Raw genomic sequence first — 55170 nt, 5'->3', positions numbered from 1 at the left:
TCCATCATTTCCTCGGCCATCTTGGCGATCTCCGAGAAATAACGGTCCTTGCTCTGCTCTTCCTTGGACAGTTCGAGTTTCATGGTTTCCTCCCGTTTTCTTTTGCGTGTCAGTTACTTGAACATGACCTTGGGAAAGGTCAGGATGGCCGCGCGACCATCGGCAAAGCCCAACGCCAGATGCTGGCCATCGGGCGACCAATCCATTGCCGTGACCGGGGCGCCCTTGCCCTCGACCAGCATCAACTCGTCCGGCTGGCCAAGCGGGCAAAGCGTCACCAACCCGTTGGCATAGCCCACCGCACAGCTGTCGCGCGCCGGATTGGGGGCCACGCGGTCCACCAGGGTCAGACCCGGCTTGCCGGTGTGGATGGGGTCGCCCTCGTACTTGCCGAACGGCAGGTCCGGACAGCGCCAACCGACCACCCGAAAGGCGCCGGAGGCCACCAGCACGTTGGCCTTGTCGCTGAAGGCGGCAGAGCCGACAGGCGCCGGGAACCCCTCGATCACGTCCGCTTCGCCGCGCAGGACATTGACGACCACCAGGGATGTCTCGCGGCATCCGGCGACGATCCACTTGCGGTCCGGCGACCAGGCGAGGCAGTCCAGCGTACCCTTGGCGGCGATCTCGGCGCGGGTCTCCAGCGTCTCGGTCTTGAGCACGATGATCCGCTCGCCGCAGCGCGCGGCGCTCAGCTCTCCGTCCAGGGAAACGGCCAGCTGCGTGACGGGTTCGCCCAGGTCGCATTCTGCCAGGGGCGTCATGTCCTCGGCCCTTAGCAGCGCCAATGCCCCGCCTTGGGCAACGCAGACCGCCTCTTGCCCCGGCGCGGCGCACAGCGCCGTAACCGGCGCGGCGCCGATCTGGGCCAGCTTGACCACCTGTCCCCGCGCCGTCACCCGTGTCAGGGCGCCGGACTGGTCGACAACGGCAAACCCCTGCTCACCCAACGCGCAGAATCCCGGTGCCTCTGACAGTGACACATCGGCTGCCACGGCGGGCGCCACAGGGTTCTCACGCGGGCGGATGGTCGTCCGCCCGGTGTCGAATTCCATTCGGATACGCTTTTCGGGATGCTCGGCATCCGCCATCGGCAAGAGCGCCAGCCCGCCCCCCTCCATCCGGCAGGCCACGGCAGAGCCGCTGGCATTGAACCCAACCTGCCGCACCGGTGCGGACAGCGTCCATTCCCGTCCGATCAGGTCGAACAGGCTGAGCGCCTGGGGTGGTTTCGTCTCGATCATGTCTCTCCTCCTTCGACCTTGGCCTCGAGTTCCTCGTCCAGCTCGACCAGACGTTGCTCGAGCGCGTCGATCTTTTCTTCACAGGTTTCCAGCGCGCCCTCGGTGCGCCCCATCTCGCGGGCAACACCCCGGTCCTCGTCGTCCTCGGCCATGTCCAGAACCTGCATTCCGCTCTGTTTCTGGGTCAGCCGAAGATGCTCTGCGGTGATCTCGGAGATCCCCTGGATCGTCTCGAGACGCTCCATCAGGATGTCCTGTACGCTTCGCCGTTGATCGCTCATGCCTGCCCCCTATAGTGCCCGCCCAGCCGGAACAGAGAGGTCCCGTCAGAATGATCAGCCCCTTCGACACCCGTTTCTTCGCCACCCTGGCAGAGGTCGCGGCCCAGACGCTGGACCCGCAGGACAGCTACATCGCCACCGCCCGCAAGGCCGCCCGGACAGGCGCCCCGGAGGACCTGCGCGCGGCACGACGGGGTCTGGACGACCTGCCCGCCGAGCAGCGCGACCGGCTGATGGCGGAAACCCACAGGCGTCTGGCCACGGACCTGTCGGCGATCTGGGACCAGTTGCCCGGCGCCCCTTCGGGTGGGCGCATGAATTGATCTGAGATACACCCCTCGACGGGGCTGCCCCGGACGGATCCGGCCGGTTCCGGTGACGGAAGATTGCGGCTTGGCGATCAGGTTCGGGCGGTGTCGGGCTTGGTGTGTCATGGTCGCGCCATGCTACCTTTCGCGACTTGCGGCGCAAGAAAAACATGTGAAAATTCAAGTTATTAGGACACAAGTAGACGAGTGGGCGAAAAGTTGTAAAGCTTCGTTACACTGTCCGGAAGGCTTCGTAAAAATCTGTTTCGATGCTGTCCGCGATGGCCCTCCGGGAAGCGCGAATCTGCCGCGGTGCGGCGAATCGTTGCACCTGAGATGGCTGGATTTGCGCCCCTATGTCTCAGCCGTGCCGCCCCATGTCCCGGGCTTTGGGCAAATCCACGCCACTGCCCCGGCGCGCAGGACCGACACGGGCTGTCCTTCCCCGGTCTCTCTGGTCGGTCCGGCAAAAAATCGCTCCCCGCACATGATGGGGCTGCCCTTTAGGATGAACCACTTGCAAGGGATCGGCGCCGGCCGCCCCTGCTGAGATAGAGACGATACCGACCAACCGGGGACTTGACGCAACGACGGCATTTCGGTGTCAATTGGTCCCCACGACCCCGGCGTCACCCCGGGGCATCCGGGCGGCGCTATGCAAAATGTTTATGACATGGTAATCTTTTGTGCGGGGAGACGTGGAAATGGACATCTATACAACGGGCGCCGAACGACGCCCCGATCAGCATGACGCCAGAGGAGCCATGTTCGACGATGCCATCGCCAGCCCGGTTCGAGTCCGGCCAAAATGGGTGCCGCTTGCCTGACCGCCAAACCTTCACCGCCGGCGCAGACCCGCGCCCGGCCCTGACAGAGTGACCGATGGGGCGACCTAGATATTTCAAGGCCACACATGGTGGCACCGATGACGCCGGACTGTTCCCCGAGTACTCGGAGGGCGAAACCCGTCGAGCCTGGGAAAACTATGTCACCGGCCAGTCCGAGACCGGCGAGGTGCGCAGCGAGATCGTCCAGTCCTGGCAACGCAGCATGAACCAGGGCGTCGATGCGACGCGGTTGCAGTCACGCAAGATCGAACACGACGAGGAACTGCGCAAGCTGCGCCGTCGCAATGCCAGCCTGCGACAGGCCGCCCGCGCAGCATTTGCCCGCCTGGAGCCACATCTTGCCGGCGCGCAGGTGATCCTGATCCTGACCGACAACAACGGCGTGATCATCGACGCCATCGGCGATCACGACGTGCTGGATGCCGGGCAGAACATCCACCTGGAAATCGGCGGCGTCTGGAACGAGGACGTGATCGGCACCAACGGCATCGGCACCGCGCTGAAGACCGGCAAGCCGACCTATGTCCACGCGGCCGAACATTTCTGCCAGGGCGTACAGGCCTGGACCTGCGCCGGGGTTCCGATCTTCGATCCGTTCGACCGTTCGGTGATCGGGGTGGTGGACCTGTCCGGCCCGCCCGACATCTTTCGCCGCCACAACATCGCGCTGGTGGTCGCCGCCGCGCGCGAGATCGAGATCGCCCTGGCCGAACAGCAGCGCGAGGAACGCACGCGCCTGCTGGAAACCTTCCTGAACTCCGACGCCAGCCGCCCGGATACCAGCGTCCTGTTGCTGGACAAGGTAGGCCGCATCATGTTCCGCCGCGGTCTGGACGACCGGCTGCACCTGCCGCGCCCCGATTTCGCGGTCGGCCACCAGTTGCTGCCGCTCAGTGCCAACATGACCGAGGGCGACATCCGCGCCGCCCTGCCCCACGACATTGAAACCGACGGCATCACCCGACTGGAATACGACGGCAGCCTGCGCGGTGCGGCCCTGTCGCTGAAACGCTCTACCGCCATCCGGCCGCAGGATACGGTCGCCGTGCGCATCAAGCCCCGTGCCAATGTCGACGAGGACGAGATCGTGATCGTAGGCAACGCGCCCAAGATGCTGGAAGCGATCGAACTGGCCGAACGTGCCGCCTCTGCCGGGGTGACGGTCCTGATCCAGGGCGAAACCGGTGTCGGCAAGGAGCTTTTTGCGCGCCTCGTGCACAACCGGATCGACCGCAGGAATGCCCCCTATGTCACCGTCAACTGCGCCGCGATCTCCAAGGAACTGATCGGGGCCGAGCTTTTCGGCCATGTCGAGGGCGCCTTTACCGGGGCACTGCGCGGCGGCAAGCCGGGCAAGTTCGAACAGGCCGACGGCGGGGTGCTTTGCCTTGACGAGATCGGCGACATGCCGGTCGAACTGCAACCCTACCTGCTGCGGGCCCTGGAGCAGCGCGCCGTCTACCGGATCGGCGACGACCAGCGCCGCCCGGTCAACGTGCAGCTTGTGGCGATGACCAACCGCAACCTGCGCAGCGACGTGGAACAGGGCCGGTTCCGCCGCGACCTGTTCTACCGCATTGGCATCGTCGCGATCGACGTGCCCCCCCTGCGCCAGCGCAGCGGCGACGTTCCCTTGCTGATCGACCATTTCAACGACGTCTTTTCCGAAAGGTTCTCGCGCCCGCGCCTGGCCTTGGCCCCGGCTGTGCTGGACCGGCTGAAGGAGTACCGCTGGCCCGGCAACGTGCGTGAACTGCGCAATCTCGTGGAACGGCTCTATCTGCTGAAATCCGGCCCAGAGGTCGGGCTGAACGATCTGCCACCCGAAATCGTCGAACCGGCGGACGGCCTTGGGTTCAGTCACTACGTTGACGTTGAAGAGGCGCCCATCAACCTCGAGAACATGGAGGCGATGACCATCCGGCGCGCCATCCAGGCGGAAAAGGGCAACCTGACCCGCGTGGCCGAGCAACTGGGCATCTCGCGCCCCACGCTATATCGCAAGATCAAGCAATATGGCATTCCGCGCGACTGACCGGGCAAACGGCCGCCAGGGGTGACAGACCGTGACGGTGCATGACTTCCCGGCGCGCCTCGTGGCAGAGGATTTCTGCCTGAGACCGATGTCCGAGGGCGACCTGCCAGAGGTCACCCGACAGCTGTCGGATGAACGCGTCGCCCCTTGGCTCGCCGCCGTCGCCCAGCCCTTCGGCCTGACCGAGGCACAGGCGCTGCTGGAACACGGCCAGCACCCTGGCGAACACATCCGCATCATCGAGGTCGAGGGCAGCGCAGCGGGCTGTATCTGCCTGGGCGCAGGTCTGTGGTACTGGCTGGACCCGGCCTTTCAGGGCCGCGGACTGATGGGCGCGGCCTTGCGTCTTGCCCTTGCAGAGTGGTTCTCCCGCCCGGCGCCTCCGCTGCTGGCGACCTGTCGGACGGACAACACGGCCTCTCTGGCGCTGCTGGCGCGGCTGGGCTTTGCGCGCTGCCCCGGATCGCGGCGCATGTTCTTTCAGGCCAACGGCAGGTCCCATCCCTGCCACGACTTCCTGATGGCTCCGGAACAGTGGCACCTGCTCAACCCGCCCCTGTACGCACTGGGCGGTCTGCGCCTGCGCCCGGCCCGCCAGAAGGATGTTCCCGCCCTTGCGCTGATGCTGCCCCGCGCCACGCCACCCTGGCCAGCGGCGGAGGCCCTGCCAAGCTTTGTCGAAAGGCACCGCTTTCGCGGCGCTGCAACCGGGCTGTTCGTGATCGAAGACAAGCTGGATCGCAGCATCGGCATGGCCCATGTGGCGGAAGGTGCTGCGCCCGCGTTGGCCTTTCTATCCTGCGACGAGGCGAGCGCCCACGGCGAAACCGTCGCGCGGGCGCTTGCCGAAGGGTTTCCGAGCCCCGCCCGCTAGCGGTTCCACGGGGCTTCGGTTTCGGGGTCGATGTCCCATGCCTTGATCGCCTTGCGCAGGATCTCTGGAGGCAGGTCGCCTTCCCGCACCAGCGCCTCGATCGCCGCGAGCGCGATGTTCTGCCGGTCGACCTCGAAGAACCGGCGCAGCGCCTGGCGATTGGCCGAGCGACCGAACCCGTCCGTTCCCAAGAGGGTCATCGGCGCGCGCAGATAGGGCGCGATCTGTCCCGGAAAGGCCTGGACGTAATCGCTTGCCGCGACCACGGGCACCGTGCCGCCTAGCAGGGCTTCGACGTGACTGGTCTCGCGCTCATCCGGCGCCCGGAAGCGGTTGCGCCGCTCGACCTCCATCGCGTCGCGGGCAAGTTCGGTGTAGGAGGTGGCCGAGTACACATCAGCCTTGACGCCAAAGCCCTGCAACAACTCCGCCGCGGCGAGAACCTCCATCAGGATCGTCCCCGATCCCAGCAAACGCACGCGGGGTCCGGTTTCCCCGACACTGCGCAGCTTGTAGAGTCCCTTCAGGATGCTGCTCTCGGCGCCGTCGGGCATCGACGGCTGGTCGTAGATCTCGTTCATCACCGTGATGTAGAAAAACTCGTCGCGCTGCTCGTCCAGCATCCGCGCCATGCCGTGATCCATGATGACCGCCAGTTCATAGGCGAAACAAGGATCCCAGGCGCGGCAATTCGGGATCGCCGCCGCCGCCATGTGGCTGGAGCCGTCCTGGTGCTGCAGCCCCTCGCCCGAAAGCGTCGTCCGCCCCGCAGTCGCCCCCAGCAGGAAGCCGCGCGTACGCTGATCGGCCGCCGCCCAGATCAGGTCACCCACGCGCTGAAAGCCGAACATGGAATAGTAGATGTAGACCGGTAAAAGCTCGGTATCGTGGACAGAATAGGCCGTCCCGGCGGCCGTCCAGGAACTGATCGCACCCGCCTCGGTGATGCCCTCTTCCAGCAACTGGCCGTTCGCCGCCTCCTTGTAGAACATCATCGCGCCCTTGTCCTCGGGATCGTACAACTGGCCGTCGGGGGCATAGATGCCGATCTGGCGGAACAGGGTGTCCATGCCAAAGGTGCGCGCCTCATCGGCCACGATCGGCACGATGCGTGGGCCGAACGCCTTGTCCTTGAGCAGGTAGCCCAGCATCCGAACCGCGGCCACGGTGGTGGACATCGGCTTGCCATCGGCCTGCAGGGCAAAGCGCGCCCAGGTCTCCGGCGCGGGACGGGCGGGCGCCGGGGTCGTCGGCTGCGCCACCCGGCGTGGCAAGGCCCCGCCCAGCGCCGCGCGACGCGCGGTCAGGTAGCGGATCTCGTCGCTGTCCTGCGGCGGGCGGTAGAACTCCAGCGCCTCGACCGCTGCATCCGTCAGGGGCAGGTCGAAACGGTCGCGGAAGGCCAGCAGCGCATCCATGTCCAGCTTCTTGGCCTGATGCGCCGTCATGCGGGACTCGCCAGCCCCGCCCATCCCGTAGCCTTTCTTCGTCTTGGCCAGGATCACCGTGGGCTGCCCCTTGTGCGCCTTTGCCGCCGCAAAGGCCGCATAGAGTTTCTTGAGGTCATGCCCGCCGCGTTTCAGCGCGTGGATCTCGTCATCCGTCAGATGCCGCACCAGCGCAGCGCTGTCGGGATCGGCGTCGAAGAACCGGGCCCGGTTGTAATCCCCGGCCTTGGAGCCGAGGTCCTGGTAGGCCCCATCCACCGTTTCCGCGAAGCGCCGCAGCAGGACATGATCCGTGTCACGGGCAAAGAGGTTGTCCCATTCCGACCCCCAGAGCACCTTGATCACGTTCCATCCCGCGCCGACAAAAAGCGACTCCAGCTCTTGGATGATCTGCCCGTTGCCGCGCACCGGGCCGTCCAGCCGCTGCAGGTTGCAGTTGACGATGAAGGTCAGGTTGTCCAGCCGTTCCCGCGCGGCCAGGGTCAGCCCGGCGATGGATTCCGGCTCGTCCATCTCGCCATCCCCGAAGACGCCCCAGACGTGGCGATCCTCGGTCCGGGCCAGACCACGGGCTTGCAGGTAGCGCATGAACCTTGCCTGGTAGACGGCGCTGAGCGGGCCGATCCCCATCGACCCCGTCGGCACCTGCCAGAAATCCGGCATCAGCCAGGGATGCGGGTAGGAACACAGGCCCTTGCCCGGTACCTCTTGCCGGTAGTTGGCAATATCCTGCACGGATAGACGTCCCTCCAGGAAGGCGCGGGCGTAGACGCCCGGCGCCGAATGCGGCTGGAAGTAGACGAGGTCACCGCCGAAATCGCCGTCCCGCGCCCGGAAGAAATGGTTGAAACCGACCTCGAAGATCTCGGCCGCCGAGGCGTAGGAGGCAATGTGCCCGCCCAGTTCGCCATAGGCCCGGTTTGCCCGCACCACCATGGCCAGAGCGTTCCAGCGAATGATCGAGGTGATGCGTTCCTCCAGCGCAAGGTCGCCGGGATAGGCGGGCTGACGGGCCAGCGGGATCGTGTTGCGATAGGCCGAATAGGGCACGCCACGGGTCGTCACCCCCAGCCGGCGCGCCCGGTCCAGCACCGCGTTCATCACGAAATGCGCCCGTTCCGGGCCATCATGGTGGGTGAGGCTTTCCAGTGCCTCGATCCATTCGGCGGTTTCTGCGGGGTCCGGATCCCGGGGGATACGGTCAAAACGGGTCTGGTGCCGGGTCATCTGTCACTCCTGCCTTTGACCCAGCCTAGTCACCGGATCGGGGCGAAAGGCGCCAAACCCGCCACCACACTGGTTGACGATTGGCGGAATCCACCAATACTTGGGCAAAAACGCGAGAAACCCGCCATGAGCGCCCATGTCCTCGATTCCATCGACCGCGCCATCCTGCGCGAGGTCCAGCGAGATGCCCGCCTGACCATGCAAGAGCTGAGCGGGCGGGTGAACCTGTCGCCCTCCCCCTGCGCGCGGCGCGTCCGCATCCTTGAAGAGCGTGGATACATCAGCGGCTATCACGCGCATCTGGACGAAGCGAAACTGGGCTATCCCTTTAGCGTCTTCGTCTCGGTCAAGCTGGATCACCAGGTCGACGACCGGCTGCAGGCCTTCGAACAGGCGGTCAACGCCTACCCCGAGGTGATCGACTGCTGGCTGATGACGGGCACGCGGGATTACCTGCTGCGTGTCGCCGTGGCCGATCTTGTCGAGTTCGAGGGCTTCCTGACCCGCCGGTTGACCAAGGTGCCCGGCGTGGCCTCGATCGAATCCTCGATCCCCATCCGGCGCGTCAAGAAGGGGGTATCACGATTGGACTGACCCGACCCGTCAGTCCCCGTCCAACGGATGGAAACAGGCCGCCTGCACGTGGTCGCCTTCCAGCCGGGGCACCTCGTTGCGGCAGCGGTCGCTGGCGCGCGGGCAGCGCGCGGCAAAGGCACAGCCGGGCGGCGGGTTCAACGGGTCGGGCAGCTCGGTTTCCTTGGCCTCCGGCGCCGTCAGCGGCCGCCCCACCACCGGCGCACTGTCGGCCAGCAACTTGGTATAGGGGTGACGCGGGGCGCGGAAAATCTCCTCGGCCGGCCCCAATTCCACGACCGAACCGAAATAGAGCACCGCGATCCGGTCGCTGACCGCCTCGACCACCGCAAGATCGTGACTGATGAAAAGGTAGGTCAGGCTGAATTCCTTTTTCAGGTCCGCCAGCAGGTTCAACACCTGCGCCTGCACCGAAACGTCCAGCGCCGAGACCGGCTCATCAAGGATCAGGATACGCGCGTTTGCCGCCAGCGCCCGCGCAATCCCGATGCGCTGCGCCTGCCCGCCCGAGAATTCATGCGGGTAGCGGTCCAGAAACTCCTCGCGCAGGTTCACGCTGGCAAAGATCTCGGCAATTCGCCTGTCGCGCTGCGATCGGTCCATGCCATAAAGACGTTTCAGCGGCGCCTCCATGATCTGGCGGATCGTCTTGCGCGGGTTGAGCGAGGATATCGGATCCTGAAAGACGTACTGGATGCGCTTGCCAAAGACCGCCGGGTCGGCGTTGTCCAGCGCCGCGCCGTCGATCTCGATGGTGCCGGTCGTGGGTTCCAGCAGGCCGACCAACATGCGCGCCAGCGTGGACTTGCCGCAGCCGGACTCTCCAACGATGCCCAGCGTCTCGCCCTGTTGCACTGACAGGGTGATGGGATGCACCGCCTTGACCGTCCCCTTGGAGGCCGCAAGAAAGCCGCCGCCCACAGGGAAACTCTTGGACAATTCCGTCAGTTTCAGCGCCTCTGTCATTCGGCGGCCTCCTTCAGCGGGGTCACGGGATGGATGCAGCGAACGGCGCGCGCACCTTCGCGTTCCAGGTCGATCTCGCCCTGTCGGCAATCCGCCTGCACCCGGTCACAGCGGTCTGCAAAGGCACAGCCCTCGGGCAGCTTGTCGACCACGGGCGGCAGGCCCGGGATCGCCTCCAGCCGCCGCTTGCCCTCGCCCAGTTCGGGCACGCAGGCCATCAGCCGTGCGGTATAGGGGTGGGTCGGTGTCTCAAGCACCGGTTGCGTCGGCCCTTCTTCGACGATCCGGCCCGCGTACATCACGGCCACCCGGTCACAGAGTTGCCCAACCACCCCGAAGTCATGGGTGATGAACACGATGGCCAACCCGCGAGAGCGGCGCAGGTCATCCAGCAGCGACAGGATCTGCGCCTGCACGGTCACGTCCAGCGCCGTGGTCGGTTCATCCGCGATGATGATGTCGGGATCATTGGCCAGCGCCATGGCAATGCCGACACGCTGGCGCATCCCGCCCGACATCTCGTGCGGGTAGTCGGTGATCCTCTTTTCGGCGTTGGGGATACGCACGGCCTTCAGCAGCTCGATGGCCCGCGCCTGCCCCTCGCTCTTGCTGATGGCGCGATGCGCGCGGATCGCCTCGATCAGCTGGTCCCCCACCTTGTAAAGCGGGTGCAGCGTCGCCAGAGGGTCCTGAAAGATATAGGCCACGTTGCGCCCCCGCATCTCGCGCAGCTTGCGATAGGGCGCGCCGATCAGGTCGTCACCGGCATAGCGCACCGCCCCGCCGGTGATGATCCCGGGCGGCGAGGCCACCAGCCCCATGACCGACAGCGCGGTGACCGATTTGCCCGACCCGCTTTCGCCGATCACGCCCAGGCATTCGCCCGGCTTGACGTGCAGGGACACGCCGCCCACCGCGCGATAGACGCGGTCCTTGACGTGGAACTGGGTTTGCAGGTCCTGCACCTCCAGCAGGCCCTTGCCCTCGGCCGCCGGCACCGGGTCCTTGCGATTGACCAGCGTGGCGGCCATCGGACGCGACAGGGCGCCGGACTTCAGCCTCGGGTCCAGCGCGTCGCGCACGCCGTCGCCCAGCAGGTTGATCGACATGACGATGATCAGGATCATGATCCCGGGCACGACCGAGGTATGCGGATTGGTGATCAGCGCCGAGCGCGCTTCGCCCAGCATCGAACCCAGGTCCGCCTGCGGCGGCTGAGAGCCCAGCCCCAGGAACGAAAGACCGGCCGTTTCCAGGATCATCCAGCCGATGGTCGTCGACATGGCGATCACGATCACGGGGATCACGTTGGGCAGGATCTCGGTCAGGATGATGCGTGTGTTCGACAGGCCCGCCAGTCGCGCCGCATCGACGAATTCCTTGTGTGCGATGCCCACGGTGATGCCGCGGATGTTGCGGGCAAAGAAAGGCACGTTCACGGCGGCCACCGCGATCAGCGCATTGAACAATCCCGGCCCCAGGGCCGCGACGATCGCCAGCGCCAGCAGGATGTAGGGAAAGGCCATCAGCATGTCGACGCCGCGCATGATCAGGTTGTCCGCCCGCCCGCCATAGAACCCGGCGACGATGCCGATGGCCGCGCCCAGCGTGGCGGCGACCACGGCAGCGGCAAAGCCGACCGCCAGCGACAACCGCGTGCCCCACATCAGCCGCGACAGCAGGTCCCGGCCAAGGTGGTCGGTGCCCAGAAGCGCGCCCTCGGTAAAGGGCTTCTGGAACCGCGCGGCGGTGTTGGTCACATTCGGCTCCGCCAGGGGCAAGAGCGGCGTGATCAGCGCGAGCAGAACGACAAGGCTCAGGACGATGCCCCCTGCCAGCGCCAGCCGGTTGCGGGCGAGGAGTTTGAGAAAGGCGATCATGTCTTGATCCTCGGGTCCAGCAGGCTTTGCGCCACATCCACCACGATGTTGAAGAGGACGTAACAGGCGGCGACAAAGACCACGCCCCCCTGCACCAGCAGGATGTCCCGCTTCAGGATCGCATCGACCAGCATCCGGCCCACGCCCGGCCACTGAAAGACGATCTCGATATAGACCGCGCCCGACAGGACAAAGCCCGCCTGGATGCCGAGAACGGGGATGATCGAGACCATCGCCGCCTTGAGCGCATGGCGCCAGATCACGCCGCGTTCATTCACGCCCTTGGCGCGCGCGGTGCGGATGAAATCCTGCCGCAGCACCTCCAGCATGGCGGACCGCGACAGTCGCGCGATCACGCCTGTGGCCACCACCGCCAAGGCGGTCGCCGGCAGGACAAGGTGATTGAGCAGCGCCCAGATGTCCCGTGTGCCGTAGATCGGCCACATGCCGGACACCGGGAAAATCCGCAGGTTCACCGCAAAGAACAGGATCATCATCATGCCCAGAAAGAAGCTTGGGATCGAGATCCCCAGCAGCACGACAAAGGTGATGCCCTTGTCCGCCCAGCCGTACTGGTTGGCGGCCGAGATCACGCCCGCCATGATCCCCAGCACCGAACAGATGACAAAGGACGTTCCGGCCAGGATCAGCGTCCCGTTGAACCGCTCCAGAACCTCGTCGATCACGGGCCGGTTGAGCGAGAAACTGGTGCCGAAGTCGCCTTGCAGCATGTTGCCGAGCCAGATGAAGTACTGCGCCACCAGGGGCTTGTCCAAGCCAAGGTCGCGGTTCAGCTTCTCCACGTTCTCCGGCGTTGCGTAACTGCCCAGGATCGCGGTGGCCGGATCGCCCGGGATCAGCGCCATGATCAGGAAGACGATCACGGTGATGCCCAGCAGGACCGGAATGGCGGAAAACAATCGTCCGAGGATATAGCGCCCCATGCGCACCCCCTTTGTCTGGCGGGAAAACGCCCCCTGGCTTCCTTGGGCAAGAAATACCTACGGGGGGTGCGCCAAAGGCGCACGTCGGGGGCAGAGCCCCCGGCGGGCGGGGCCGGGCTCGATGCCCGGCCCCGCTCGACTCGCGATCAGTTCTTCACCACGTCATCCAGCAGCAGAAAGAAGGACGGCTGCAGGGAAAAGCCCTCGACCCGCTCGCTCGTCACCGCGTTCTGCTTCCAGTTGGCGACAAAGACCCAGGGCGCATCCTCCTGCACGATGGTCTGCATCTCCTTGTATAGACGCGCGCGCTCGTCCTGGTCGGTGGCGACGCGGGCCGCTTCCAGCAGTTCGTCCACCTTCGGGTTCGAGTAATAGCCCGAGTTGAACCCGCCCGCCTCGGGCCAGGCATCGGTGCGCAACGCGAGGAAGGGCAGCGTGTCCGGGTCGTTGGTCATCCAGGCCATCTCGGCCATGTCCGCCTTGCCCGCCAGCCCCGGGTTCACCTCTCCCAGAAAGGTATTCCACTCGTAGGTCTCGATCGTGACGTCAAAGCCGACCGCTTCCAGGTCCGCCTGGATCGCCGTGCCCATCGCGATCGGATCCAGCATGCCGGAACCGCCCTCGGTCACGAAAAATGTCAGTTCCGCCCCCTCGGCACCGGCCTCGGCCAGCAGCGCGCGGGCCTTGTCGGGGTCGTAGGGATAGGGCTCGAGGTCCTCGTTGTAGGCCCAGGCAAAGGCCGGCGGCGTCGGTCCGGCGGCCACGGCAGCAGTACCTTCCAGAACGTCGTCCACGATGGCCGACTTGTTGACCGCGTAGTTCGCCGCCTGGCGCACCTTCTTGTCCGCAAAGGGGCCTTCCTTGGCGTTCAGGATCAGGAACCAGACGTGCGGGCCGGCCTGTTCATGCACGGTATACTCCGCGCCCTGGAACTCGGACAGGGCCACGGGCGGCACTTCCACCATCAGGTCGATGCCTCCGGCCAGCATCTCTGCCGTGCGGGTGTTGGCATCGGTGATCGGGCGGAACACCACCGCCTGCAGGTCGGGCGGGCCGTCCCAGTAGTCGGGGTTGCCCTCGATCACCACGGCCTCGTTCGACCGCCATTCGGCAAAGGTGAACGGGCCGGTGCCCGAAGGGTTGCGCCCGAAATCCGAGCCGTGCTGTTCGACCGCGGCGGGAGAGACGATCAGGCCGGTGGGATAGGCGAGGTTCGACAGGAACGGCGCGTAAGGCGCGTTCAGGGTGAATTTCACCGTCAGGTCATCCACCACCTCGATGGCTTCCACCGCCGAGAAGAAAAAGGCCAGCGGGAAGGGACCCGTGTCGTGATAGGGGTGATCCTCGTTCAGCATCCGCTCGAAGTTGAACTTCACCGCTTCGGCGTTGAACGGGCTGCCGTCGTGAAAGCTCACGCCCTCGCGCAGCGTAAAGGTGTATTCGGTCCCGTCCTCGGAAATGGTCCAGTCGGTCGCAAGCGCCGGTTCGACCTCCAGCGTACCATCCTTGTAGCGCACCAGCCCGTCATAGACGTTCATCAGGATGCGGAAGTCGTTGACCGCCGTGACCGCCGCCGGGTCCAGCGCCTTGGGCTCGGCGATCTGGCCGACGATCAGGACGCCCGGCGGCGTCTGGGCCTCGGCCCCGGTCAATGTGCCGACTGTCAGCGCAAGCGCCGTCCCGGCGGCAAGCAGCCCTCGGCGGGTGAATGAGAAGAGCGACATTGCGTTACCTCCGCTGTTGTCCTTGGGTCTTGTTCTTCATTTTTTATTTTTCATGATAAATTGCATGAGGCCAAATTTTCATGATAAATTCAAGTCTCATGATGAGGAGGCTCCCGCATGACGATCTCGATCCTTGCAATGGATGAAAAAACAGGCCGCTACGGAGGCGCCGCCACGACCGGCAGTCTCTGCGTCGGCGGCTGGGTTCTTCGCGGGAATGCCGAATCGGGAATGTCGGCCTCGCAAGGGTCCCTGCCCTCGACCATGTGGGGAACAGAGACCTTGGCCCTGATGAAATCCGGGGTGTCCGCACAGAATGCCGTGGACCGTGTGACCGGCGCCGACAGCGGGCGCGGCCAGCGGCAACTGGCGACGCTGGACCCGACAGGCGGCACCGCCAGCTTTACCGGCGCCGACAGCATCCAGGCCGCGGGCGCGCGCAGCGCCGACAAGGTGATCGTCACCGGCAACCTGCTGTCTTCGGAGGATGTACTGCAAGCAATGCTCGACGGGTTCCTGGCCGCCGAAGGGGCATTCGATCTGCGCCTGCTGGCGGCCCTCGACGCGGCCTCGGCTGCCGGGGGGGACAGCCGGGGGCTGCTCTCTGCCGCGCTGCTGGTCGTCGGGCGGGACATGGCGCCGCTGACCCTGCGCGTGGATCATTCCGAAACCCCGCTGGCGGATCTGCGGGCGTTGCACCGGCGCGCCACCAGCGGCGACTATGCCGACTGGGCCGTCATGGTGCCGACGCTCGATGACCCCGAGCGGGCGAAACCCTATGGCGCGAAGACCGACCAGCCGGTGTAACCGGCGATCCGCTCGGCCAGCCAGGTGCCCACCTGCGAGTTGCCGTAGCCATCCAGCCCCGGCGACCAGACCGCGATCGAGGCCACGCCCGGGGCCACCAGCAAGATCCCCCCGCCAACCCCGCTCTTGCCCGGCAGACCGACGCGAAAGGCGAAATTGCCCGACCCGTCGTATTGCCCGCAGGTCATCATCAGCGCATTGATCCGCCGCGCCCTGAGCGGCGAGATCATCGCCGGCACGCCGGGCAACATCGCCAGCATCCGCCCCGCCCGCGCCAGTTGGCGGCACGTCATCTCGATGGCGCATTGATGGGCATAGGTGCCCATGACCATCTCGGGCGGATTCAGCAGGTTGTCATGGGATTGCAGGTAGTAAAGCAGCGCCATGTTGCGACTGGCCGTGGCCTTTTCGGAGTCCGCCACCGCGCGGTCGATGTGGATGTCGTCGTCCTCGGCCGCCGCTCGGACCAGGTGCATGATTTCAGACAGCGCCTGCCGCGGTTCGCGCCCGCCAAGCAGTGCATCCGTGGTCACCAGCGCACCCGCGTTGATGAAGGGATTGCGCGGGCGGCCGTTCTCATGCTCCAGCAGGAAAACGCTGTCAAATGCGGTGCCCGAGGGTTCGCGCCCCACCCTGCGCCAGAGGTCATCGCCCAGCCGTCCCAGAACGGCGGCCAGGGAAAAGACTTTCGAAATGCTCTGGATCGAAAAGCGGGTGTCGGCCTCGCCCGCCCCCAGTTCCGTCCCATCGGCCAGGCAAATGGCGACCCCCACCTGCGCCGGATCGACCTTGGCCAACTCAGGGATGTAATCCGCCGGACGCCCCCAGTTGCCCGCGCCGCGCGCCTCGGCCACGAGCCGATCCAGCTCTTCCGCCAGCCCCGCCACGCTCATTCCGCCATGAACCGTTTCATCACCACCGCCTCCTGATCCTCCATCAGGCGGCGCGCCATTTCCATGTGTTCGCGCATGATGGCGCGGGCGGCTTCGGCATCGCCGTCGCGCAAGGCCTCGACCAGCCCGGCCTGATGGTCGCGCCCCTGCCGCCAGAGTTCGTGGTTCGGCTTGGAGTAGAGGCGTTTGTAAACGGTCAGGTCGGCCAGGATCTGCGCCATGAAACCGATGAAGAACCCCAGCAAAGCGTTGTCCGCAAACTCTGCCAGCCGCGCATGGAACACCAGGGAGGCGACGTGCTGGGCGCGTTCGCCCTCGGCATCCTCGGCGGGTTCGGCGTAGGTGGTCATGATCTGTTCCAGTTCCGCCAGTTGCTCGGGCGTCAGCCGCCCGGCCAGAGAGGCCGCCAGTTCCGGCTCAAGGGCGATGCGGACCTGGTAGATGTCGTCGATCGAGATATTGCGGAAGTAGAAATAGTTGCCCAGCAGCGCATGGGCCCGGTCCTTGCCGACCTCGCCCACGAAACTGCCGCCGCCCGGGCCGGTCTTGGTCACCACAAGGCCCTGCGCCTGCAACAGGCGCATCGCCTCGCGGATCGTGCCCTTGGACATGCCGAATTCTGCGATCAGTTCGGATTCGCTGGGCAGCCGGTCCCCCGGCTGCAGCCCGCGTTCAACCACGAGGTCCTTGATCGCCTCGGCCACACGCACCGGGCGCGACCGGCGCGTGCCGTCGCGCGTCAGGGGGCCTGGGCTCTTGACCCCGGTCATGGGAAACGGAACCGTGACGACATTGCCAGAGACAAGCAATTCATCATGATAAATTCAAGGGGTATAAGCGCGCGCCGGTCAGGATCGGGTCACAGATTTTCGGATGTATGGATGTCGAAATCCAGCGTGACGTTCTGCGCCCCCGTGATCCCTCCGCCCGAAATGAACATGCCGCACATCTCGGGGTGCCGGGCAAACAGCTCCCTGTCATCTCGCGCGCCACATCCGCCGGTTCAAATCTCGCGCGCGGTTCCAACAGGGTGAATCCGGCCCTCTTCTCTCGGAAATAAGAGCGAAAACCGCTCTCGTTCATGTGCTGGTTGCGGTAAAGCGTATTGCCCACGAGGATGCCGATTTCGCCCCTCTGCTGGCAGATCTTGTCAAGAGACCAGGTGGCGGTTCGGCCCACGTTGAAACTGTCCAGCCCCACATAGCCGACGTTCCCCCGCGCTGTCAGGGGAGAGAGCACCCCGATGACCGGGGTGCCCCGCACCAGAAGGGAGTCTATCGCCTTGGAAAAGTACACCGGGGCGATGCAACTCACGCCCCGCCTGAACGGAAAACTCAATGATATCACCCCCGTAGAATCCGATCTCCCGGGCCGCGCGCAGCACTCGTTCGCGGGTTGGCCGGCGAACATGCTCTGGAGAGTTGATCACGCGGTTGACCGTCGAAACGGAGACGCCCGCCGCCCTTGCCAGGTCAGGTATTGTCGGTCGCTTCACCATGCCGGGGCCCTTTCATTTCGTTTCATCGCAAAGGGCGCATGAGTTGAAATGATTTGAAATCACTCCGATTACGCCAGCGAACTTGGTTTGATGCGCCTCCCCTCGTCAAGACCACATGCATCGGTCAGCCAAGACCTCTGCGCGTGCCGGCAAGACGCTGGGGAGGGCGCGATCGAGCTGTTCTATTACGTCCAGCGCAAGCAGGGCACCCGGTTCAAATACAACGCCAGGTTTCCTTCAGAGTCACCTTCCGACTCGTTTTGGTTCAAGAGCCAGAACCTGGACAACTTCCTGCGCAGCTTCCTGATCGGCATCCCGATCTGAGCCCTGGTCGAGGTGCTGGTTCTGTGGTGCTTCGGTAATGGCGGCCACGCCTTCGGCTGGGTCGACTGGCAGGACAACTGGCTGTGGCTGGTGGTGCTGACGCAGCTGGTGCCCGCCATCCACGAGATTCACTTTTTCTGCATCCACCGTCTGATCCACACGCCCTTTCTCTACAAGCATATCCATTCGGTGCACCACAATTCGATCAACCCGTCGCCCTGGTCGTCGCTGTCGATGCACTGGATCGAGCACACGCTGTATTTCGGAGAGATCCTCTGGCACCTGCTGATCCCGTCCAACCCGATCGTGATGATGTTCAACAGCCATGCGGTCGGCCACGGTGCGATCAACGGGCACATCGGCTTTGACAAGCTGGAAATCACCGACGAAACCGCGCTCGATAGCCATGCCTACGCCCATTACCTGCACCACAAGTATTTCGAAGTGAACTCTGGCGCAGACGGGCTGATCCCGCTGGATAAGTGGCTGGGCTATTGGCACGACGGCACCAAGGAAGCCGACGAAAGGATGAAGGCGCGTTTCCGGGAAAAGAAGGCGCGCGCGAACGCCCGGAAAGGCGGCATGCCCGCCGAATGAGGAACACCTGCAAGGCGACGTGAAGGCACCCCGCACCGCCGCACGACAGCCATGCCCCCAGTCCACCACGGCCTTTCCATCCGCCATTCCACATCTGGGCCTTTGACGGCAACGCGTTCACGGGCATCCTTCGCGGATCCAATATCATGACGGAGCACAGGATGAGCATTCGCATCGCCGTGATCGGCGCGGGACTGATGGGGGCCGATCACGCCGCAATCGTGGTTGAGGACATGCCCGGCGCCACCCTTCAACTGGTCTGCGACATGAACGCCGAGCGCGCGCGAGCGGTGGCTGACAATCTGGGCGCCACCGATGTCTCGACCGATCCCGAGGCCGCAATCACCCGCGACGATGTCGACGCGGTCATCATTGCCAGCCCCGATTTCACCCATGCGCCGCTCAGCATGGCCTCTATCCGCGCGGGCAAGCGCGTGCTCTGCGAAAAGCCCCTGTCGCAGTCGCCACGAGAATGCATCGAGGTCATGCAGGCCGAAGAGGCCGCAGGGACGAAACACGTCATGCTGGGCTTCATGCGCCGCTATGACCAGTCCTACGTCGAAATGAAGGAGGCGCTGACAAGTGGCCAACTGGGCCGCGCGCTGATGATGCACAACTTTCACCGCAACGTGGAAACCCCGGCCGCCGATTTCACCGGCGCGATGGCGATCACCAATTCCGCGCCGCATGAATTCGATGTCGCCCGTCATGTCCTGGGCTGCGAATGCACCGCGATCTCTGCCTACCAGCCCCGGCGATCGGATTCCGTCGTGGCCCCGGTCGTCATGGTCCTGGAAACCGATGACGGCCAGCTTGTGACCATCGAGGTCAACAACAACGCCGCCTATGGCTACGACGTGCGCGCGGAACTGGTGGGCGAACAGGGCAGCATGGCCATGAACAACCTCGCCTACACCCGCACCGACATGAAACTGGCCGCCACCACCCGCTACGAGACCGACTGGCGCGGGCGCTATCACGAAGCCTACGTCCGCCAGAACCGCGATTTCCTGCGCTTCGTGGACACCGGCGCCTTTCCGGCGACGGCTGCGGACTGCTGGGACGGCTACTGCGCCGCACAGGTTGCACAGACCGGGGTCAGAGCGCTGGAAACAGGTCAAAAATGTGTGGTCGAGAGGATCGCCAGACCGGGGTTCTACGCATGAAAGCCGGCGTTATCTCCGACAGGCTCGGCGCCACGTTGCGGCACGACGTGCTGCCCGTGCCCTGGCGCCAGCGGCACCCGACACACCAAGGAGACCCAAATGTCCGAATGGATTGATGCCTGCGCCACCGGCGACATCGACAAAGAGGACCTGATCCGTTTCGATCACGGCAGCCGAACTTTCGTGATCGTACGCGACCACCAGGACAACCACCATTGCACCGACGGTCTGTGCACGCACGAGGACGTGCATCTTGAAAACGGGCTGGTGGTCAATGCGATGATCGAATGCCCCAAGCATTCGTCGATCTTCGACTGCACCACGGGCGAGGTGGAAACGCCCCCCGCCTGCGAGAACCTGCACACCTACCCCACCAAGGTCGAGAACGGCCGCATCTTCGTGGAGCTTTGAGATGACATTCCAACTTGCCGCCTGCGCGGAAATGCTCTGGCTGGACAAGCCCATCGCCTGGCGCGCCGCGCGCCTGGACGAGATGGGCTTTGGCGTCGGCCTCTGGAACTGGCCGGACTGGGACCTGGACGCGCTGGAAAAGACCGGCGCCAGTTTCACCATCATGAACGGCTATTTGCGCGGGCGCCTGTCGGATGCGGAAGGCGCCGACCTGCTGGTGAAATCGGCCCGGGAAACCGCGCAAGTGGGCAAGCGGCTGGGCGTTGCGCGGCTGAACCTGCATGGCACCGGCCTGGGCGACGGCGGATTGCCGATCCCCCAGCACGGGGCCTTTGCCCCCGGCATGTGGCTGCGGGCGCGCGATACGCTGCACCGGATCTGCGACATGGCCGAGGAAGAAGGCGTGACCTTCACCCTGGAAAACCTCAACCTGCGCGAACATCCCGGCTGTCCGTTCAATACGACCGCCGATGTCCTGTCGCTGGTCTCTGCGGTGGATCGACCGCAACTGCGGATTAACCTCGATCTCTACCACACGCAGATCGGCGAAGGTGACGTCATCCGCTGGGCCGAGGCCTGCCTGCCCTGGATCGGCGAATACCAGGTCGCCGACAACCCGGGCCGGTTCGAGCCGGGCACAGGAGAGATGAACTATCCCGTCATCGCCCGCGCGCTGGCCGACATGGGCTATGACGGACCGGTCGCCTTCGAGGGCTACGCCAAGAGCGATCCCGAAACCGCGCTGGACGCTTTCCGCAGGGCCTTCACGGTCTGAGGTCCAAGATCGGTCACAGGAGGATCGAACACGAACGTCCGCCTGTCCCGGAGATCCGCGGCACAAGGAAACGCGGCAAAAAGATCCCGATGCTCTTGCCCCTTGAGGAGTCGGCGGGCATGAGCATCCAGAACCGCCTGCAAGGTCTACAAGGTCGGCGTCGAGGTATCCGGCGTCACACCCCTTGCACGCCTTTCAGCGTGAGGTTAGTGACAAGCTGGGCGTATTCCTCGCGGGCCTCGCTGCCCGCGCCCGTGTTCCACATGTAGTACCAGTTCAGCATGCCAAAGACCGACATGGTGACAGAGCGCAGCTTGCGCGGGTCCCCCCCCAGCTTGTCGGGCGCGATCTCTGCCAGGATGGCCGAGAGATGGTTGACCATGTCGCGCTGGTAGGCGCGCAGCACCTTCTGCTTGTCCTCGGGCAGCGCGTCCAGCGCGGATATCTGTACCTTGTGATGGTCGTCGGCCCCCTGGTAGGCTCGCAGCACCGCACGCACCGTGTCCAGCAGCCGATCCTCGGGGGTGGCCTCGGGCGCAGGTTCGACGCAGACGCGGGCGTGCAAAGCGGACAGGTAGCTGTCCAGAAGGTCGAACAGCAGCGCGTCCTTGCCCGCGTAGTAGTGGTAGATATTGGCCTTCGAGATACCGCATCCCGCCGCGATCCGGTTCATCGAGGCACGGTCGAACCCTTCGGCGGCAAAGACCTGTGCCGCGCAATTCAGGATTTGCGCGCGTTTCTCGTCGTGATCCTTGGCGATGGGGCGTGCCACGGTCTCTCCTCGCTCCCTTGTCCGGTCTTCATACCGGGGTTTTGCGGGGAAATTAACTGACCGAATGGTCGGTGACAACATCGGACAGGATGGGCGCCGCGTCAGGCCGCCGCCGACAGCCTGTCCAGTCCCGGCGCGGGCAGGCGCCGCAACAGCCGCGCCGTGCCGGCCCGACAGGCCGGGCCGGCCCAGGCCGCGGGCAGGACAAAATCCGGAAGTTCCGGCACCTTCAGCACGATGCGCCGCCAGCTGTGCACGATCAGCACCCGTAGGGCGGCGGTTTGCAGCGGGTCCGGCGCACCGGCAGCCTCCAGCGCCGCCTCGGCCCGCGTCAGGCGGGCCGCGAGGTCAGCCGAGAGGGACACGGTCGTCGCATCGCAGGTCTTGTCGCGCATCCAGCGCGGCAAGGGCCGGTCGGGATCAATCGGCGTGGCAAAGGCCTCTGCCCCGGCGGGCGGATGCGCCGTCAGCACCGCATGCGGCGTGACCCAGACATCGTTACGCGTCCATTCCAGCGGAGAGGCCGGATCGGTCAGCACCAGGAAGGCTGCATTTGCGGGCGGATCGACGGCATAGATGCGCGGGCTGGCGGCAACAGTCTGGGCCCGCCCCTCGGCCGTCAGGCGATACAGACTGGACCGTCCGGCCCGCTCGCTTTCGATCCAGCCGTCCTTACGCAGGCGGTGCAGCGCCACGCGCATGGCCTCGGGCTTGATGCCGACACGGTTCATGATCTCGCCCAGGACGGTCCCCGGCAGTGCCGAACCATCCTGCGCAAGATCCCCGAATACGGTGACAAGCAGCGACCAGACGCGCGGGGGAATCTCGCCCCGCAGGTCGCTGACCGCTGCTTCGAAGGCCGTGCTGTCCATCGTCTCCTGTCTGCGCTCAGGCGCTGTAGGCGTTCATCGTCAACAGCTCGTATTCCGCCACCTTGTCGCCGTCCTGGTTCGTCAGCGTCACGTGCCAGCGCACCTCGCCATAGTCATCCGTCCGGCGCGTCTTCTGCTTGACGGTCAGGCGCACGTTCAGCGCATCCCCGGCCACCAGCGGCTTCATGAAGCGTAGCCCGTCCAGCCCGGTATTGGCCAGCACCGGCCCCTCGTTCGGCTCGACAAACATGCCCGCCGCGAAACTCAGCAGCAGGTAGCCATGCGCCACACGGCCCGGGAAGAAGGGATTCCGCGCCGCGGCCTCCTCGTCCATGTGCGCATAGAAGGTGTCGCCGGTGAACTCCGCGAAATGCTCGATGTCCTCCAGCGTGATCTCACGCGGGCCCGCGTGCAGCGTCTCGCCAATCGCCAGGTCGTCGAAGCCGCGGGTAAAGGGATGCGCCGGTGCCTCTTTTTCCTCGGCGCCGGGAACCCAGCGGTTGCCAATGGCGCTCAGCATCTCCGGACTGCCCTGGATCGAGGTCCGCTGCATGTAGTGCATCACGCCGCGCACGCCGCCCATTTCCTCGCCGCCGCCCGCGCGGCCGGGACCGCCGTGAACGAGATGCGGCATCGGAGAGCCGTGGCCGGTGCTTTCCTTCATGCTGTTGCGATCGTTGAAGTACAGCCGCCCGTGGAACGCCCCCGCGCCCAGCGCCACCTCGCGCGCGACCGCCGGATCATGCGTGATGACAGACGCCACGAGCGACCCGCCGCCACGATTGGCGATCTGCACCGCGTGCCCCAGGTCGCGATAGCCCATGACCGTGGACACCGGGCCAAAGGCCTCGGTGTCGTGGATGCGCTCTGCCCTGTCCGGATCGGCACAGTGGAACAGCATCGGCGGCACGAAGGCCCCCTTGGCCCCGTCCGCGCCTTGCACCTCAAAGGCGTCGGGGTCGCCAAAGACGCGCTCTGCCTCGGCGCCGATCACCTTGGCCTTGTCCAGCACGTCGCGTTTCTGCCCGTTCGAGACCAGCGCCCCCATGCGCGTCGCCTCGGCGCGGGGATCGCCGATCGGCGTCTTGGCCAGCCGCGCGCTCAGCGCCTCGATCACCGCCGGAACCTGCGCCTCGGGCGCGATGATGCGGCGGATCGCTGTGCATTTCTGCCCCGCCTTCACGGTCATCTCGCGGTGCACTTCCTTGACGAACAGGTCGAACTCCGGCGTGCCCGGTTCCGCATCCGGTCCCAGGATCGAGGCGTTCAGGCTGTCCTGTTCGGCAACGAAGCGCACGGACTCCCGCAAAAGGTGCGGGTTCGACCGCAGCTTCAGCGCCGTGTCGGCGGAGCCGGTGAAACTCACCGCGTCCTGACAGGTCAGCCGGTCCAGCATGTCGCCCAGGCCACCGGCCACGAATTGCAGCGCGCCCTCGGGCAGCAGCCCGCTTTCCAGCATCAGCCGCACCGCCAGTTCGGTGACGTAGCAGGTGGCCGTGGCCGGTTTCACGATGGCGGGCACCCCGGCCAGCAGGGTCGGCCCCAGCTTTTCCAGCATCCCCCAGACCGGGAAGTTGAAGGCGTTGATATGCACCGCAACGCCCTGCAACGGCGTGCAGATGTGGTGCCCCAGGAACTGACCCGAACGCGACATCTGTTCGACATCGCCGTTCAGGTAGACATGCCCGTCCGGCATCTCGCGCCGCCCCTTGGAGGCAAAGACGAACAGCGTGGCGATGCCGCCGTCGATGTCCAGCCCGTGATCGCGCGCCGTCGCCCCGGTGTTGAACGACAGGTCATACAGCGCGTCCTTGTGCTGCGACAGGTGCTGCGCCAGCGCCTTGAGCATCTTGGCCCGCTGGTGAAAGGTCATCGCGCGCAGCGCCGGGCCACCCTTGTCGCGGGCGAAGGCCAGCATCGCCTCGACGTCCAGCGCATCGTTGCCCGCGTGGCCCAGCACCTCGCCGGTGACCGCGTTTTCAAAGCTGCGTGCGCCTGCACCCGGAGCCACCCACTGGCCCGCCGCATAGCTCTTGATCTCAAGAAGGCTCATCCTTCCCCCCTGTCCTGCCGGTCGCGCCCGGCGGTTCGTTGAATCTCTGTCTCAGGCCGTTTCGCTCAGGCCGTCTCTGTCAGGCCCAGCCGGGCCAGCGCGGCCTCCAGCCGCCTTTCCCATTCGGCCCGCATCTCCGGCGCGCTGGCGTGGCGCAGGCCCCAGACCTGCAGTTGCGCCATGCGGTCATCGGACGGATCGCCAAAGACCGCCGCGACACGCGGGCGCCAATAGGCCAGGCTGTCGGCAATCGCCGCCCCCTGCCCTTCGGTCGCCAGCCGCTCCAGCCCTTCCTCGGCCAGTTCGGTGTGGCGCCGTTCTACCGGCAGGACCTCGCGCAGCGCCTCGGCCAGCGGCTGGTAGGTGACGCGCACCATGTCCTCCAGCTGCACGGAGACCGCGTGGCCCATGCAGAGGTTCATCGCCACCGCGTCGACCCAGCCCTCCAGCGGGTAGTTGAAGACCGACAGGCGCATGTCATGGGCCGACCGTGTCGATCCCGGTGCGGTGTCTCGCGGCAGGCGGTCCGTCCAGGGATGGTGGCCGACATAGCGGTCGGTATTGGCCCCGAATTCCCCCATCAGGCGCAGCACCTTGTCGGCGTGATCGGTCTTTTCCAGCACGATCCGCGCGGCGGCGATGCGTTCCTTGATCCCCGGCCCGGCGTTGATCACGTCGGCAAATCCCGCCGCGCCCGCCAACTCGCTGTCGATGAAGATGCTCATCAGCTTCATCAGCTCGGCACGGTAGCGGGGCGGCACGTTGGCCGGGTTGGTCAGCCGCCCGCCCTGGGAAAGGTAGTCGGCAATGTTCATCTCGTCCGTCATGGCAGCCTCCGTTACTGGTCGTAATCCATGACCACGCGATCGGTGAGCGGGTAGGACTGGCAGGACAGGACGTAGCCGCGTTCGACCTCGTAATCCTCCAGCGCGTGGTTGGCGATCATCTCGACCTCGCCTTCGATCACCCGGCACTTGCAGGTGGAACAGACCCCGGCCTTGCAGGCATAGGGCGCGTCCAGCGCGTTCTCCAGCGCCGCGTCGAGGACCGAGACCTCCTTGTCCATTTCAAAGCTGCGCGTCGTGCCATCCAGCGTCACGGTCGCCTGCGTGCGCTGTGCGCCCTTCGCGCCGTCCGCGCCGCGCGCCTTCTGTGGCAAACGTCCGGGCTGGGCGCTGGCGAAAAGCTCGAACTTGATCTGCTCCTCGGTCAGCCCGTGATCCTTCAGCGCCTTGGCAATGCCCAGCATCATCGGCTCGGGCCCGCAGATAAAGGCGGTGTCGACAGTCTCGACGTCGATCCAGTGCTCGAAGAGCGCATCGCATTTCTCGGCATCGACGCGGCCCTGGAACAGGTCGATGTCCATCGCGTCCGATTCCAGGACGTGAATGATGTTGAGCCGCCCCATGTAGAGGTTTTTCAGATCCTCCAGTTCCTCGCGGAACATGATCGAGTTCACGCCCCGGTTGGCATAGACCAGCGTGAAATCCGACCGCGACTCCGTCGCCAGCACGGTCTTGAGGATCGACAGCACCGGGGTGATTCCCGACCCGCCGGCAAAACCCAGGTAGCTGCGGCTGGCAGCGGGGTCGAGCGGGGTGTGAAAGCTGCCCATCGGCTCCATCGCTTCCAGCACCATGCCCGGTTTCAGGTCCTCGTTGGCCCAGGTCGAAAAGGCGCCGCCCTCGACCTTCTTGATGCCAACCTGCAGCACGCCCTCTCCCCGGCCCGCGCAGATCGAATAGGATCGCCGAACCTCGGTGCCGTCGAAATCGCGGCGGAAGGTCAGGTACTGCCCCTGGATAAAGTCAAAGCTTTCGCCGTTCGCCGGTTCCAGCGTCACGACAACCGCATCGCGGATGGTCTTTTTCACGTCACGGACGGTCAGTTCATGAAAGCGCGGCATGGGCCTCACTCCTCAGATGCACTTGAAATAGTCGAAAGGCTCTAGGCAGTCGGTACACCGCCAATGCGCCTTGCAGGGGGTCGAGCCGAACTGGCTCACACGGGTGACGTTCCTTGAGCCGCAATGCGGACATCTTTCCGGCCCGCCCGCCGGTTGCGGAGGGGCGATCCCGTAGTCCTCCAGCCGGGACCGCCCTTTCTCGCTCAGCCAGTCCGTCGTCCAGGCCGGGGCGATCCGCGTCTCGATCTTCACGTCCTTGATGCCCCGGTCGCGCAGCGCCGTCTCGATATCCATCGAGATCACGCTGGTGGCCGGGCACCCGGAATAGGTCGGCGTCACCGCCACCTTGACGGTCTCGCCCTCCAGCACGACCTCGCGCACGATGCCCAGGTCGACGACAGAGATCACGGGGATCTCGGGGTCCGGCACCTCGTCCAGCCAGCCCCAGATCTGATCCACACTCACGGTCATAGCGGTTTACCAGCGCGCGCCCGGATAGGCCCGTTGCAGCCATTGCATCTGCGTCAGCATGTGGCCCAGGTGTTCGGTATGCCGGAACCCGGTCTTGCCGCCCGCATGGGCAAAGTCGCTGTCGGGGATGACCAGCGTGGCCTCGCTCATGGTCTGCTGCACCGCCGCGTCCCAGGCCGCGCGCAGGCTGGACGGCTCTGGCGCGATGCCCTCGCCCGCCATGATCCCGCTGACCTCGTCATCGGTGAACATCTCGCCCACATAGGGCCAGAGCAGGTCCAGCGCCGTCTGCATCCGCCGGTGGCTTTCGCTTGTGCCGTCGCCCAGACCGATCACCGTGTCGCGCGAGCGTTCGACGTGATAGGCCACCTCCTTGACCGATTTCGCCGCGATCGCCGCCACCCGTTCGTCCGAGGACCCGGCCAGCTTTTCCAAGAGCAGCACATGTGCCTGGTCAAAGAGATACTGCCGCATCATCGTCTGGCCGAAATCGCCGTTCGGCTGTTCGGCCAGCAGGACGTTGCGAAAGTCCCAGGCGTCACGCAGCATCGCCAGATCGTCGGCAGAGCGGCCCTGACCCTCGACCTCTCCGGCAAGGCCCAGCCACATCTGAGTCTGCCCGATCAGGTCCAGCGCGGTATTGGCCAGCGCGATATCCTCTTCCAGCACCGGCGCATGTCCGCACCACTCGCTCACCCTGTGACCAAGCACGAGGGTATTGTCCCCCATCCGCAAGAGGAATTCGAAAAACGCCATGTCGCGGGTCATTACATCGCCCCCACTTCCTCGGGGATGTCAAAGAAGGTCGGGTGGCGATAAACCTTGCTCTCGGAGGGCTCGTAGAGAGGCCCCTTTTCCGAGGGCGAGGAGGCCGCGATGTGCCGCGCCTCGACCACCCAGATCGACACCCCCTCGTTGCGGCGGGTATAGACGTCGCGGGCGTTCTTGACCGCCATGTCCGCGTCAGGCGCGTGCAGCGACCCGACGTGGCGATGGCTCATGCCATGCTGACCGCGGATGAAGACCTCCCAGAGCGGCCATTCGTGGCGCTTGGGTTTCATGGCTTGTTCCGGCGTGTCCGGATAGGCGGAGTTGGGGGAACTCATGGTCGTTTCTCCTCCGGTGTCAGGTCGCGCGTGCGTCGCGGACCCAAATCAATGTCAGTACGGCGGCCAATCCGCCAAAGGCAGCAGTGATCAGCCAGTAGGCCAGCGTGCCCCCGCCGTTCAGCACCTGCGCCAGGGCGTCGGACAGGTTCACCAGCGCCAGCCCACCCACGGTGGCCCAGATCGAGACAAGCGCGTAGGGCACCATGACACTGTGCCGGGCTGCCCCGAAAAACAGCGCCATGTAGGTGACCAGCGTGAAGGCGATGATCTTGTCCTGGTAGGCGTAGAAAGGTGGATCCCAGTACACGAACAGGACAGGGATCTTCAGCCCGAAGAAATGCGCCGCTCCCATGCAGGCAAAGAAAGCCACGCAGAGCAACAGCAGGCCGCGCAGAAGGGGATTGGGGGCTTCCATCGGGTCTCTCTTACTCTGCCGCAACCCGGCGCGCGGCCTTCTTCTCGGCATGGGCCAAGAGCCCGTCGCGCACCCATTTGCCATCGTCCCAGGCCTTGTTCCGCGCCGCCAGGCGTTCGCGGTTGCACGGGCCGTTGCCTTTCAGGACGTCAAAGAACTCCGACCAGTCGGGCTGCGAGAAATCGTAGTGCCCGGTCTCCTCGTTCCATTTCAGGTTCTCGTCCGGGACGGTCAGGCCAAGGTATTCCGCCTGCGGCACCGTCTGGTCGACGAACTTCTGGCGCAGCTCGTCGTTGGTGTTCATCTTGATCTTCCAGGCCATGGACTGCTCGGAATGCACGGATTCCTTGTCCGAGGGGCCGAACATCATCAGCGAGGGATACCAGAATCGGTTCAGCGCATCCTGCGCCATCTTCTTCTGCGCGGGCGTGCCGTTCGCCATCTTCATCATGATGTCGTAGCCCTGCCGCTGGTGGAACGACTCTTCCTTGCAGATCCGGATCATCGCGCGGGAATAGGGGCCGAACGACGTCCGCTGCAGCGGCACCTGGTTCATGATCGCCGCGCCATCGACCAGCCAGCCGACCGCGCCCATGTCGGCCCATGTCAGCGTCGGATAGTTGAAGATGGACGAGTATTTCATCCGCCCGTCCAGAAGCATCTCGGTCAGTTCATCGCGCGTCACGCCCAGCGTTTCCGCCGCGCAATAAAGGTACAGGCCATGCCCTGCCTCGTCCTGCACCTTGGCCAGCAGGATCGCCTTGCGCTCCAGCGTGGGTGCGCGGGTGATCCAGTTGCCCTCGGGCAGCTGGCCCACGATCTCGGAATGCGCGTGCTGGCCGATCTGGCGGATCAGCGTCTTGCGATAGCCCTGCGGCATCCAGTCCTTGGGCTCGATCTTCTCGCCCGCGTCGATGCGGGCCTGGAAGGCGGCAAGCTTCTCGGGGTCTTCCTGCGTCGCCTCCGACTTGATCATCTGTGCATACATTGCAGAGCCTCCCTGCTGATAGACTTCAAACCCGTTCGAGGACGATGGCCGCCCCCTGCCCCACGCCGACACACATGGTGCAGAGCGCGTAGCGTCCCCCATTGCGCCGCAACTGGTGCGCCGCGGTCAAGACAAGACGCGCGCCGGACATGCCCAGCGGGTGCCCCAGCGCAATGGCGCCGCCCTGCGCGTTCACGCGCGGATCGTCATCCGCCACGCCCAGCTCGCGCAGCGTCGCAAGCCCCTGGCTGGCAAAGGCCTCGTTCAATTCTATCACATCCATCTGGTCGATGCTCAGGCCGCAACGATCCAGCACCTTGCGACTGGCGGGCACCGGACCGATGCCCATAACGCGCGGCGCCACACCGGCCGAGGCCATGCCCAGCACGCGGGCCATGGGCGTCAGACCATGCGCCTTGACCGCCGCGTCAGAGGCCAGCAGCAGCGCCGCCGCCCCGTCATTGACGCCGCTGGCGTTGCCCGCCGTCACACTCAGCTCCGGGCCGTTCACGCCCTTCAGCTTGGCCAGTTTCTCGGCGGTTGTCCCGGGGCGCGGATGTTCGTCCGTATCCACGATGACCGGATCCCCCTTGCGCTGCGGCACCTCGACGGAAACGATCTCATCCGCGAACAGGCCTGCCGCCTGCGCCGCTTCCCAGCGCGCCTGGCTGCGCGCCGCAAAGGCATCCTGGTCCTCACGGCTCACGCCATAGTCGGCGGCCACGTTGTCGGCGGTCTCGGGCATCGAGTCGGTGCCGTACATCGCCTTCATCTTCGGGTTGACGAAACGCCAGCCGATGGTGGTGTCATAGACCGCGTTAGCGCGGGTAAAGGCGCTGGTGGCCTTGGGCATCACGAACGGCGCCCGGCTCATGCTCTCGACCCCGCCGGCGATGCAGAGGTCGTAGTCCCCGGCCTTGATCCCGCGCGCGGCAAAACCCACCGCATCCATGCCCGAGGCACACAGCCGGTTCACGGTCGTCCCCGGCACATCCTCGGGCAGACCGGCCAGCAGCGCCGCCATGCGCGCCACGTTGCGGTTGTCCTCGCCCGCCTGGTTGGCCGAGCCATAGATGACCTCGTCCACCGCGCTCCAGTCCACCGAAGCGTTGCGCGCCATGAGTGCGCTGATCGGCAGCGCCGCCAGGTCATCCGCCCTGACCGAGGACAGCGCCCCGCCATAGCGCCCGATCGGCGTCCGCACCCCGTCACAGATGAAAGCGTCCATGACCGACACTCCTCCCATTAATCGACCACACGGTCGGAATACGGCAACCCGGAGATTCGCGCAAGGAAAAGTTACACGATTTCTCACAGATGCACATTCGGTAACATTTCAGGCGCCATCACCCCCGGCGCTCAGCTTGCTCCCGAGTTCCCATGGACACGAAAACAGGCGCAGCCTGTCCAAACGGGTCGGCGGGCGGGCGCCTTTGCGGCGCAGCCGCAAACAGTCCCGTCCCGGCGACCAAACCGAAAAAGGGCGCCCCGATCTCCCGGAGCGCCCCCTTTCAAGTCATTCAACCCGGCTCGATCAGGCGTCGAAGCGGTCTGCGTTCATCACCTTGGTCCAGGCCGCGACAAAGTCCTTCACGAACTTCTCGGCGCCGTCGTCCTGGGCGTAGACCTCTGCATAGGCCCGCAGGATCGAGTTCGAGCCGAACACCAGGTCCACGCGCGTCGCGGTGAACTTGACCTCACCCGTCTTGCGGTCCTGGATCTCGTAGGTGCCATCGCCACCGGGCACCCACTTGAAGCCCATGTCCGTCAGGTTGACGAAGAAGTCCGTGGTCAGGGCGCCCGCGCGGTCGGTAAAGACGCCATGCGCCGTACCGCCGTGGTTGGTGCCCATGGCGCGCATGCCGCCCAGCAGGCAGGTCATTTCCGGCGCCGTCAGGCCCATCAGCTGCGCACGGTCCAGAAGCAGCTCTTCGGGGGTGACGATATAGTCCTTCTTCACCCAGTTGCGGAAACCGTCCGCGACCGGCTCGAGCACCTCAAAGCTGTCGGCGTCGGTCTGCTCTTCCGTGGCATCTCCACGGCCCGGCATGAAGGGAACCTCGATGTCGAAACCCGCCGCCTTCGCGGCCTGCTCGACACCGACATTGCCCGCCAGCACGATGACATCGGCAACCGATGCGCCGGTCTCTGCCGCGATCGGCTCCAGCGCCTTCAGCACCTTCGCCAGGCGGGCCGGCTCGTTGCCTTCCCAGTCCTTCTGCGGGGCAAGCCGGATGCGCGCGCCATTGGCACCGCCGCGCAGGTCCGACTGGCGGAAGGTCCGCGCGCTGTCCCATGCGGTCGCCACCATCTCGGCGGTCGACAGGCCGCTTTCGGCGATCTTCGCCTTGACCGCGGCCACATCGTAGCCGGTCGAGCCCGCGGGGATCGGATCCTGCCAGATCAGGTCCTCGGTCGGGGCGTCGGGGCCGATATAGCGGTCACGGGTGCCCATGTCGCGGTGGGTCAGCTTGAACCAGGCGCGGGCAAAGCAATCCTCGAAATAGGCCTGGTCCGCCATGAATTTCTGGCAGATCTCGTTGTAGATCGGGTCCATCTTCATGGCCATGTCGGCGTCGGTCATCATCGGCATGACACGCTTGGTCGGATCGCTGGGATCGACCGGCATGTCTTCTTCCTTGATGTCGACGGGCTTCCACTGGTTGGCACCGGCGGGCGACTTGGTCAGCTCCCACTCATGGCCGAACAGCATCTCGAAATAGCCCATGTCCCACTTGGTGGGTTCCTTGGTCCAGGCCCCTTCGAGACCCGAGGTCACGGCGTTGGCCGCCTTGCCATTCAGGTTGGGGTTCACCCAGCCAAAGCCCTGCGTCTCGATTTCGGCCGCTTCCGGTTCGGCGCCCAGCGCACCGGCGTCGCCGTTACCGTGGGTCTTGCCGACGGTGTGCCCGCCGCAGGTCAGGGCCGCGGTTTCCTCGTCGTTCATCGCCATGCGGGCAAAGGTCTCGCGGACCTGCGCGCCAGTCTTGATCGGATCGGGCTGGCCGTTCACGCCTTCGGGGTTGACGTAGATCAGGCCCATCTGGACGGCTGCCAGCGGGTTCTCCATCGTGTCCGGCTTGGCCACATCTTCGTAACGGTTGTCCGACGGCGCCAGCCACTCACGCTCGGCCCCCCAGTAGACGTCCTTTTCCGGGTGCCAGATGTCCTCGCGGCCAAAGGAAAAGCCGTAGGTCTTCAGACCCATCGATTCATAGGCCATGTTGCCGGCAAGCAGGATCAGGTCGGCCCAGGACAGCTTGTTGCCGTACTTCTTCTTGACCGGCCACAGCAGGCGGCGCGCCTTGTCCAGGTTGCCGTTGTCCGGCCAGCTGTTCAGCGGTGCAAAACGGATGTTGCCGTGACCGCCGCCACCGCGGCCGTCCGCCAGGCGATAGGACCCGGCCGAGTGCCACGCAAGACGGATCATCAGCCCGCCGTAATGGCCATAGTCCGCCGGCCACCAGTCCTGGCTGTCGGTCATCAGCGCCTTGACGTCGGCCTTGACCGCTTCGAAATCCAGGCTCTTGACCTCTTCGCGATAGTCAAAGTCCTCGCCCAGCGGATTCACCTTGGTGTCATGCTGGTGCAGGATGTCGAGGTTCAGCGACTTCGGCCACCAGTCGGTGACAGAGGTGCCGTTCTCTGTGATCGCGCCGTGCATGACCGGGCATTTGCCCGCCATATCATTGCCGTCCATGATGTTCTCCCTTGGTCATAAACGTCGGTCCGGGCCCTTGCGGCCCGCTCCGTTCCTTGTCTCTGTCAGGGGAAGAGGCGCGTCGCACATGGCCCTCGCCGGCCGGCAAGACGACTCGCCCCCTCATACCCTAGAACGCTTCTAACAAGCGCCGATCATATGTTTAAGTTGTATTTTCTCATCATCACCATAACTTTCCCCTATGAAAAATCTGACTCTCCGCCAACTCCGCTATTTCGAATCGCTGGCCCGGCACGGCCACTTCGGACGCGCGGCCGCGGCCTGTTCGATCTCGCAGCCGGCGCTGTCGGTGCAGATCCGCGATCTGGAGGCGGACCTTGGCGCGCCGCTTTTCGAACGCGGCGCGCGGCAGGTGCGGCTGACCGCCCTCGGAGAGGCTTGCCTCAGCCGGGCGGTCGACATCCTGCGCGCCGTGGACGAGTTCGAGGACCTGGCCCGCGCCGCGCAAGGCGACCTTGTGGGCCGGTTGCGGCTGGGCGTGATCCCGACCGTCGCGCCCTACCTGCTGCCTGCCCTCTTTGCCGAGTTGAACCGCAACCACGCCGGGCTTGACCTGCACGTGCGCGAAACGCTGACACCCCGGCTGCTTGTGGAACTGCACGAGGGCAAGATAGACGCCGCGATCCTCGCCCTGCCCGTCGGCGAGGCCGGCCTGCACGAAGTCTCGCTTTTCGACGAAAGTTTCGTTTTCGTCCGGCCAGAGACCGAGGCGGACGCGCCGGTGCCGGACGGCGAGGCGCTGCAAAAGATGCGCCTGCTGCTGCTGGAAGAGGGGCATTGTTTCCGTGACCAGGCGCTGAGCTTCTGCAAGCTCAGTTCCGCCACGCCGCGCGACGGGCTGGACGGCTCGTCGCTGACGACGCTGGTCCAGATGGTCGGCGCCGGGCTGGGCGTGACCCTCATCCCGGAGATGGCGGTGCCCGTCGAAACGCCCGCCGCCCGTGTGTCCATCGCCCGCTTCGCCGAGCCGCAGCCGACACGCACCATCGGCATGGTCTGGCGCAGTTCCAGCCCCCTGTCCGAACAGTTCCGCCGTTTCTCGGAAACCGTGCGCAGCGCCGCGATGGCCGGGCGGTTGGCGCTCCACTGACGCAGAAGCCCCGGGAAACCGTGGCTTCCCGGGGCGTTATGGCCAGATCCATTGTTTGGCGGGGTGCGATCTGACCACCATTTCAATTGGCGGTTTTCACGAGGCCAGCCGGAAATCGCCGCGCGGCTGAACCGCCACGCCTTCGTCCATCAGCTTGCCGATCTCACCTTCCGGCAGTTTCGCCACATCGGCCAGGACCTCTTCGGTGTGCTGACCCAAGTGCGGCGCGGGACGCGGCACCTCGCGCGGGAGCCCGGCAAAGCTGAACGGCGACCCGGGCACAGGGTAGCGACCGATCCCCGGCTGCTCGATTTCCGCGAACATCGGGTTCTCGGGCGTCAGGTCCGCATCCTCGCGCAGCGCCTGGGCAAAGCTGCGGAACTGCGACCAGGTCACGCCGCCCTTGTCGAAATCCGATGCAAACTCGCGCACCTTGCGCCGAGCAAACCACGGAGCTAGCACTTTTGTGATCTCGGCGCGATAGGTCCAGCGGGTCCCTTCCTGCATCAGATCGACGCCAAGTCGCGCCGCCAAATATCCCATGTCCTGTTCGGTGCCGGTGACCTTCATCAGGTTTTTCCACTGGCGCGGGGTCAGGGCAATCACCATGACGCGCCGGCCATCGGCACAGACGAAATCCTGCCCGTAGGCCCCATAAAGCGAATTGCCCGCCCTGGCCCTGTCGGTGCCGTTGACCGCAACCTCTCCGATGATGCCAAGATTGCCCAGCATCGCCGCCGCCGCATCCTTCAGCGTCAGATCAACAAACTGCCCCAACCCTTTGCGAAAACGCAATCTTTCCGCCGTCAATAGGCCAGATACCACCATGTTGCCGGCGATGCAGTCCCAAGCCGGCAGGACATGGGCCACCGGGTCGGACGACCCTTCCGGACCCGTCGCCATCGGAAAGCCCAGGCTGGGGTTCACGGTGTAATCCACCGCCGGTTTCCCGTGCCGGTCGCCGCGCAGCGAGACCATGCACAGATCCTTGCGCCGCGCCTTCAGCGTTTCGTAGTCGGTCCAGCCCTGCGCGGCGAGGTTGGTGATGAACAACCCCGCGTCCTCACCCGGGGCACAGATGATTTCCTGTGCGATCTCACGCCCGCGCGGGCATTTCACGTCCAGCGCGACAGAGCGTTTACCCTTATTCATTCCGGCCCAGAAAAGACTTTCCCCGGAGGATGTTACAGGCCAACGTTTATAATCCATCCCGCCCTGCGGCAGATCGAAACGGATCACGTCCGCGCCCATCTGGGCCAGGGTCATGCCCGCCAGGGGCACCGCCACGAAAGCCGAGCTTTCGACCACCCGCATACCGTCCAGAATGCCGCTCATGCCGTCCACTCCATTCTTGCCTGCAGGCCAAGGTAGTCCTCGAAGGTGGCCGTCCCGACCTCGATGGCCCCGCCCGCAGGGTCCAATGCCCCCACAAGACGCAGGTCGGCGTCGTGGAACATCGGGTGCACCACCCGGTAGGTGAAACGCGACGGTCGCTTGCCCGTGTGCCGTTCGGCGGCCTCGATCGCCATGGTCGCCTGCATGGGGCCATGCACGACAAGCGCCGGGTATTTCTCCACCTGCTGCGCGTAAGGCAGGTCATAGTGGATGCGATGTGCATTGTAAGTCGCTGCGGAATACCGGAAAAGCCGAACCTCGTTCATCGGGACGCGCTCATCGTAGGCCAGGCGATCGGGGACCGGCATCTGGCCTGGCGGACGGAAGACCGGCGGAATGTCGAGATAGACGATGTTCTGCTCTTCCTCGATCACGCCGCCTTTGTCTCCGGTGGTCACATGATCGACGGTGACAAAGGCCATCGGCCCGGTCTTGCCGTCTTTCTGGGTCACCGCCCGGATGGTCGAGACCTTGGTCAGCCGCTCGCCGACGTGGAACACACCACCGAACCGCACGTCCCCGCCCGCCCACATGCGGCGGCGGAAGGGCAAGGGCGGCAGGAAGCCACCCAGCGCCGGGTGTCCGTCCTCCCCCAGGTCGCTCATCGGGACGAATTCCGGAAAAGCGACCCAATGCCATAGGCTTGGCAACTCCATCCCCGGGCGCACATCGCGCTCCGGGGACAGGTCGTGGCTGACGGCGGCGTTCAGCATCCCCGCGAGGTTGGGCGTGACGCCCCCCTCGCGGGTCTCGCTGCGGCCGATCCAGTTGGTATAGTCCGGCTCCATGAGGGACGCGGCGCTCATGCCGCGGCCTTCAGGCCCAGCACCTCGGCCATCGTCCGTCCCATCGCCGAGGGGTTCGGCGCCACGGTGATCCCGGCCGACGACAGGATCTCGACCTTTTCCTGCGCGCTCTCGCCAAAGGCGCTGATGATCGCGCCGGCGTGGCCCATCTGCCGCCCCTTGGGCGCGGCGAGGCCCGCGATATAGGCGCCGACCGGCTTCGTCATGTGGTCGCGGGCATAGGCGGCGGCCTCGGCCTCTTGCGGGCCTCCGATCTCTCCGATCATCATCACCGCGTCGGTTTCCGGATCGTTTTCAAAGAGTTCCAGGATGTCCTTGAAGCTGGATCCGTTGATCGGATCGCCACCGATCCCGATGGAAGACGAAATGCCGATGCCCAGCGCCTTCATCTGGCTGGCGGCCTCGTAGCCCAGCGTGCCCGATCGTCCGACGATGCCCACGCGGCCCGGCATGTAGATGGCGGGCGGCATGATCCCCATGAAGCCCTTGCCGGGGCTGATGATGCCCGCGCAATTCGGCCCGATCAGGCGCATCTTGCGGTCGCGCGGGTAGCGGCGGAGAAAGCGTTTCACACGCATCATGTCCTGCGCCGGGATACCGTCGGTCACGCAGACCGCCGTCCGGATGCCCGCATCCGCCGCCTCCATCATCGCGTCGGCGGCAAAGGCCGGTGGCACGAACAGCAGGCTCGCCTCGGCCCCGGTCTGCTCCACCGCCTCGCGCACGGTGTTGAAGACCGGGCGGTTCAGGACGGTGCTGCCGCCCTTGCCGGGCGTGACGCCGGCAACGACCCTCGTGCCGTATTCGATCATTTCCTGGGCATGGAACTGCCCGATCCGGCCGGAAAGGCCCTGGACAACGACCTTGGTATTTTCATCAATCAGGATAGCCATTTCGCATACTCCTCAGGCTGCCGCGGATTGCGGGCGGGCGGCGACGGCCCGTTCGGCCGCCTCTTCCAGCGTGTCGGCAGAGATGATCGGAAGCCCGCTTTCGCGAATGATCTTCTGGCCTTCCTCGACGTTCGTGCCGCTCAGCCGCACAACCACCGGGATCTCGATCCCCACCTCCTTGTAGGCCTGGATGACCCCTTTCGCGATCCAGTCGCAGCGGTTGATGCCGGCGAAGATGTTGACCAGGATCACGGCGACGTTCTGATCCGACAGAACCGTGCGGAAAGCCTGGCAGACCCGCTCGGGCGAGGCGCCGCCGCCGATGTCGAGGAAGTTCGCGGGTTCGCCGCCGGCCAGCTGGATCATGTCCATCGAGGCCATCGCCAGCCCGGCCCCGTTGATGATGCAGCCGATGTCACCATCGAGCCCGACATAGGCAAGGCCATTGTCAAAGGCATGGGACTCGCGCGGGTCCTCCTGCGACGGATCGCGCAGCGAGGCGATGCCGGGATGTTTATACAGGGCGTTGGAGTCGAAGGACATTTTCGCATCCAGCGCCACCAGGTCGCCCGCCCCTGTGATGACCAGCGGGTTGATCTCGACCATCATGGCGTCCAGATCGCGGTAAGCGCGGTAACAGGCCCGCAGAAAGGTCGAGAACTGGTCGACCTGCTTGCCTTCAAGACCCAGCCGAAACCCCAGTTCGCGCGCCTGGTAGAGGGCCAGCCCCACCGCCGGATCGACCACCGACCGCACCAGGCTGTCGGGATCCTCCTCGGCCAGATCCTCGATCTCCATCCCGCCGTGGCCGGAGGCGACGATCATGATGCGCTCTGTCTTTCGGTCCAGCACGAAGCCCAGGTAGAGTTCCTGCGCGATGTCCGACGCCTCCTCGACCCAGAGCCGGAAGACGCCCTTGCCGTTGGCGTCGGTCTGCTTGGTGACAAGCTGCCGGCCCAAGAGGCCACGGGCGAACTCGGCCACCTCCTGTTCGGACCTGCAGACCTTGACGCCGCCCACTTCGCCGCGCCCGCCGGAATGGATCTGCGCCTTGACGACCCAGGCATTCCCGCCCAGTTCGCGGGCGCGATAGGCCGCCTGTTCCGGCGAGTAGGCCAACCCGCCGCGCGGCACCGGGACGCCAAAGCTCTTCAGGATTTCCTTGGCCTGATGTTCATGAATGTCCATTTTCCGTCCTCCCTCTCGGCGGATTATTCGGCGGCGATGCCGGTTTCCTTGCTGGCAATCGCCTGCGCCATGTCGATTACGTTGCGGGCCATCTTCTCGCTGGCCGCGTCGATCATCTTGCCGTCGAGACTGGCCGCCCCCTTGCCCGCAGCCTCGGCGGCCTTGAGTTCCTCGATGATCCGTTCGGCCTTGGAGACCTCGGCCTCGGGCGGGCTGAAGACGTCGTTGGCCATGGCGATCTGGCTGGGGTGGATGGCCCATTTGCCCTCGCAGCCCAGGGCCGCGGCACGGCGCGCCGCAGCGACAAAGCCCGGCCCGTCCGCGAAATCGCCAAAGGGCCCGTCGATGGCGCGCAGCCCGTAGGCACGGCAGGCAATGACCATCCGGGTGATCGAGGCATGCCACTGATCGCCCGGATAATCCGGGTTCAGACCGCCGATGTTCACGGTGCGCGCCCGCATCGAGGCCGCGTAATCGGCCACGCCGAAATGCAGCGCCTCCAGCCGTCCACCGAACTGCGCGATGGCCTCGACGTTGGCCATGCCCAGCGCGGTTTCGATCAGCGCCTCCAGCCCCACGCGATGGGTCAGGCCGCAGGCCTGTTCGATCTGGTTGATCATCGCCTCGACCATGTAGAGATCCGCCGGCACGCCCACCTTGGGCACCAGCAGCGTCTCGACCCGGTCACCGGCCTTTTCCATGATGTCGACCACGTCGCGGTACATGTAATGCGTGTCCAGCCCGTTGATCCGCACCGACACCGTCTTGCCCTTTCCGGCCCAGTCGATGTCGTTCAGCAGCTCGACCGCGTTCTTGCGCGCCTGGTCCTTTTCCGGCGGCGCCACCGCGTCCTCGAGGTCCAGAAAGACGTAGTCGGCGGCGCTGTCGGCGGCCTTTTCGACCATCGCGGGGTTCGAGGCGGGCACCGCCAGTTCAGAGCGGTGCAGGCGCTGTTTGCGCAACGGGTGCAGCGTGTGGGACATGAGGTTTACCTTTCTTCAAAGCATGAGGGGACCGGCCACGCCCCCTTGGGGCGGCGCGTTCAAATGGTCCCGGGTGTCGGGATGGGGTTACTCGGCGGCCACCGCGAAGGGCTGCCGGGTTTCGGCATCGCCCGCGAACCAGGCCTGCGCCGCGCCGACGCCCGCGCCGGGGACCACGGCGGCGCCCGCCCGCATCAGGGCCAGTTCGGCGAGGCTCAGCGCGGTCAGCGCCATGCCCTCGTTGAAATCGCCAAGATGACCGATGCGAAAGGCCTTGCCGTTCAACCGGCCAAGACCGGATCCGAACGAGGCATTCAGATCGTCATAGGCGATACGCAGCACCTCGCGCGCATCCACGCCTTCGGGCACGCGGATCGCACTGACGGTGTCCGAATAATAGCTGCGGTGTTCGGCCACCAACTCCAGCCCCCAGGCCTGCACGCCCCGGCGGATGCCCTCGGCCAGGCGGGCATGGCGGGCAAAGACCGCCTCCAGCCCCTCGGCAAAGATCCGGTCCAGCGACGCGCGCAACCCGTGCAGCAGCGGCGTCGGCGGCGTGTAGGGAAAGTAGCCATCGGCGTTGAAGGCCCGCATGTCGGCGAAATCATAGTAGGCGCGGCGCATGGTGGCCGTCTTCGACGCCTCCAGCGCCTTCTGGCTGACCCCCAGGATGCCCAGCCCCGCCGGCATCATCATGCCCTTCTGGCTGCCGGTCACGGCCAGGTCGACGCCCCAGTCGTCCATGCGGAACTCCATCGACCCGATCGAGGACACGCCGTCGACAAAGAGCAGCGCGTCGTGAAAGGTGCTGTCCAGTGCCCGGCGCACCGCGGCCACGTCCGACACCACGCCGGTCGCGGTCTCGTTGTGGGTGACGAAGACCGCCTTGATCTCGTCATGCACGTCGCGGCCAAGGATGCGCTCGAACTCGCCCACCGGCGCGCTGGCGCCCCAGGGCAGATCGACGACGACGGGTTCCAGCCCCAGCATCTCTGCCATCTTGACCCAGAGCGTCGAGAACTGGCCATAGCGCGCCATCAGCACCTTGTCGCCCGGGTTCAGCGTGTTGGTGATCGCCGCCTCCCAGGCCGAGGTGCCGGAGCCCGGGAACAGCATCACCTCGCCGGTCGCGGTCTTGAACACGCGCTTGAGGTCGGAAAACAGGCCAAGGGTCAACTCGCCGAAATCACTGGCGCGCATGTCCTGCTGCGGGACATTCATCGCCTGACGCACGACCTCCGGCACATTGGTCGGGCCGGGGATGAAAAGATGGGTCTGTCCGGTGCGCATGGTGCTCCTCCCTTGCGGTTGAGCGCCACCATGCGCCAGACATTCAGCAACCGGAAACAAAGCCGGGTCCTGCTGTAAATGCGAGATTTTACAAACACGAAAAATTGTCAAAGTGTAAAATTTAGTATACTGTAAAATACCATGAAGACCTTCATCGGACCCCGCCTGCGCCGCCTGCGCATCGAACACGGCCAGACCCAGGTGCAGATGGCCAAGCGCCTGGGCATCTCGACCTCTTACGTGAACCTGTTGGAAAAGAACGAGCGCAGCGTGTCGGTGCCGGTCCTGCTCAAGCTGTTCGAGGCCTATGGCGTCGATTGGCGCGACATCGCCGAGGACGACGACACGGCGCAACTGGCCGACATCCGCGGCGTCCTTCAGGACCCGTTGTTCGAAGGCGCCCGCCCCGATCTGCCGCAACTGCGCGCCGCGCTGGCGCACAGCCCCGACCTCGCCGCCTGCTTTCTGAAACTGCACCGCGCCTTCATGGCGACGAATGACCAGTTGATGAGCGTGGCCAGTTCCGGCGAGACCGGGCAGCGCGTCCTGCCGCAGACCTCCGAGGCCGTGGTGCACAACTTTTTCCGCAGCAACCGCAACCACTTCGAGGCCCTGGAACAGGCCGCCGAAGGGTTCTGGTTCGGCGAGAACGTCGCGCCCGACGACATCTACCCCGCGCTGAAACTGCGCCTTCGGCACCGGCTGGACCTGCGGGTGCGGCTGGTGCCGGTGGCCGAGATGCCGACCTCGCTCAGGGAATATGACGACGAGCGCCGCGAGGTCCGCCTGTCCGAGGCGCTGGACCATCCCAACCGGGTGTTCCAGCTGGTCCATGTCGCGGCGCTGGTGGAACAGAAGGACCTGCTGGACGACATCCTGGGCCGCAGCGGCCTGACCGATGCCAAGGGGCGCGCCCGCTGCCGGGTCGAGCTGGCCAACTATTTTGCCGCCGCCGTTCTGATGCCCTATGACCGCTTTCTCGCCGAGGCGCTGGAGAGCAAGTACGACTTCGACCACCTGGCCACGCGGTTCGGCGTCAGTTTCGAACAGGCCTGCCACCGCGCCACCACGCTGCAACGCAGCGGAGCGCGCGGCGTGCCGTTCTTCTTCCTGCGGATCGACAAGGCCGGAAACGTCACCAAGCGATTCAACTCGACCGATTTTCACCTGGCCGAATACGGCGGCGCCTGCCCCCGGCTGGAAGTGCACACCTGTTTCCGGACACCGGGCCTGATTCTGCCGCAGGTGGCCGAGATGCCCGACCGATCACAGTTCTTCGTCTTTGCCCGCACGGTGGACCGGCCCAGCTTTGCCCGCCACAGGCAGGACGTGCGGCTGGCGGTGGCGATGGGCTGCGCGATGGAACACGTCGGCAGCATCGGCTACGCCGAGGACCTGAACGTCCGGCACCCCCATGCGGCCGAGATCGGCATCAACTGCCGGGTCTGCCCCCGCGCCAACTGCGATCAGCGCGCGCACCAGGCGGTGGTCCTTTCCGAACCGGTGGACGAGAACCGCCGCGGCGCGACGCGCTACGCCGTCTGAGCCCGCGTTAACAAGACCTTGCCGCCTTGTACAAAATGCCGGATTCCCTGTACGTTTTGTACAAAACGTACAGGGAATCCCGTCACGCCCAGTCCAGCACCACCTTGCCGGACTTGCCCGATTTCATCGCCGCAAAGCCCTCTTCGAAACTGTCGACAGGGAACCGGTGCGTGATGACCCGGCTGACATCCAGGCCGTTTTCCAGCATGGCGATCATCTTGTACCAGGTCTCGAAAATCTCCCGCCCGTAGACCCCCTTGATCGTGATCGCCTTGAAGACGATGCGCGACCAGTCGACCGGCGACTTGCCTGGCGGAATGCCCAACAGCGCGACGCGCCCACCCATCACCAGCGTCTCGACCATCTGGTCCAGCGCCTGCTGGTTTCCGGACATCTCAAGACCCACGTCGAAGCCCTCCTTCATCTTCAGCCGCGCCTCGACATCCTTCAGGTCTTCCTCCGCCACATTCACCGGCACCACGTCCGCCACCTGCGCCGCCAGCGCCAGCCGGTCAGGGTTCACATCCGTGATCACGACGTGCCGGGCGCCGACATGGCGCGCGACGGCCGCGGCCATGATGCCGATGGGCCCCGCGCCGGTGATCAACACGTCCTCTCCGACGAGATCGAAACTCAGCGCCGTGTGCACCGCATTGCCCAGCGGATCGAGGATGGCCCCGATCTCGTCCGGGATACTGTCCGGCAACGGCACCACGTTGAAGGCCGGCAGGCGCAGGTATTGGGCAAAGGCCCCCTGCTCGTTCACGCCGATACCCCGTGTTTCGGGATCGAGATGGAACTTGCCGGCCCGTGACTGGCGCGAGTGCTTGCCGATCAGATGCCCCTCGCCGCTGCAGCGCTGGCCGATGGTCAGGTCATCCACGTTGCGGCCGATCTCGACGATCTCGCCGGCGAATTCATGCCCCGTCACCAAGGGAACCGGCACGGTCTTTTGCGCCCAGTCGTCCCAGTTCCAGATATGGATATCCGTCCCGCAAATGCCCGTCGCTTTGATCTTGATGAGCACGTCATCCGGTCCGATCTCGGGAACCGGCACGCGCTCCATCCACAGGCCTTCCTCGGGTCTTGCTTTCACAAGCGCTTTCATCTGGTTGCTTTTCATCGGATCACTCCCAACTCTCGGCCCACCTCGGCAAAGGCTGCCAGCGCCTTGTCCAGATGCTCGCGCGTCAAGTCGGCGCTCATCTGCGTGCGGATGCGCGCCTGTCCCTTGGGCACCACCGGAAAGAAGAAACCCGAGACATAGACACCCCGCTCGAACAGCCGCGATGCCATTTCCTGCGCCAGTTTCGCCTCGCCCAGCATGACCGGGATGATCGGATGCTCACCCGGCAGCAGGTCGAACCCCAGATCGGTCAGGCCCGCGCGCCAGTAGGCGGCATTGTCGAAAAGTCGCGCCCGCAGATCGTCGCCTTCCTCGACCAGTCGGATGGCCTCGATCCCCGCGGCCACGACCGCCGGCGGCAGCGCGTTGGAAAACAGGTAGGGCCGCGCGCGTTGACGCAACAGGTCGATCACTGGCTGCGGCCCGGCGATGTAGCCGCCGATGGCGCCCCCAAGCGCCTTGCCCAGCGTGCCGGTCAGGATATCGACATCGACCCCGCAATGCGCCGGCGTCCCCTGCCCTTGCGGCCCCATGAAGCCGGTCGCGTGGCAGTCGTCCACCATGACCAGCGCATCGTATTGTTCTGCCAGCGCCGTGATTTCCGGCAGCTTGGCAAGGTAGCCATCCATCGAAAAAACACCATCGGTGGCGATCATGATGAACCGCGCGCCATCCGCGCGCGCCTGCTTCAACTGCGCCTCCAGAGCCGCCATGTCGGAATTGGCGTAGCGATAGCGCCGCGCTTTGCACAGGCGGATGCCGTCGATGATCGAGGCATGGTTGAGCGCGTCCGAGATAACGGCATCCTCCGGCCCCAACAGCGGCTCGAAAAGCCCGCCATTGGCATCGAAACAGGCCGCGAAGAGGATCGAGTCATCCTTGCCCAGGAATTTCGCCAGCCGGGTCTCCAACTCTCGGTGCAGGTCCTGAGTGCCACAGATGAACCGGACGGAGGCCATGCCATAGCCCTTCGGCTCCATCGCCGCCTTGGCCGCGGCGATCAGGTCGGGATGATCGGCCAGGCCAAGGTAGTTGTTGGCACAAAGACAGATCTTCGTCTCGCCATCGACCATGATCTCACCGCCCTGCGGCGAACTGATGAGGCGCTCGCGCTTCATCATGCCGTCGGCCTCGATCTGGCTCAGGGTCTCGGTCAGATGGGTCAGGAATCGGTGTGTCATGTCGGCCTCCATTGCGGAAAGGCTAACATGACGGACGAGATTCCGAAATAGGGGATTTTCGGGATTGCGGAAAATTATCCGCTATACTGGCAGGTCACGCATCCTGCACCACCAGGAAGGCCCGCGCCGGGACAGGGGCTGCGATACGGTGCGCCACGTCGGCGGCATAGCGCGCGGTATCCCCGGGGCCGAGCCGATCGCTGCCCGCACCGCTTGTCACCTCGACTTCGCCTTCGATCACACTGAGATGCTCGCGCGCGCCGCGCGTGTGCGGCAGGCTGTCCAGCACCCCGCCAGCGGCAAAGCGCAACTCGTAGACCTCGTGCCGGCCGGCCTCTTCGGGTGGCGACAGGATGCGGATGGTGCAGCCCGCACCCCGGTTCTCGATCGTGGGCACGTCCCCCGCGCGCAGCACCTCGATCTGGCGCGCCGGCGCCTCTTCCAGCAAACCGGCGAAATCGACCTGCAGCGCGCGGGTCAGGTTCCAGAGCGTGGCGATGGTGGGCGAGGATTCGCCCCGTTCGATCTGGCTGACCATGCTGCGGGACACGCCCGACAGCTTGGCCACGGCATCCAGAGACAGCCCCTGCGCCCGACGCGCCTCGCGCAGGCGGGAGGGAAGTTTGGCCAAGATGGCGTCAGCGTTTTCCGTCATACCGGAGAAATACCGGCACGCTGCCCGCGGGGCAAGCCCGCTTTCCTCTGGTATCACTCCATGTCAGCATCGCGCCGGACCAGAGGGGAACACGATGACCGACAACCATGTTTCGACCCATGACGCCGCGCCGGACGCGCGCAACGATGACATTCTGATCTATGTCGACGGCGAGATCGTCCACCGGGACGAGGCGCGGGTGTCCGTCTATGACAGCGGGTTCCTGCTGGGGGACGGGATCTGGGAAGGCCTGCGGCTGTATGATGGCAGGATCCCCTTCCTGGACGACCACCTGGATCGGCTCTTCGAAGCCGCGCTCTACCTGGAACTGGAGATCGGCAAGACGCGCGAGGAACTGACGCAGGCCATTTGGGACACGCTGTCGGCAAACGGGATGACGACGGATGTTCACATCCGCCTGATGGTGACGCGCGGGCGCAAGCGCAAGCCGTTCCAGCACCCGCATCTCAGCGTCTACGGCCCCACCATTGTCATCATCGCGGAACATTCGAAACCCGATGACAGCGTGATCGACCGGGGCATTTCCCTGTTCACCGTACCGCACCATCGCGGGCTGCCGTTGACGCAGGACGCCAAGCTGAACTCGCATTCCAAGCTGAACTGCATCATCGCGCTGAACCATGCTGTCCGGGCCGGCGCCGACGAGGCGCTGATGCTGGACCCTTTCGGTTTCGTGAACACGACCAACGCCTGCAACTTCTTCATCGTGCGCAAGGGCGAGGTCTGGACCTCGACCGGGGACTACTGCATGAACGGGATCACCCGGCAAAAGGTGATCGACATTTGCCGCCAGAACGGCATCCCGGTCCATGAACGCAACTATTCTCTGGTCGATACCTACGGCGCCGACGAGGCTTTTCTGACGGGCACCTTCGGCGCGCAGACACCGGTCTTCGAGATCGACGGGCGCGTGATCGGCGGCGGCAAGGCGGGGCCGGTGTTCCACCGCATCCGCGCACTCTACAAGGAAATGATCCGGCGCGGCGACTAAACACCGGGCAACGTGCATATCTGATCGGGCGGACATGACAGATCGCGGAACATGGCCGCGGCGCGTTGAATCCTGTCGCGAATTCAGAGGTGAGACGCCCCGACGTCTGGCGTCGGCTGGACGTACTCACCTTGGCCTCAGACATCCTGTATACATAATTTAGGAAGGGCGCACTCTAGTCACACATAATGACACCCCATTGACAGAATCTGTATACAGAATACCCTCTCGGAAGGATTGGGGGGAGGAGACCCATGAATCGCCAGGAACGCAGCGCGCAGTTCGCACGCGCCCTGATCGAGTTGCGCTCGCTCGTGCTGAACGGCGTCTATGCCAGGGGCGAGCGCCTGGCCGAAACCGCGCTTTCGGACCGCCTGGGCCTGTCCCGAACGCCCTTGCGGCAGGCGATGGATCGGCTGGTGGACGAAGGCCTTCTGGAACGGATCGAAACCGGTGGCTGCCGCGTGGCGAAATTCACCTGTGCCGATATCCACGACGCGATCGAGCTGCGCGGCGTCCTTGAAGGCACAGCCGCCCGTCTTGCCGCGGAACGCGGCGCGGTTTCCGAACTGGCCGAACGCATGAACGAAGTCCTGGCGCAACTGGACGAAGCCGTCGCAGCCCCACTTGATTTCAAGGCCTATGTCACCTTGAACGGCGAATTCCACGACCTGCTGGCCAACCTCGCGGGCAGCGCAATCGTGGCGCGCGAGGTCGCGCGCGCCGGACGATTGCCGGCTGCCTCACCCTCCGCCTTCATGCAGGGGCAGGAACTGATCCCCGATTTCCGCGAAAGCCTCACCCACGCACAACGACAGCACCGCGCCATCTATGAGGCGATCATGGACCGCCAGGGCAGCCGCGCCGAGGCGCTGGCCCGCGAACACGCGCGTCTGGCCCGCACCAACCTTGACTACGTGACAAGAGAAGAGCCGGCCCTTGCCGAAAAGGTGCCCGGCCTGTCGCTGATCGCGGAATGATCCGACTGACACAGGGAGAGAGGAACCAAGCATGCCCAGTCTGAACGACGCGATGAAGAAGTGGAACACTCCGGTCGAGATGCTGCGCAACAGCCAGGCCGGGATGTATGTCTACCCCGTGGTGACGCCGGAATTCCAGAACTGGCGCAACGAACAGGCCGCCTGGCGCGAAAGCGCGGTGCTGTTCGACCAGAGCCACCACATGGACGAGGTCATCGTCGAAGGGCCGCAGGCGACGGAGTTCCTGTCGCATCACGGCATCAACTCCTTCGCCAATTTCGACCTGAACCGGGCCAAGCACTTTGTCCCGGTCACCCCCAACGGCCATGTCATTGGCGACCACATCATTTTCCGAGAGCGCGAAGACAAGTATATCCTCGTCGGCCGGGCGCCGACCTCGAACTGGCTGATGTTTGCCGCGGCCTGGGGCAAGTGGAACGTGCGTCTGCGCCACGACCCGCGGTCGCCATCGCGCCCCGAGGGCGAGCGCGTGCTGCGCGAGCACTACCGCTATCAGATCCAGGGGCCCGAGGCCTACAAGATCTTCGAGAAGATGAATGGCGGACCGATCCCCGACATCAAGTTCTTTCACGTCGACTGGATCAACATCGGCTCAAAGAAGGTGCAGGCACTGCGCCACGGCATGTCCGGTGCGCCTGGGCTGGAGGTCTGGGGCCCCTACAAGGACAAGGACTATATCCACTCGGTGATCCTGGAGTCCGCGAAAGAGGCGGGCGTGGACATCGTGCAATGCGGCAGCCGCGCCTATTCGACCAACACGTTGGAATCCGGTTGGATCCCCTCTCCCCTGCCCGGCATCTACACGGGCGACGGCATGCTGGCGGATTACCGCGACTGGCTGGGCGCCGACATGTACGAGGCGGCGGGCGCCATCGGCGGCAGCTTTGTCAGCGACAACATCGAGGACTATTACGTCAACCCGTTCGAACTGGGCTATGATTTCTACATCGGCTGGAAAAAGGACGATTTCGTCGGCAAGGCGGCACTGGAAAAGATCAAGGCCGAAGGCGCCCACCGCAAGAAGGTGACCTTTGAATGGAACCGCGAGGATGTGCTGAAAGTCATCGCCAGCGGATTCGAGGAGGGCACACCCTACAAATGGATCGACTTTCCGCAGCCCAACTATGCCTCGTCCGGCGCCGACATGGTGATGCAGGGCGACCAGATGGTCGGCATGTCGATGTTCAACGGCTATAGCTGGAACGAACGCTGCATGCTGTCGCTGGGGGTGGTGCACAAGGACGTGCAGGTGGGCGACGTGCTGACCCTGCGCTGGGGCGAGCCGGACGATACCGCCAAGACATCGACCGAAAAGCACAAGCAGGCCGAGATCCGGGTGCGCGTCTCGCCCACGCCCTATGCCAAGGAAGCCCGCGAGAACTATGCCGACAGCTGGCGGACGAAGGCGGCGGAATAGCAAGAATTCATGCGTCTTCGGGCGGAATGAATATGTGTCCCGGGCAAGGTCATGCGCTACTCTGCCCGGGGGTGGACCGTGCCGGGGAGGGCCGGCCATGCCAACCGGGAGGATAATCAAATGAAAATGACCCATCTGTTCGCGGGCGCCGCACTTGCCGTCGCCTCTGCCATGAGCGTGCAGGCCCAGGAGCTGAAATTCGCCAATTTCACCCCACCGTTCCACACCATCAACGCCAGCGTGATCGAAAGGCTGAATGCCGACTTGTCGGCGGCCACCGATGGCGCGGTCAGCGTGCGCGGCTATCACGGCGGCGAGTTGGGCGCCGGCCCGGTCGAACAATATGTCCGCGCCGTGCAGGGTGTCGCGGACATGGTCTGGGGCCTTCCGGGCTATACCTCGTCGCAGTTCGGCAAGACCATGATCGTCGAACTGCCCAACGCCATCCCGCTGGACCAGCCGGGCTATGAGGCGCTCTGGGCCGCCTTCGACGAGATCAAGGGAGAGTTCCCGGCTACAAAGCCGATCGCGCTCTGGACCTCGGAGCCGAATATTTTCATCATGAAGGACGTGCAGATCCGCACACCTGCGGACCTCGAAGGGTTGAAGGTGCGCGTCGCCGGCGCCACTGCCGCCGAAGTGGCCGAGGCCCTTGGCGCGACACCGGTACAGATGCCGATCAACCAGGTCTACAACGCCCTGCAGACCGGCCTGATCGACGGCGTGATCACCGGGGCATCGACGCTGTCGGACTTCAAGCTGGACGAAGTCGCCAACAGCTATACCGTGGGCGCCAACCTTGGCCGCCTCGCGTTCTACACGGTGATGGGCCAGTCGTCCTATGACAAGCTGTCGGCGGAGGCCAAGGCCGCCGTCGATGCCGTCGCCGGAATGGAGGTTTCCAAGTCCGCCGAGATGGCATGGAACGCGACGGCGGATGCCGCGCTGGAGACGGCCCGTGCCGACAATACCAACGTGGTGATCGATCTCAGCCCGGAAGAGGCCCAGGCCTTTGCCGATGCCGTCGCCGACGTGGTGAACGGTTACGTCAGCGAGGTCAGCGGAGAGGCCGCGCTTGCCAAGATGCGGGGCGAGTGAGTGCTGAACGCGCTCAGAAAAACCGCGGACGGGCTGATCCGCCTGTCCGCGGGGATCGGCGCCCTGGCCCTGATCGCGGAGGTCGTCGTGATCCTGGTGGACGTGATCGGGCGGGCCTTCGGTCATCCGATGTTCGGCAGCCAGGACCTGATCACCATGATCATGGTCATGCTGGTCTTTGGCGGCATGGCGCTCTGTGACCGGAACGGCGGACATATCGCCGTCGACCTGTTCCAGAAGACCTATCCGCCGTTGATGAACCGGATCATCGACATCTTCTCTGCGCTCTTGGGCGCCGCAATCTTTGCCTTCATCGCCTGGGCGGTCTGGGAAAGCGCCAAGCTGAGCCAGATGCTGAACCTGTCGACCAACCTCCTGCGGCTGCCCAAGGCCTGGTTTCAGTGGGGGCTGTGCGGGTTTGCTGCCCTGACCTCTCTGGGCATGTGCCTACGGGCGGTGGAACTGTCCCTGTCCCGACGCGACGTGCGCGGGGAATGGAGCAAGACCCCATGACCATCGGAGCCATCGGCCTTTTGGGAATCGTGGTCCTGCTGATCCTGCTGATCCTGCGTATTCCCGTGGCTTTTGCCATGTTCCTGGTGGGCTTTTTGGGGATCTGGCACCTGAACGGCTGGAACGCGGCGATGGGGCTCCTGGCCTCCGAGACCTTTACGCTGGCCTCGAACCCGGAACTGGTCATCATCCCCCTGTTCATCCTGATGGGCAACGTGGCAACGGTCACCGGGATGAGCCGGCAGCTCTACGATGCCGCCTATGCGGTGATCGGCCAGGTCCGCGGCGGGCTGGCCTCGGCAACGGTGATCGGCTGCGGCGGATTCGCGGCCTTGTCGGGATCGTCCGTCGCCTCGGCCCTGACGATGGGCAAGGTCAGCCTGCGAGAGATGGACCGTTTCGACTATGATCCGCGCCTTTCGACGGGTGTGGTCGCCGCCGGCGGCACTCTGGGCATCCTGATTCCGCCCTCCACCGGCTTTGTCATCTATGCGATCCTGACCGAACAGAGCATCGGTCGTCTGTTCCTGGCAGGCGTCCTGCCCGGGCTGCTGCTGCTGAGCGCCTTCATCCTGACCATCACCATCATGTGCTGGCTCCGCCCCGCCCTTGGCCCCGCCGGACCGCAGACCACGGTGGACGAGAAAAGCCGCAAGCTGCTGGGCGCACTGCCCATCCTCGTGGTGATCCTGCTGACAATCGGCGGCATCTACGCCGGGTTCTTCTCTCCGACAGAGGCGGCCGGCGTGGGGGCCGGGCTGGTGATCCTCTACGGGGGTGTCACCAGAACCCTCTCGATCCGCGCCTTCTGGGAGGCCGCCAAGGACAGCATCGTGACCACGGCGACTGTCATGCTGATCCTGATCGCGGCGCATATGATTAACCCTTTCCTGGCCCTCAGCCATATCCCCACGGTCGTCGGAGAGTTCCTTGCGGGACTGGAGACAGGGACAATCGGCACCCTCGTGGTGATCCTTTTCGTCTACCTCGTCCTGGGCTGCTTTCTCGAAGGTTTTGCGATGCTGGTGTTGACCCTGCCGATCTTCTTTCCGGTCATCGTCGACCTGGGGATCGATCCGATCTGGTTTGGCGTTCTGGTTGTCCTGACGCTGGAAATGGGTTTGATCTCGCCACCGGTGGGCATCAACGTCTTCATCGTCAAGTCCGTGGCGCCCAGAGTGGAACTGGGGACCATCTTTCGTGGTGTCCTGCCCTTCTGGCTGGCGATGATCGGAACGCTGGCGGTCCTGATCGCCTTCCCGCAGATCTCTTTGATCCTGCCCGACACGATGTTCAACTGACATGACAACAGGACGCACGATACCACGCAACCTGCGGCACCTGCGCCTTTTGCCTGCGATAGCAGATCACCGTTCGCTGACCGGTGCCGCGCAGGTCAGCGGCCTGTCACAGACCGCCGTCACCCATGCCCTGCACAAGCTCGAAACTGCTGTGGGCAGCGCCCTGTTCGACCGCAACAGCGCCGGGGCATTTCCGACGGATCGTGGTCTGGTGCTGCTGGCACGGGTTCGGCGCGCGCTCGACCGGCTGGACCCTGCTCTCGAATCCCTGGCGCCCGGCCTGTCGCGCGTGGCGACACATTCACAGCTCACCGCCCTGATCACCACAGCGCAGACCGGCAATGTCTCACTGGCCGCACGGCAACTGGGCTTGGCGCAACCGACGGTCCATCGCGCCGTGACGGATTTGGAACGGGCTGCTGACCGTTCATTGTTCGACCGCGCACGTAGCGGATTGGTCCCGCACCGGGCCTGCCTGTCGCTTTGCAGGGCCGCACGACTCGCCTTTGCCGAACTGGACCAGGCCGAGGCGGATCTTGCAGAATTCGACGGGCGAGAGGGCGGGCGCGTGGTTCTGGGCGCCCTGCCCCTGTCGCGATCCGACCTGTTGCCCGCCGCCCTGGTGGCCTTCCGGCAGGAACGCCCCGAAACGCCAGTCATCGTGCATGACAGTCGCTACGAGGATCTTTTGGCCGGGCTCATTGCCGGCGAGGTCGATGCCATCATCGGAGCGCTACGCAACCCTGCTCCCGCGGCGGAGGTCGAGCAACGGCCGCTCTTTGAAGACCGGTTGTGTTTCGTATCCGGACCGGAGCATCCCCTGGCCGGGGAGACGTCTTTGACCATCGAAAACCTTGCTCGATGGCCTTGGATCGTCCCCCGCGAGGGAGCGCCCGCACGACTTCAGTTCCAGGAGTTCTTTGCCAAACACGGTCTGCGGCCTCCCGAAAACGTCATCGAAAGTGGTTCGGTCCTGCTGATGCGCGAGACCTTGCGGCAAAGCGACATGCTCGGCTGCATTTCAGGCTGGCAGGCCGCAGCCGAGGTCCGGCACCGCCTGATGACGCCACTTCCGGTTCAACCGGATGTTCCTGCACGCAAGATCGGTGTCACGCTGCGCCGTGACTGGATGCCCACAACGGCGCAACGCCGCATGCTGGATCTGCTGACCGAGGCCGCGCGGAACCTGTGATCCAACATAGAAAAAACCCCGCCGGCAAAGCCGAACGGGGTTCCTGTTTCTTACATCGCATAGAGAGGTTTGGTTTTTACTAGGTTTGGCGGCGACCTACTCTCCCACGTCTTGAGACGCAGTACCATTGGCGCGGTGGCACTTAACGGCCGGGTTCGGAATGGATCCGGGTGTTTTGCTCACGCTATGACCACCAAACCGAGGAAAAACCACATCGCTGCGGGGATTGGGTTTGGTGGCAGGCAGCGTTTCGCGAAGCGATACCGCGTTGCCACGCCTTTCCAATCCTGGCGCAACGTCAATCAACATCGTTGTCCGCGTCAGTACACCTATGGTGTATGCCTTGATGTCCGTAACATGGTTTTGGAACCTTGCTGTTACTGGATCAAATCAAGCCTATCGGACCATTAGTACCGGTCAACTGAACACATTGCTGTGCTTACATCTCCGGCCTATCGACGTGGTGGTCTTCCACGGTCCTCAGGGATACCTTGTTTTGAGGGGGGCTTCCCGCTTAGATGCCTTCAGCGGTTATCCTGTCCGATCATAGCTACCCTGCACTGCTGCTGGCGCAACAACAGGTCCACCAGTGGATCGTTCACCCCGGTCCTCTCGTACTAGGGGCAACTCCTCTCAAGTATCCTACACCCACGGCAGATAGGGACCGAACTGTCTCACGACGTTCTAAACCCAGCTCACGTACCTCTTTAAATGGCGAACAGCCATACCCTTGGGACCTGCTCCAGCCCCAGGATGAGATGAGCCGACATCGAGGTGCCAAACACTGCCGTCGATATGGACTCTTGGGCAGTATCAGCCTGTTATCCCCGGCGTACCTTTTATCCGTTGAGCGATGGCCCTCCCACTTGGGACCACCGGATCACTATGGCCGTCTTTCGACTCTGCTCGACTTGTCAGTCTTGCAGTCAGGCTGGCTTCTGCCATTGCACTCAACGAGCGATTTCCGACCGCTCTGAGCCAACCTTCGCGCGCCTCCGTTACGCTTTAGGAGGCGACCGCCCCAGTCAAACTACCCACCACGCAGGGTCCCGGACCCGGATAACGGGCCGCGGTTAGACATCAAGCAGAACAAGGGTGGTATCTCAAGGGAGGCTCCACAGGGACTGGCGTCCCTGCTTCAAAGCCTACCACCTATCCTGCACATGTTGTGCCTGATGCCAGTGCGAAGCTGTAGTGAAGGTGCACGGGGTCTTTCCGTCTAACCGCGGGAAGCCTGCATCTTGACAGGCAATTCAATTTCGCTGAGTCGATGTTGGAGACAGCGGGGAAGTCGTTACGCCATTCGTGCAGGTCGGAACTTACCCGACAAGGAATTTCGCTACCTTAGGACCGTTATAGTTACGGCCGCCGTTTACCTGGGCTTCAATTCGGAGCTTGCACCCCTCCTTTTAACCTTCAGGCACCGGGCAGGCGTCAGACCCTATACGTCGTCTTGCGACTTCGCAGAGCCCTGTGTTTTTAATAAACAGTCGCCACCCCCTGGTTTGTGCCCCCGGTAGTCGTGTACCGGGCCTCCTTCTCGCGAACTTACGGAGGTATTTTGCCGAGTTCCTTCAACATCGTTCTCTCAAGCGCCTTGGTATTCTCTACCAGTCCACCTGTGTCGGTTTAGGGTACGATCTCATGGAGGGCTATTTCCTGGGACTGTCTTGGATACGTGCCAATCCGATAAGGCACGCACGCCGCCACAATCCGTCACATCCTCCTGGCCCAGGAATATTAACCTGGTTCCCATCGACTACGCCTTTCGGCCTCGCCTTAGGGGTCGGCTTACCCTGCTCAGATTAGCTTTAAGCAGGAACCCTTGGACTTTCGGCGAGAGTGTCTCTCACACTCTTTGTCGCTACTCATGTCATCATTCTCGCTAGTGATCTCTCCACCGGATCCCTCACAGGCCGGCTTCACAGAAAAGACTTTCTCCTGCGCTACCGCCTATCGGCTACTTGAGCGCGTTTCCACGCTCCGTACGACCGGCGGCAGTAAAGGATAAGTCCTATATCACACTACGCTCCGCTACCATGCCTTACGGCATCCTAAGCTTCGGCTCATGGCTTGAGCCCCGTTACATCTTCGCCGCAGGACAACTTGTTTAGACCAGTGAGCTGTTACGCTATCTTTAAAGGATGGCTGCTTCTAAGCCAACCTCCTGGTTGTTTTGGTCGTCCCACCTGCTTTCCCACTTAGCCATGAATTGGGGGCCTTAGCTGTAGGTCAGGGTTGTTTCCCTCTCCACTACGGACGTTAGCATCCGCAGTGTGTCTGCCATCTAGTACTCCCGGGTATTCGGAGTTTGGTTAGGATCAGTAAGCCTG

52 protein-coding genes and 2 rRNA genes (2 of these 54 running past the window's edge) are annotated in these 55170 nt (G+C 64.6%); 20 read left to right on the top strand and 34 right to left on the bottom strand.

The window, feature by feature from the left end; all coding sequences use genetic code 11:
- The 3 genes in view from ACQY5B_RS06135 to ACQY5B_RS06125 are tightly spaced (at most 30 nt apart) and all read right to left on the bottom strand, a layout consistent with a single transcriptional unit that may run on beyond the window.
- On the bottom strand, positions 1-83 hold the 5' end (the start) of the coding sequence (locus ACQY5B_RS06135; RefSeq protein WP_305972217.1) for a hypothetical protein. The gene continues 97 nt to the left of window position 1, outside the view; only the first 83 of its 180 coding nucleotides appear in the window; the start codon lies at positions 81-83; its stop codon lies beyond the left edge, outside the window.
- A 30-nt stretch (positions 84-113) separates the two neighbouring features.
- Positions 114-1244, bottom strand: coding sequence for a WD40 repeat domain-containing protein (locus ACQY5B_RS06130; protein ID WP_420325943.1), 1131 nt, complete (start codon positions 1242-1244; stop codon positions 114-116).
- On the bottom strand, positions 1241-1525 hold the full coding sequence (locus tag ACQY5B_RS06125; protein ID WP_420325944.1) for a hypothetical protein: 285 nt from the start codon (positions 1523-1525) through the stop codon (positions 1241-1243). The genes ACQY5B_RS06130 and ACQY5B_RS06125 overlap by 4 nt, the downstream gene beginning before the upstream one ends.
- Positions 1526-1575: 50 nt before the next feature.
- On the opposite strand from ACQY5B_RS06125, the gene ACQY5B_RS06120 reads away from it, so the two are divergent.
- From ACQY5B_RS06120 to ACQY5B_RS06105, 4 genes are all read left to right on the top strand, one after another.
- Positions 1576-1848 carry a phospholipase D-like domain-containing protein gene (locus ACQY5B_RS06120; RefSeq protein WP_420325945.1) on the top strand — a complete coding sequence of 91 codons (273 nt, stop codon included), beginning with the start codon at positions 1576-1578 and terminating at the stop codon, positions 1846-1848.
- Positions 1849-2537: 689 nt separating this feature from the next.
- Positions 2538-2660: a hypothetical protein gene (locus ACQY5B_RS06115; RefSeq protein WP_305972213.1), complete on the top strand. Its 123-nt coding sequence runs from the start codon at positions 2538-2540 to the stop codon at positions 2658-2660.
- Between the two features lie 55 nt (positions 2661-2715).
- Positions 2716-4716, top strand: a complete 2001-nt coding sequence (locus ACQY5B_RS06110; RefSeq protein ID WP_305972212.1) for a sigma-54-dependent Fis family transcriptional regulator — start codon at positions 2716-2718, stop codon at positions 4714-4716.
- Between the two features lie 31 nt (positions 4717-4747).
- Complete coding sequence (locus ACQY5B_RS06105; RefSeq protein ID WP_420325946.1) at positions 4748-5590, top strand: GNAT family N-acetyltransferase; 843 nt, start codon at positions 4748-4750, stop codon at positions 5588-5590.
- Here ACQY5B_RS06105 and mdeB read toward each other — a convergent pair.
- Complete coding sequence (gene mdeB, locus ACQY5B_RS06100; RefSeq protein WP_420325947.1) at positions 5587-8265, bottom strand: alpha-ketoglutarate dehydrogenase; 2679 nt, start codon at positions 8263-8265, stop codon at positions 5587-5589. The genes ACQY5B_RS06105 and mdeB overlap by 4 nt on opposite strands.
- A 126-nt stretch (positions 8266-8391) precedes the next feature.
- On the opposite strand from mdeB, the gene ACQY5B_RS06095 reads away from it, so the two are divergent.
- On the top strand, positions 8392-8859 hold the full coding sequence (locus ACQY5B_RS06095; protein WP_420325948.1) for an Lrp/AsnC family transcriptional regulator: 468 nt from the start codon (positions 8392-8394) through the stop codon (positions 8857-8859).
- 9 nt (positions 8860-8868) lie between these two features.
- On the opposite strand, the gene ACQY5B_RS06090 is transcribed toward ACQY5B_RS06095, so the two are convergent.
- The 4 genes from ACQY5B_RS06090 to ACQY5B_RS06075 all read right to left on the bottom strand — a co-directional run bounded on the left by ACQY5B_RS06090 (position 8869) and on the right by ACQY5B_RS06075 (position 14373).
- A complete protein-coding gene (locus ACQY5B_RS06090; protein ID WP_420325949.1) occupies positions 8869-9825 on the bottom strand; it encodes an ABC transporter ATP-binding protein in 957 nt (318 codons plus the stop codon).
- Positions 9822-11705: a dipeptide/oligopeptide/nickel ABC transporter permease/ATP-binding protein gene (locus tag ACQY5B_RS06085; protein ID WP_420325950.1), complete on the bottom strand. Its 1884-nt coding sequence runs from the start codon at positions 11703-11705 to the stop codon at positions 9822-9824. Before ACQY5B_RS06085 ends, ACQY5B_RS06090 begins: the two co-directional genes overlap by 4 nt.
- A complete protein-coding gene (locus ACQY5B_RS06080; RefSeq protein WP_305972206.1) occupies positions 11702-12649 on the bottom strand; it encodes an ABC transporter permease in 948 nt (315 codons plus the stop codon). Before ACQY5B_RS06080 ends, ACQY5B_RS06085 begins: the two co-directional genes overlap by 4 nt.
- 146 nt (positions 12650-12795) lie before the next feature.
- The gene (locus tag ACQY5B_RS06075; RefSeq protein WP_420325951.1) at positions 12796-14373 is read right to left on the bottom strand and encodes an ABC transporter substrate-binding protein; all 1578 of its coding nucleotides are present in this window, start codon (positions 14371-14373) and stop codon (positions 12796-12798) included.
- Between the two features lie 117 nt (positions 14374-14490).
- Here ACQY5B_RS06075 and ACQY5B_RS06070 point away from each other — a divergent pair, with 117 nt between their 5' ends.
- The gene (locus ACQY5B_RS06070; protein WP_420325952.1) at positions 14491-15180 is read left to right on the top strand and encodes a DUF1028 domain-containing protein; all 690 of its coding nucleotides are present in this window, start codon (positions 14491-14493) and stop codon (positions 15178-15180) included.
- Here the strand turns inward: ACQY5B_RS06070 and ACQY5B_RS06065 are convergent.
- From ACQY5B_RS06065 to ACQY5B_RS06055, 3 genes are all read right to left on the bottom strand, one after another.
- Positions 15150-16073 (bottom strand): glutaminase, encoded by a 924-nt coding sequence (locus ACQY5B_RS06065; protein ID WP_305971978.1) that lies wholly within the window; start codon positions 16071-16073, stop codon positions 15150-15152. The two genes, ACQY5B_RS06070 and ACQY5B_RS06065, sit on opposite strands and share 31 nt — an antisense overlap.
- On the bottom strand, positions 16070-16843 hold the full coding sequence (locus tag ACQY5B_RS06060) for a FadR/GntR family transcriptional regulator (protein WP_420325953.1): 774 nt from the start codon (positions 16841-16843) through the stop codon (positions 16070-16072). Before ACQY5B_RS06060 ends, ACQY5B_RS06065 begins: the two co-directional genes overlap by 4 nt.
- A 380-nt stretch (positions 16844-17223) precedes the next feature.
- Entirely contained in the window at positions 17224-17571 is a 348-nt protein-coding gene (locus ACQY5B_RS06055) for a LacI family DNA-binding transcriptional regulator (RefSeq protein WP_420325954.1), read from the bottom strand.
- A 90-nt stretch (positions 17572-17661) separates the two neighbouring features.
- Between ACQY5B_RS06055 and ACQY5B_RS06050 the strand changes: the two genes are divergently transcribed.
- From ACQY5B_RS06050 to ACQY5B_RS06030, 5 genes are all read left to right on the top strand, one after another.
- Positions 17662-17895, top strand: coding sequence for a hypothetical protein (locus ACQY5B_RS06050; RefSeq protein WP_420325955.1), 234 nt, complete (start codon positions 17662-17664; stop codon positions 17893-17895).
- Between the two features lie 12 nt (positions 17896-17907).
- Entirely contained in the window at positions 17908-18492 is a 585-nt protein-coding gene (locus tag ACQY5B_RS06045) for a sterol desaturase family protein (RefSeq protein WP_420325956.1), read from the top strand.
- A 161-nt stretch (positions 18493-18653) separates the two neighbouring features.
- Positions 18654-19658, top strand: coding sequence for a Gfo/Idh/MocA family oxidoreductase (locus tag ACQY5B_RS06040; protein WP_420325957.1), 1005 nt, complete (start codon positions 18654-18656; stop codon positions 19656-19658).
- Positions 19659-19757: 99 nt separating this feature from the next.
- Positions 19758-20069 (top strand): MocE family 2Fe-2S type ferredoxin, encoded by a 312-nt coding sequence (locus ACQY5B_RS06035; RefSeq protein ID WP_420325958.1) that lies wholly within the window; start codon positions 19758-19760, stop codon positions 20067-20069.
- A 1-nt stretch (position 20070) separates the two neighbouring features.
- Positions 20071-20844, top strand: coding sequence for a TIM barrel protein (locus tag ACQY5B_RS06030; protein ID WP_420325959.1), 774 nt, complete (start codon positions 20071-20073; stop codon positions 20842-20844).
- Positions 20845-21019: 175 nt separating this feature from the next.
- Here the strand turns inward: ACQY5B_RS06030 and ACQY5B_RS06025 are convergent, their stop codons facing one another.
- The 12 genes from ACQY5B_RS06025 to katG all read right to left on the bottom strand — a co-directional run bounded on the left by ACQY5B_RS06025 (position 21020) and on the right by katG (position 33130).
- Positions 21020-21616 (bottom strand): TetR/AcrR family transcriptional regulator, encoded by a 597-nt coding sequence (locus ACQY5B_RS06025; protein ID WP_305971971.1) that lies wholly within the window; start codon positions 21614-21616, stop codon positions 21020-21022.
- 101 nt (positions 21617-21717) lie between these two features.
- Positions 21718-22488, bottom strand: a complete 771-nt coding sequence (locus ACQY5B_RS06020) for a PaaX family transcriptional regulator C-terminal domain-containing protein (protein ID WP_420325960.1) — start codon at positions 22486-22488, stop codon at positions 21718-21720.
- 16 nt (positions 22489-22504) lie between these two features.
- On the bottom strand, positions 22505-24541 hold the full coding sequence (gene paaZ, locus ACQY5B_RS06015; protein WP_420325961.1) for a phenylacetic acid degradation bifunctional protein PaaZ: 2037 nt from the start codon (positions 24539-24541) through the stop codon (positions 22505-22507).
- 65 nt (positions 24542-24606) lie between these two features.
- Complete coding sequence (locus ACQY5B_RS06010; protein WP_420325962.1) at positions 24607-25368, bottom strand: Phenylacetic acid catabolic protein; 762 nt, start codon at positions 25366-25368, stop codon at positions 24607-24609.
- Between the two features lie 11 nt (positions 25369-25379).
- Positions 25380-26447 carry a 2Fe-2S iron-sulfur cluster-binding protein gene (locus tag ACQY5B_RS06005; RefSeq protein ID WP_420325963.1) on the bottom strand — a complete coding sequence of 356 codons (1068 nt, stop codon included), beginning with the start codon at positions 26445-26447 and terminating at the stop codon, positions 25380-25382.
- 12 nt (positions 26448-26459) lie between these two features.
- The gene (gene paaD / locus ACQY5B_RS06000) at positions 26460-26918 is read right to left on the bottom strand and encodes a 1,2-phenylacetyl-CoA epoxidase subunit PaaD (RefSeq protein WP_305971966.1); all 459 of its coding nucleotides are present in this window, start codon (positions 26916-26918) and stop codon (positions 26460-26462) included.
- Positions 26919-26924: 6 nt separating this feature from the next.
- Positions 26925-27686, bottom strand: a complete 762-nt coding sequence (gene paaC / locus ACQY5B_RS05995; protein ID WP_420325964.1) for a 1,2-phenylacetyl-CoA epoxidase subunit PaaC — start codon at positions 27684-27686, stop codon at positions 26925-26927.
- Positions 27686-27979 carry a 1,2-phenylacetyl-CoA epoxidase subunit PaaB gene (gene paaB, locus ACQY5B_RS05990; RefSeq protein ID WP_305971981.1) on the bottom strand — a complete coding sequence of 98 codons (294 nt, stop codon included), beginning with the start codon at positions 27977-27979 and terminating at the stop codon, positions 27686-27688. The genes paaC and paaB overlap by 1 nt, the downstream gene beginning before the upstream one ends.
- Before the next feature lie 64 nt (positions 27980-28043).
- Positions 28044-28442 carry a hypothetical protein gene (locus tag ACQY5B_RS05985; RefSeq protein WP_420325965.1) on the bottom strand — a complete coding sequence of 133 codons (399 nt, stop codon included), beginning with the start codon at positions 28440-28442 and terminating at the stop codon, positions 28044-28046.
- A 10-nt stretch (positions 28443-28452) separates the two neighbouring features.
- Positions 28453-29430, bottom strand: coding sequence for a 1,2-phenylacetyl-CoA epoxidase subunit PaaA (gene paaA / locus ACQY5B_RS05980; RefSeq protein ID WP_305971963.1), 978 nt, complete (start codon positions 29428-29430; stop codon positions 28453-28455).
- 25 nt (positions 29431-29455) lie between these two features.
- On the bottom strand, positions 29456-30658 hold the full coding sequence (gene pcaF / locus ACQY5B_RS05975) for a 3-oxoadipyl-CoA thiolase (RefSeq protein ID WP_420325966.1): 1203 nt from the start codon (positions 30656-30658) through the stop codon (positions 29456-29458).
- 306 nt (positions 30659-30964) lie between these two features.
- Positions 30965-33130 (bottom strand): catalase/peroxidase HPI, encoded by a 2166-nt coding sequence (katG, locus tag ACQY5B_RS05970; protein WP_420325967.1) that lies wholly within the window; start codon positions 33128-33130, stop codon positions 30965-30967.
- 202 nt (positions 33131-33332) lie between these two features.
- Here katG and ACQY5B_RS05965 point away from each other — a divergent pair, with 202 nt between their 5' ends.
- Entirely contained in the window at positions 33333-34241 is a 909-nt protein-coding gene (locus ACQY5B_RS05965) for a hydrogen peroxide-inducible genes activator (RefSeq protein ID WP_305971960.1), read from the top strand.
- Between the two features lie 96 nt (positions 34242-34337).
- Here the strand turns inward: ACQY5B_RS05965 and ACQY5B_RS05960 are convergent, their stop codons facing one another.
- From ACQY5B_RS05960 to ACQY5B_RS05935, 6 genes are all read right to left on the bottom strand, one after another.
- Entirely contained in the window at positions 34338-35576 is a 1239-nt protein-coding gene (locus tag ACQY5B_RS05960) for a CoA transferase (protein WP_305971959.1), read from the bottom strand.
- The gene (locus ACQY5B_RS05955) at positions 35573-36442 is read right to left on the bottom strand and encodes an HTD2 family dehydratase (protein WP_420325968.1); all 870 of its coding nucleotides are present in this window, start codon (positions 36440-36442) and stop codon (positions 35573-35575) included. Before ACQY5B_RS05955 ends, ACQY5B_RS05960 begins: the two co-directional genes overlap by 4 nt.
- A complete protein-coding gene (sucD, locus tag ACQY5B_RS05950; RefSeq protein ID WP_305971957.1) occupies positions 36439-37335 on the bottom strand; it encodes a succinate--CoA ligase subunit alpha in 897 nt (298 codons plus the stop codon). Before sucD ends, ACQY5B_RS05955 begins: the two co-directional genes overlap by 4 nt.
- Positions 37336-37347: 12 nt before the next feature.
- Positions 37348-38523 (bottom strand): malate--CoA ligase subunit beta, encoded by a 1176-nt coding sequence (locus tag ACQY5B_RS05945; RefSeq protein ID WP_420325969.1) that lies wholly within the window; start codon positions 38521-38523, stop codon positions 37348-37350.
- Positions 38524-38546: 23 nt separating this feature from the next.
- The gene (locus ACQY5B_RS05940; RefSeq protein WP_305971955.1) at positions 38547-39506 is read right to left on the bottom strand and encodes an HpcH/HpaI aldolase/citrate lyase family protein; all 960 of its coding nucleotides are present in this window, start codon (positions 39504-39506) and stop codon (positions 38547-38549) included.
- An 87-nt stretch (positions 39507-39593) separates the two neighbouring features.
- A complete protein-coding gene (locus tag ACQY5B_RS05935; RefSeq protein WP_420325970.1) occupies positions 39594-40796 on the bottom strand; it encodes a pyridoxal-phosphate-dependent aminotransferase family protein in 1203 nt (400 codons plus the stop codon).
- Positions 40797-40937: 141 nt separating this feature from the next.
- On the opposite strand from ACQY5B_RS05935, the gene ACQY5B_RS05930 reads away from it, so the two are divergent.
- The gene (locus ACQY5B_RS05930; protein WP_420325972.1) at positions 40938-42341 is read left to right on the top strand and encodes a helix-turn-helix domain-containing protein; all 1404 of its coding nucleotides are present in this window, start codon (positions 40938-40940) and stop codon (positions 42339-42341) included.
- An 82-nt stretch (positions 42342-42423) separates the two neighbouring features.
- Here the strand turns inward: ACQY5B_RS05930 and tdh are convergent, their stop codons facing one another.
- The 3 genes from tdh to ACQY5B_RS05915 all read right to left on the bottom strand — a co-directional run bounded on the left by tdh (position 42424) and on the right by ACQY5B_RS05915 (position 45303).
- Positions 42424-43464: an L-threonine 3-dehydrogenase gene (gene tdh, locus ACQY5B_RS05925; protein ID WP_305971952.1), complete on the bottom strand. Its 1041-nt coding sequence runs from the start codon at positions 43462-43464 to the stop codon at positions 42424-42426.
- Positions 43461-44648 (bottom strand): glycine C-acetyltransferase, encoded by a 1188-nt coding sequence (locus ACQY5B_RS05920; protein WP_420325973.1) that lies wholly within the window; start codon positions 44646-44648, stop codon positions 43461-43463. The genes tdh and ACQY5B_RS05920 overlap by 4 nt, the downstream gene beginning before the upstream one ends.
- Before the next feature lie 94 nt (positions 44649-44742).
- Positions 44743-45303, bottom strand: coding sequence for a helix-turn-helix domain-containing protein (locus ACQY5B_RS05915; protein ID WP_420325974.1), 561 nt, complete (start codon positions 45301-45303; stop codon positions 44743-44745).
- A 94-nt stretch (positions 45304-45397) separates the two neighbouring features.
- On the opposite strand from ACQY5B_RS05915, the gene ACQY5B_RS05910 reads away from it, so the two are divergent.
- From ACQY5B_RS05910 to ACQY5B_RS05880, 7 genes are all read left to right on the top strand, one after another.
- The gene (locus ACQY5B_RS05910) at positions 45398-46315 is read left to right on the top strand and encodes an aminotransferase class IV (protein WP_420325975.1); all 918 of its coding nucleotides are present in this window, start codon (positions 45398-45400) and stop codon (positions 46313-46315) included.
- Between the two features lie 254 nt (positions 46316-46569).
- Positions 46570-47295, top strand: a complete 726-nt coding sequence (locus ACQY5B_RS05905) for a GntR family transcriptional regulator (protein WP_420325976.1) — start codon at positions 46570-46572, stop codon at positions 47293-47295.
- 31 nt (positions 47296-47326) lie between these two features.
- Complete coding sequence (ligM, locus tag ACQY5B_RS05900) at positions 47327-48733, top strand: vanillate/3-O-methylgallate O-demethylase (protein WP_420325977.1); 1407 nt, start codon at positions 47327-47329, stop codon at positions 48731-48733.
- 120 nt (positions 48734-48853) lie between these two features.
- Complete coding sequence (locus ACQY5B_RS05895) at positions 48854-49831, top strand: TRAP transporter substrate-binding protein (protein ID WP_306043442.1); 978 nt, start codon at positions 48854-48856, stop codon at positions 49829-49831.
- Positions 49832-50344: a TRAP transporter small permease gene (locus ACQY5B_RS05890; protein ID WP_420325978.1), complete on the top strand. Its 513-nt coding sequence runs from the start codon at positions 49832-49834 to the stop codon at positions 50342-50344.
- Positions 50341-51645 carry a TRAP transporter large permease gene (locus tag ACQY5B_RS05885; protein ID WP_420325980.1) on the top strand — a complete coding sequence of 435 codons (1305 nt, stop codon included), beginning with the start codon at positions 50341-50343 and terminating at the stop codon, positions 51643-51645. Before ACQY5B_RS05890 ends, ACQY5B_RS05885 begins: the two co-directional genes overlap by 4 nt.
- Position 51646: 1 nt before the next feature.
- A complete protein-coding gene (locus tag ACQY5B_RS05880; protein WP_420325981.1) occupies positions 51647-52837 on the top strand; it encodes a LysR family transcriptional regulator in 1191 nt (396 codons plus the stop codon).
- 83 nt (positions 52838-52920) lie between these two features.
- Here the strand turns inward: ACQY5B_RS05880 and rrf are convergent.
- Together rrf and ACQY5B_RS05870 are read right to left on the bottom strand one after the other, a co-directional pair.
- Positions 52921-53035: ribosomal RNA gene (gene rrf / locus ACQY5B_RS05875) — 5S ribosomal RNA — on the bottom strand.
- A gap of 188 nt (positions 53036-53223) precedes the next feature.
- Positions 53224-55170: ribosomal RNA gene (locus tag ACQY5B_RS05870) — 23S ribosomal RNA — on the bottom strand (it continues 1507 nt past the right edge of the window).

Source organism: Antarctobacter sp. (assembly GCF_965277915.1).
In the GTDB taxonomy this organism is placed as follows: Bacteria; Pseudomonadota; Alphaproteobacteria; order Rhodobacterales; family Rhodobacteraceae; genus Antarctobacter.
This window is presented reverse-complemented; position numbering and strand designations above follow the sequence as displayed.

Excerpts from the sequence above, each read along its gene's own strand:
- ACQY5B_RS06130 (WP_420325943.1), bottom strand. The coding sequence starts at position 1,244 with ATGATCGAGACGAAACCACCCCAGGCGCTCAGCCTGTTCGACCTGATC.
- ACQY5B_RS06125 (WP_420325944.1), bottom strand. The coding sequence starts at position 1,525 with ATGAGCGATCAACGGCGAAGCGTACAGGACATCCTGATGGAGCGTCTC.
- ACQY5B_RS06120 (WP_420325945.1), top strand. The coding sequence starts at position 1,576 with ATGATCAGCCCCTTCGACACCCGTTTCTTCGCCACCCTGGCAGAGGTC.
- ACQY5B_RS06115 (WP_305972213.1), top strand. The coding sequence starts at position 2,538 with ATGGACATCTATACAACGGGCGCCGAACGACGCCCCGATCAGCATGAC.
- ACQY5B_RS06110 (WP_305972212.1), top strand. The coding sequence starts at position 2,716 with ATGGGGCGACCTAGATATTTCAAGGCCACACATGGTGGCACCGATGAC.
- mdeB (WP_420325947.1), bottom strand. The coding sequence starts at position 8,265 with ATGACCCGGCACCAGACCCGTTTTGACCGTATCCCCCGGGATCCGGAC.
- ACQY5B_RS06095 (WP_420325948.1), top strand. The coding sequence starts at position 8,392 with ATGAGCGCCCATGTCCTCGATTCCATCGACCGCGCCATCCTGCGCGAG.
- ACQY5B_RS06090 (WP_420325949.1), bottom strand. The coding sequence starts at position 9,825 with ATGACAGAGGCGCTGAAACTGACGGAATTGTCCAAGAGTTTCCCTGTG.
- ACQY5B_RS06085 (WP_420325950.1), bottom strand. The coding sequence starts at position 11,705 with ATGATCGCCTTTCTCAAACTCCTCGCCCGCAACCGGCTGGCGCTGGCA.
- ACQY5B_RS06080 (WP_305972206.1), bottom strand. The coding sequence starts at position 12,649 with ATGGGGCGCTATATCCTCGGACGATTGTTTTCCGCCATTCCGGTCCTG.
- ACQY5B_RS06075 (WP_420325951.1), bottom strand. The coding sequence starts at position 14,373 with ATGTCGCTCTTCTCATTCACCCGCCGAGGGCTGCTTGCCGCCGGGACG.
- ACQY5B_RS06070 (WP_420325952.1), top strand. The coding sequence starts at position 14,491 with ATGACGATCTCGATCCTTGCAATGGATGAAAAAACAGGCCGCTACGGA.
- ACQY5B_RS06065 (WP_305971978.1), bottom strand. The coding sequence starts at position 16,073 with ATGAGCGTGGCGGGGCTGGCGGAAGAGCTGGATCGGCTCGTGGCCGAG.
- ACQY5B_RS06060 (WP_420325953.1), bottom strand. The coding sequence starts at position 16,843 with ATGACCGGGGTCAAGAGCCCAGGCCCCCTGACGCGCGACGGCACGCGC.
- ACQY5B_RS06055 (WP_420325954.1), bottom strand. The coding sequence starts at position 17,571 with ATGGTGAAGCGACCGACAATACCTGACCTGGCAAGGGCGGCGGGCGTC.
- ACQY5B_RS06050 (WP_420325955.1), top strand. The coding sequence starts at position 17,662 with ATGCGCCTCCCCTCGTCAAGACCACATGCATCGGTCAGCCAAGACCTC.
- ACQY5B_RS06040 (WP_420325957.1), top strand. The coding sequence starts at position 18,654 with ATGAGCATTCGCATCGCCGTGATCGGCGCGGGACTGATGGGGGCCGAT.
- ACQY5B_RS06035 (WP_420325958.1), top strand. The coding sequence starts at position 19,758 with ATGTCCGAATGGATTGATGCCTGCGCCACCGGCGACATCGACAAAGAG.
- ACQY5B_RS06030 (WP_420325959.1), top strand. The coding sequence starts at position 20,071 with ATGACATTCCAACTTGCCGCCTGCGCGGAAATGCTCTGGCTGGACAAG.
- ACQY5B_RS06020 (WP_420325960.1), bottom strand. The coding sequence starts at position 22,488 with ATGGACAGCACGGCCTTCGAAGCAGCGGTCAGCGACCTGCGGGGCGAG.
- paaZ (WP_420325961.1), bottom strand. The coding sequence starts at position 24,541 with ATGAGCCTTCTTGAGATCAAGAGCTATGCGGCGGGCCAGTGGGTGGCT.
- ACQY5B_RS06010 (WP_420325962.1), bottom strand. The coding sequence starts at position 25,368 with ATGACGGACGAGATGAACATTGCCGACTACCTTTCCCAGGGCGGGCGG.
- ACQY5B_RS06005 (WP_420325963.1), bottom strand. The coding sequence starts at position 26,447 with ATGCCGCGCTTTCATGAACTGACCGTCCGTGACGTGAAAAAGACCATC.
- paaD (WP_305971966.1), bottom strand. The coding sequence starts at position 26,918 with ATGACCGTGAGTGTGGATCAGATCTGGGGCTGGCTGGACGAGGTGCCG.
- paaC (WP_420325964.1), bottom strand. The coding sequence starts at position 27,686 with ATGACCCGCGACATGGCGTTTTTCGAATTCCTCTTGCGGATGGGGGAC.
- paaB (WP_305971981.1), bottom strand. The coding sequence starts at position 27,979 with ATGAAACCCAAGCGCCACGAATGGCCGCTCTGGGAGGTCTTCATCCGC.
- ACQY5B_RS05985 (WP_420325965.1), bottom strand. The coding sequence starts at position 28,442 with ATGGAAGCCCCCAATCCCCTTCTGCGCGGCCTGCTGTTGCTCTGCGTG.
- paaA (WP_305971963.1), bottom strand. The coding sequence starts at position 29,430 with ATGTATGCACAGATGATCAAGTCGGAGGCGACGCAGGAAGACCCCGAG.
- pcaF (WP_420325966.1), bottom strand. The coding sequence starts at position 30,658 with ATGGACGCTTTCATCTGTGACGGGGTGCGGACGCCGATCGGGCGCTAT.
- katG (WP_420325967.1), bottom strand. The coding sequence starts at position 33,130 with ATGGACGGCAATGATATGGCGGGCAAATGCCCGGTCATGCACGGCGCG.
- ACQY5B_RS05965 (WP_305971960.1), top strand. The coding sequence starts at position 33,333 with ATGAAAAATCTGACTCTCCGCCAACTCCGCTATTTCGAATCGCTGGCC.
- ACQY5B_RS05960 (WP_305971959.1), bottom strand. The coding sequence starts at position 35,576 with ATGAGCGGCATTCTGGACGGTATGCGGGTGGTCGAAAGCTCGGCTTTC.
- ACQY5B_RS05955 (WP_420325968.1), bottom strand. The coding sequence starts at position 36,442 with ATGAGCGCCGCGTCCCTCATGGAGCCGGACTATACCAACTGGATCGGC.
- sucD (WP_305971957.1), bottom strand. The coding sequence starts at position 37,335 with ATGGCTATCCTGATTGATGAAAATACCAAGGTCGTTGTCCAGGGCCTT.
- ACQY5B_RS05945 (WP_420325969.1), bottom strand. The coding sequence starts at position 38,523 with ATGGACATTCATGAACATCAGGCCAAGGAAATCCTGAAGAGCTTTGGC.
- ACQY5B_RS05940 (WP_305971955.1), bottom strand. The coding sequence starts at position 39,506 with ATGTCCCACACGCTGCACCCGTTGCGCAAACAGCGCCTGCACCGCTCT.
- ACQY5B_RS05935 (WP_420325970.1), bottom strand. The coding sequence starts at position 40,796 with ATGCGCACCGGACAGACCCATCTTTTCATCCCCGGCCCGACCAATGTG.
- ACQY5B_RS05930 (WP_420325972.1), top strand. The coding sequence starts at position 40,938 with ATGAAGACCTTCATCGGACCCCGCCTGCGCCGCCTGCGCATCGAACAC.
- tdh (WP_305971952.1), bottom strand. The coding sequence starts at position 43,464 with ATGAAAAGCAACCAGATGAAAGCGCTTGTGAAAGCAAGACCCGAGGAA.
- ACQY5B_RS05920 (WP_420325973.1), bottom strand. The coding sequence starts at position 44,648 with ATGACACACCGATTCCTGACCCATCTGACCGAGACCCTGAGCCAGATC.
- ACQY5B_RS05915 (WP_420325974.1), bottom strand. The coding sequence starts at position 45,303 with ATGACGGAAAACGCTGACGCCATCTTGGCCAAACTTCCCTCCCGCCTG.
- ACQY5B_RS05910 (WP_420325975.1), top strand. The coding sequence starts at position 45,398 with ATGACCGACAACCATGTTTCGACCCATGACGCCGCGCCGGACGCGCGC.
- ACQY5B_RS05905 (WP_420325976.1), top strand. The coding sequence starts at position 46,570 with ATGAATCGCCAGGAACGCAGCGCGCAGTTCGCACGCGCCCTGATCGAG.
- ligM (WP_420325977.1), top strand. The coding sequence starts at position 47,327 with ATGCCCAGTCTGAACGACGCGATGAAGAAGTGGAACACTCCGGTCGAG.
- ACQY5B_RS05895 (WP_306043442.1), top strand. The coding sequence starts at position 48,854 with ATGAAAATGACCCATCTGTTCGCGGGCGCCGCACTTGCCGTCGCCTCT.
- ACQY5B_RS05885 (WP_420325980.1), top strand. The coding sequence starts at position 50,341 with ATGACCATCGGAGCCATCGGCCTTTTGGGAATCGTGGTCCTGCTGATC.
- ACQY5B_RS05880 (WP_420325981.1), top strand. The coding sequence starts at position 51,647 with ATGACAACAGGACGCACGATACCACGCAACCTGCGGCACCTGCGCCTT.